This is a genomic window from Cupriavidus sp. (assembly GCF_057315035.1).
Genome location: NZ_DBHKYV010000023.1, coordinates 57,470 through 115,140, shown reverse-complemented (window position 1 = coordinate 115,140; position 57,671 = coordinate 57,470). Strand labels below are relative to the sequence as shown.

Here is a 57,671-nt window from a genome sequence, read left to right as displayed (position 1 = left end):
GTCGAGCTCGGCGGGTCCGGGCATGTGGTAATCCGTAATCACGACATCCGGGCGAACGATGTCGACCTGCTGCAGCAATTCGGTGGCACTGGCGACTTCTCCACAGACTTCCCAGCCGGTTTGCGTTTGCACCCTGGCCCGGATCGCCGCCGTAATGACGGGGTGGTCGTCGGCCAGCATAATCCTCATCGTCATCCATCGACTCCTGTCCCGTACACATGGCTCAAGTTCGGCTAGGCGCTGGCGGTAAAAAAGCGCCGCACGCTGGAAATGCGTGCGGCGCAAACGCGCAGCAACTGCGCGCATGCGATGCGCAGGATCAAACGGGAGACGATCCGGGCGTACCACGATGCCCGGCGAGATTAATGCGCGACGCCGAGAAATGGAGTAAGAGGATTCGCAAAATGCGGGAAGAACGCATGCGTTTGCGCACTCAAATGCAAGACGGCCCCGCGATGTCGCCATCGCGGGGCCGTCTTGCCGGCGCTACCGGAGCTTCGCTTTCAGGCTACGGCAAGCGGACGTACGGGTCGCTGCGCATGGCGCCGGCTGTCGATGGCCTTGAGCGGGTCGCGCAGTACGCCGGCGCCCACGTCCATGATGTCGCGCAGGGCCGCGCGGTCCGGTGCGTGCTGGGGAGTCCAGAAATGCAGCGCGGCCCAGGACGGAAAACTGGCCGGCGGCGCCAGTAGCCGCGTCTTGCGGTCGCGGGTGACCAGCGGCACGTTGAAGTCGAGCACGGGGCAGATGCCACCGGCCGCATGCAGCAGCGTGATCTGCGTGTGCCATGACGGCACCACGGTTTCACGATGACCCGGCGTACTGGCTTGCCGCGCCAGGAACGCATGCAGCGGGCTGCTGCTTTCGCAATCTTCCTGCAGCAGGATCCAGTCGCCTTCGGCCTCGTCGTTCGTGCCATTGCGGGTTGCGCTGACAAGGCGGCGCGGCGTGGCAAGAATGCTATGCGGGATCACGTTATCGGGCACGGTGGCGCCGTCGACCACAAACGCGCAATCGAGATCGCCGGTATCGAGGCTTTCACCTAGCGCTGCATCTGCAATGACGGGCCGTGTAATGAAACTGTCATGCGGAAAACGCTCGCAGAGCGTGGTCAGGATTTCCGTGATGACGGGATCGCCGATCGAGGACGAAAAGCCGATCGAGATGCGCCGGCCATTGCCAACCGCCTGGGTGTCGATATCCAGTGGTTGTACCAGTTGATTCCATTTGGCAAGGATCTGCCGCGCGGTATGTTCAAGCCGCAGTGCGTGCGGTGTTGGTTCCAGCGTGCCATTCCGCTTGACGAACAATGCGTCACCGGTGATTTCACGCAAACGGGCCAGACTGTAGGCCACCGTTGGAATGCGTCCCTGAGTGCAAGCCGCTACCGCGCTGAGATCGCGGTATTCCATGAGCAGGACGAACACATGCAATAGCTTGGTACTGACGTGCCGCATACTGACTTCTCCCGATTCGCGACTTCTGGTTCTTTTCTTGTTCTGGCGAAGCACGGCAACTTCCTGACTGCAAGCCTTACGCTGCAGATCGGAGATACCACGCAACGCATCGACGAAACATCACGAAACTGCAAAGGGGCGGGAACATCCTGTATATGCCCGGGCAATGGCACCCATCTCCTGCATGGGTTTGTCCACCTGGACCGCCGCGTCGGCAGCTGGTACCGAATGCTTGCGCGGTGGTGCGGCAGTCTCCTGCGGCAGCTCCTCTTCCTCAGGCCCGGACCCGGCAGCTTGCGACGTGACACCGTTGCTGGTGCGCGCTGCCGGACGCCTGTCTATAAGCGCCGGGAGGCGCGTCGTGCAGGCGTTTGAAATTTAGTTGTTGCGAGGAAATCTTAATACAACATTTTAAAAAGTACTAGAACTGCGTTCGATTCGATACATGTCATCTTCAAGTCAAGCCGTGTTGTTCATACAAGCGTACAAGGATGAAACCCATGTGGGACGGGCGATGCCGGTAGCAGGGCGCGCGGCGCAACACGCATTGGTGGCTGGTTGTGGTGCCCGAGTAAAGGTTTGAAGCGCGTGATCGATCCTCGATTCAGACTGATGCTTTTCCAATTTGGAATGACAAAATTTGATAAGGGCGACAATGCAAAGTCGCGCTGGATGGTGCGCGCCGGTTGCTGACCGTGCCGATGCGTTCATTCAATTTGCTTAACTCGCGTCGCGAAGACACTGAATTCCTTTTGCGCAGGCGGTGGGCTACCTTACGGGCAGGATCGGCAGGCCGTTGCGCCAGCCGCACGGAAGGCCGGCGAGCGGAGGCATTCGGTGAACAGACGTTATTCGGAGGAGCAGATCCGCATGTACCTGGCCGAGGCCGCGAAGGGCGTACCGGTAAAGGAGCTTTGCGCGCGCTACGGTTTTAGTGACGCGTCCTTCTATGGGTGGCGTGCGAAATATGGATACCGGGCGCAAAGGCCCGGCGGTGACGCGGCCGACGCAAGGCGCATGCGTCAGCTCGAGGAAGAGAACGTGCGTCTCAAGAGTATGCTTGCGGATGCGCTGCTGCAACTCGAGCTGCTGCGCAACCGTGCCGGCAGGCGTGGCAATGGCAAGGCGGACCATTGAGAAGCGCGCGGAGCGCGTCGCGTGACAGGCGGTGTCGCCGTGTGCCATGCATGCCGGAAGCTATTGCATGGCAATACGTGTGTTGCCACTGAATTCTGGAGTTTTCCTGGTGAAAAAGGTTATGGCTGCCGTCGTGGCAGCAGCATGTATCGGTCTTCCTTGTGCAAACGTTCATGCGGCACCGGCGACCGATCCGTCCACGCCGATGATCGCGCCACCGCCACCGCGCATGCTGGACCCCGCTACCTCAACGGTGGATGACCCCGACGCGACCAAGAACATGTCGCAGCGCGAGCATTGCCGTCAACTGCTGGACAAGATCAATGCGCTGCCTGCCGGGCCCCAATGGTCGCAAGGGCAATCGTCGGTGACTACCGCGGACGGGCGTACCTATTCCACACTCGAGCGGGCACCGGAACGCAAGCGACTGGAAGAAGCATTCCGCCAGGAGTGCGCGCAGGCCCGCAAGTAGTTTCCCGTGGTGGCAGCGGGTGGTCGCAGGCGGCCAGCGGCAGCATCGGTTTCATTCCGTCTTTTCTGACTGGGGGCAATCATGTTTCGCGTGCGACGATTCCTGGCCTGGCTGCTCGGGCTGACGCTGTTGGCCGGTGCTGGCAGCGTGCTGGCCCAGGCCAGGCTCGACAAGCCGCAGCTTGACCAGTTGCTGGCACCCGTGGCGCTATATCCCGATGCGCTGCTGTCACAGGTGCTGATGGCCTCCACCTATCCTGCCGACGTCGCTTCGGCCGCGCAGTGGTCCAAGTCGAATCCGAACCTGTCGGGCGATGCCGCGACCAAGGCGGTGGCCGGGCAGACCTGGGACCCCAGCGTGCAATCGCTCGTGGCGTTTCCGTCGGTGATGGACATGATGGGGCGTCAGCCACAGTGGGTGCAGTCAATCGGCGATGCATTCCTGGCCCAGCCCGACGATGTCATGGATTCGGTGCAGCGCTTGCGTGTACAGGCCCAGAAGGCCGGCACGCTGAAGACCACCGAGCAGCAGAAGGTGGTCACGCAGCAGAGCGGCGGGACCACGATCGTCCAGATCGAACCGGCCAACCCGCAGGTGGTCTACGTGCCGACATACAACCCGACCGTGGTGTACGGCGCGTGGCCGTATCCGGCCTATCCGCCAGCGTATTACCCGCCGCCACCGGGATCGGTGTTTGCCGGGGCCCTGGTGGCCGGCGTGGGCTTTGGCCTGGGCGTGGCAGCCGTGAATTCGCTCTGGGGCGGTTTCAACTGGGGCTCGCATGATGTGAACATCAACGTCAACCGCTACAACAACGTCAACGTCAACCAGCGGCTCGACGTGAACCGGTCCAACGTGAACTGGCAGCACAATCCCGCCAATCGCGGCAATGTTCCCTATAACAACCCGAACGTGGCAAATCGCTTCGACGCACAGCGCCAGCAGGGGCTGGCCAATCGTCCGCAGCCCGGGCAGGCAGGTGGCGGCCAGCGGCTGGGTCAGGGCGGTGGCGGTGTGCAGAACCAGCGTGATGCGGCACGCGACCGCGCGGCGCAATCGTTCCAGGGGCGCACCGGCCAGTCGATCCAGGGCCACGGTGGCGCGCCCGGCGTCAATCGCCAGGCCGGCGGGCAAAATCCTCGGCCGGCTGGTGCGAACCGCCAGCGCACCGATCAGGCCGAGGCGCGCAACCGCGCGCGCAACGGTAATCGCGACAACGCATTCCGCGATGCCGGCAACGGTGACCGCATGCGCCAGCAGGCAGACCGCGGCGGCAGCAGCTTGCAGCGTACCGCGGGGCAATCACGTCAGGGCGGCATGTCGCAACGGTCCGGCGGCGGATTCCAGGGTGGTGGCGGTGGTGGCGGTGGCTTCCATGGCGGCGGAGGTGGCGGTGGCGGATTCCACGGCGGCGGCGGAGGTGGCGGTCATCTTGGTCATGGTCGGAGATAACGATGATGCGTAACCAGAGATCTGGCGAGTCCGGGTTTGTATCGCGCTCACTGCGCATGCTGGCGATGGCCGCGATAGTCGCGCTGGTCGGCATATCGGCACCGGCGTTCTCCCAGCATATCTATCCGACGCCCGAGGCTGCGATGGATGCGCTTGGCGATGGCGTGGCACGTAGCGATACCGACACGCTCAAGCAGGTACTGGGCGCCCAGTACCGCAAGCTGCTGCCCACACAACTCGATCAGCAGGATATCTACGATTTCCTCGCGGCCTGGGCCAATCACCACGCCATCCGCAAGGAAGGCGACAACATGGCCAATGTTGAAGTGGGTAGTAGCGGGTGGACGTTTCCGGTGCCGATCGTGAAGCGCAAGGCGGGCTGGCAGTTCGATCTGCCGGCGGGTGAGCGCGAGGTTCACGTGCGCCGGGTTGGCCGCAATGAAATCGTGGCCATGGATACGTTGCTACAACTGGCCGATGCCCAGCAACGTTATGCGGATCAGGTTGGCAAGGGGCAGTTCGCGCGTCAGCTTGTCAGTACGCCGGGCAAGACCAATGGTCTGTACTGGCCATCCGCGTCTGCTGAAAACGATAGCCCGCTGGGGCCCGATGCGTTGGCAATGGGGCCCGAGACGCCGCCTGACGATGCATTCTATGGGTATCGCTATCGCGTGATTGCGCCGCCACCGGGCAGTGATGCGAAGTTTGCGTTTGTTGCATGGCCCGCGCGCTATGGCGAGACCGGTGTGCATTCGTTCATGCTGGACAGCGAACGGCGCTTCTATGAACGCGATCTGGGCAAGGGTACTGCCGCACGCGCCGGAGCCATTCGCACTTTTTCGCCAGAAGGCTGGGAGCGCGTGGCGGATCGCTAGCGTTACAGGCGCCGCTGGACGGTGGCGAGTCGTTGCGATTCGCTACGGCCCGCGCCACGCAGCGCAATCTGCTCCGGGTCGGCGCGCACGGCAGCCAGCCCGGCGCGGTCGACGATGCGCAACTGGCGATGCCTGACGTGGATCAGTCCGTTTGCGCCGAAGCGCGACAGCAGTCGCGATACGGTTTCCAGGGTCAGGCCCAGGTAGCTGGCGATATCGTTGCGCGTCATCGCCAGTGTGAGTGCGTCGTCGGTCATGCCGCGGCGTGCCTGTTCCGCCGCCAGGTCCAGCAGCAGCATGGCCAGCCGCTGCGCGGCTTTCATCGAACCGATCGCGACCAGCAATTCCGACTGGCGCTCGGCCTGCCGGCGCAGGATGGCCAGGATGGCTCCCCGGAAAGCGGGATCGGCCATCTGCGCGCGTAGCGCCTCAACTGGGATTGCGCAGCATTCGGTGTCCTGCAGTGCAATTGCACTGGCGCGGTACGTTGCAACGCCGGTCGCTGCGTCGGTTGCTGCTTCGCTCGATTCAAGTCCCGCAACATCGCCCGGCTGCAGGAATCCACTGACCTGGTGCCACCCGAGTTGCGATTCGTAGACCTGCTTGAGACCCCCCTCGTGTACCGGGTAGGCAGCCAGTGCCGGACGCCCCTGCGCATACAGCGTTTCTCCGGCCTGCAGATAACGCCGATCGGGCGTCAGCCATTGTTGCCGACCGCTTGTGGCACCGCCGCGAGCGTGGCGGCAGACGGGCTGGAACGGGCATAGCGTGCAGAATGAAGTGCTTTTGCAGGGGCGATCCTGGGACATTGCGACACGGCCCGAGCCATCAAGGTTTGGTGCAGCTGAGTATAAATGCTGGCAAACGTCGTTTATCTGCGACCGTTCTGCATTCTTTCGTCGCTTTGTCGTTAGTTTGTTCGACTGGTTTCCCCTCGTTCGGGTGAAGCTCGGGTGAGTGATGGGTGAGTGACGGGTGATTGTCGTCGACCGCGCAAAAGATTGTTTCCAAATTCATGTTGTGTCTTGCATACAATGCCGGCAATGCGTCACGTCGGGTGTGGTATGCTGCAACGCACAATACAGGGGGAGATCCGTTCTAAGACGAGCAGGAGTCTTCATATGGCCAAAAGCCTGTCTCCGGCCTGGGATGCGCAGTGGCGACAAATCGGTCGCTCGCAATACCGGGCCGCGAAGCAAATTCGTTCGTGGCTGGGGCGTCTCGATCTGACGCAACCAGCCGCCCGCCGGCTGCGGTATCCCGCGGCGGGCGAACCCGCACCCGCCGGCCTTCCCGGCACCTGGCAGTCCATGAAACTGGGGCTGGCCCCGCTGCCTGGCGAACTGGTGCCGCAGCTTTCCTATCGGCTCTACATTCCATCCGGCGCCAAGGGCGCCCTGCCGGTCGTGATCATGCTCCATGGCTGCCAGCAGACGCCCGAGGACCTGGCCGCCGGTACGCGCATGAATGCGCTGGCCGAGCGCGAGGGTTTTATCGTTGCGTATCCGCAGCAGCCGCTGCGCCGCTCGGTGCACCGCTGCTGGCAGTGGTTTGACCTGGGCGCCGGCGAGGGTGGCCGCGAGGCACAGGCCGTATCGATGCTGATCGACGAACTTGCCGCCCGGCCGGATGTGCGTACCGGGGAAATCTATCTTGCCGGCCTGTCGGCGGGCGCGGCGATGGCGGCGCTGGTGGCCTTGCGCTATCCCGAGAAGATTGCCGCGGTGGGCTTGCACTCGGGGGTGGTGATCGGCGCCGCGGACAATCCTGGGGCCGGGCTGAGGGCGATGCGCGATGGATCGCCGCTCGAGCCGGCACTGCTGCTTGACGCCGCCGGCGCATCCATTGGCGGCCCCGAGATGCCGGCGATTGTCGTGCATGGCATGGCGGACGATGCCGTGAGTCCGGTCAACGGTCGTTTGCTCGCACGCCAGTTCCTGGCCTACAACGGCCTCGATGACCGGCTCGGCCAGCGGCTCGAGTCGGCCAATGACGCACCACCGATAGCAGAGGGCGATTATCGCGAGGCAAGTTTCGGACGCTGGAGCCGTGACCTGGTGCGGGTGGTCGAAGTGGGCGGGCTCGGACACGCCTGGAGTGGTGGCGATGGCGCGGTCCAGTATCACAGCGATATCGGCCCGGATGCCAGCTGGATGATGTGGCAGTTCTTCCGCCAGCACCGCCGGACGGCGTGACACCTCGGTAGGCACCAAAAGAAAGGGGAAGGCTGATGGCCTTCCCCTTTTTTATCGCACGTGCCTGTGGTGGATCAGGTGAATCAGGCCTGGCGCTTGCGCACGAACAGCGCGGTGATGATGCCCATGATGCAGACGGCAACCACGTAATGGGCCGGGGCCAGCTTGTCGGTCTTGAGCATCAGCGAGACGATTACCGGTGTCAGGCCGCCAAAGATCGCGTACGAGACGTTGTACGAGAAGGACAGCCCCGAGAAGCGCACCTGTGCCGGGAACGCATGCACCAGCACGTAGGGCACGGCGCCGATCGTGCCGACGAAGAAACCGGCCAGCGCATACAGCGGCAGCAGCAGGTCGGGGCGGGTGCCGATGGAGGTGTACAGCAGATAGGCGGTTGCGGCCAGCAGGGCGCCACCGACCGACAGCGTCAGCCGCGCGCCGATGCGGTCGGCCAGTACACCGGCCACCACGCAGCCAATCGACAGGCACAGCGTGGCGGCGCTGTTGGCCACCAGTGCGGTGCGGGCATCGAAGCCGTACAGCGTCTGCAGGTACGTCGGGGTCAGCAGGATCACCACCACGATGCCGGCGGACAGCATCCAGGTCAGCAGCACGGACACCAGCACCGCGCCGCGATGGTCGCGCACCACGGTCTTGAGCGGCATTTCCGCGGCCAGGGCCTTGCGTTGCTGGAGCTCGGCAAACACCGGCGTTTCATGGAGCCAGCGGCGCAGGTACATCGAGCCAACGCCAAAGATGCCGCCCAGCACGAACGGCACGCGCCAGCCATGGTCAAGCAGCTCGGCGGGGTCGAAGATGGCGTTGATGCCGGTGGCGACCAGCGAGCCGAGCAGGATGCCGGCGGTCAGGCCGGCAGTCAGCGTACCGCAGGCATAGCCGATATGGCGCTTGGGCACATGTTCGGATACGAACACCCAGGCGCCAGGCACTTCGCCACCCACGGCGGCGCCTTGCAGGATGCGCAGCACCAGCAGCGCCATCGGGGCCAGCAGGCCAACCGTCGCATAGGTGGGCAGCAGGCCCATCAGCAGTGTCGGTACCGACATCAGCAGGATGGACAGCGTGAACATCTTCTTGCGGCCCAGCAGGTCACCGAAGTGGGCCATGATGATGCCGCCAAGCGGGCGCGCCAGGTAGCCGGCCGCGAAGATGCCGAAGGTCTGCAGCAGGCGCAGCCAGTCCGGCACCGAGGCCGGGAAGAACAGCTGGCCAATGACCTTGGCGAAGAAAACGAAAATGATGAAGTCGTAGAACTCAAGCGCGCCGCCCAGTGCTGCAAGGGCAAGCGTCTTGTAGTCCTGGCCGGTCAGCGGGCGTGCGGCATGGCCGCCTTGCTCGTCGATTGCCCCGGCAGTACTGCTGGAGGAGGACATGGAAAAACTCGCATGGATACATTCTTCACATGCGAAGCGCGCAACACGGGTGACGTGGAGGGAGACGGCCGAACGGATGACGACACGAACTTGGCGAACCGGGGCCGGCGGGTAAGCAGGCGGGCACGACGGGACGCTTCGCAAAGGCGTAAAGATACCAGAACGAACGAATGCAACTTCGATTTTGAGCAAATTGAATTCTAAATCGCCCTGTGCGCTGCCATAATCCGTCTCCATAATACAAAAACAAGTGAAATCCGGGGCACAAAGCGCCCGAATCCGGTCGGGTGTGGGGTCACAACTTCTGGGATGACATGGCTTTCAAGGATTCTATCCAGGCCGCGACAGGAGCGGCCATGGCCACGCCGCGCCGGCGCGTGGCAGTTCGCGTCGCGGGTGGCGTGGTGGCGGCACTGGCGGTTTTCGGGCTGGCTGGCTATTTTGGCGGGCCGCCGCTGATCAAATACCTGGTCGAGAAAAATGCCACCGAGGCGCTGGGCCGCAAGGTTACGCTTGGTGGCGCGCACGTCCGGCCATTCGAACTGGCCGCGACGCTGAACGACCTGACCATTTTCGAGCCGGACGGCAAGACGCCGATGCTGACCCTGGGGCAGGTCGAGGCCAATACCTCGGCCGCGTCGGTCTGGCATCTGGCGCCGGTGGTCGATTTTCTCCATGTGGATCGCCTGAAAGTGCACGTGGTGCGCAATGCCGACGGCCGCATGAGCTTTGCCGATATCCAGGAGCGCTTTGCCGCACAACCGCCCAAACCGGCGGACAGCAAGCCCGCGCGGTTCTCGATCAGCAATATCGCGGTGACCGACAGCAGCTTCGTCTATGAAGACAAGCCGCTCGATACCGTGCAGCGCGTGGAGAACTTCACGCTGACGCTGCCGTTCCTGTCGAACCTGCCGCACGATGTCGAGGTCAATACCCGCCCGACGCTGTTTGCGAAGATCAATGGCTCGCCGCTGGCACTGGCCGGTACGTCGCAGCCGTTTGCCGATACCCGCGTCACCAACCTGAACGTCAATCTTGACGGCCTCGAAGTGGCGAAGTACATGGCGTTCGCGCCAAGGCTCAAGGATGCGCAGGTCAAGGGCGGGCTCGTCGATACACGCCTTAACGTGGGCTTCCGCCAGGAAAAGGACAAGCAGGACCTGTTTGTCTCCGGCACGATAGCGTTGCGCGACGCCGAGGTGCAGACCCATGCGGGGGCGCCGCTGGTCAAGGCGGGCAAGCTGTTGGTGGACCTCGATCGGGTAGAGCCGCTGGCGCACCGCGCGCACGTGAAGAGCATCGACCTCGAAGGTTTTGGCCTGCAGGCGCTGCGGCGTGCCGACGGCACCCTGAACCTGGCGACGGCATTCCTGCCCGAGGCTGCCAGGACGAGCGCCGCCGCCACACCGGCCAAGGCCGCGACGCCGGCATCGGCGCCCGTGGCGGCAGCTCCGGCATCCGCCGCCTCCGCCGCCTCGGCACCGGCCGCCGCCGGCGTACAGGCGCCGCCCAAGCCCGAGGAAGTGCCCTGGTCCTATGCCGTGGATCGCATCTCGGTCAAGGAGGCCCAACTCGGCTTTGTCGACGAACTGGCGCCTTCGGGCCCCGGCAAGCTCGATATCGGACCGGTCAACGTGGAGATCGCCAGCCTGGCCAGCACTGGTGACAAGCCGGCGAAGCTCGACGCCAATATCACCATTGCCAACGGCCAGACCATCAAGCACACCGGCGAACTCGGACTGAAGCAAGGCACGCTGAACGGCACGCTGGAAACGGCCGGACTGCGTCCGCAGGGTTTCTCGGCGTGGTGGCCGCGCGCATTGCGCAGCCAGTTTGGCGAGACCGGCATCAATGCCGAGTTGCATTACAAGATGGCATGGACGCAGCCGGTATTCCAGTTCACGCTGGAAAAGTCGCGCGTCGAACTGTCGCCGGTCTATGTGGCAACACGTGACCCGATTGCCCTGCCCGCCACGCCAGCAGCAACGAGCAACGACGATAGCAATGCCAAGGCGCCCGCGGCCAGCAACGGAGCGCGCGCCACACGCTCCGGCCGTAACCGCGTTGCGCGTGCGGCAGACACGGAAGGTGCCAACCTGCCGCTGGTCAAGGCCGACAAACTCGTGCTGGACGATATCGCGCTGGACCTGGCCAAGCAGACCTTCGAGGCGGGACAGGTGGCATTGGTGAAGCCGCAGATCTCCGCCACGCGCGATCATAGTGGTCAGTTGCTGGAATCGGCGCAGCTGTGGGCGACGCAGTCCGCCGCGCAGAAGGCGGCCGACCCTGCCGCGAAGCCCGCCGCACCGGCAGCCAACGGCAAGGCGGCTGCGCCGGGCTGGAAAGTGCGCATCGGCAAGGTCGCGGTGGACGATGGTGCCGCGCGCCTGGCCGACTATGAACCCGCCGAGGCCAACCGAGGCCGGCCGGTGATTCACCAGTTCCGCAATATCGGCCTGAACACGGGCACCATCACGTGGCCGCTTTCGGCGGCCCCGCTGCCCGTGAAGCTCCATGCGGAAAGTGGCCGCAAGGGCGTGATGAATCTCGACGGCCAGGTCATGCCGACGGTGCCCGGTGCGCAACTGCAGCTCGATTTGCGCGATCTCGACATGGCACCGTTCCAGCCGTATCTTGCGGATCGCTTCAATGCGGCGCTACGCAGTGGCACCATGACGCTGAAGGGCAAGCTCGGCTACCTCGCGCCGGCAGGCAAGCCGATGGCGGTGCAGTTCAGCGGCAATGCGTCTGCCGGCAACGTGCGGACCGTGGACCGGATCTCGGGTGAAGACTTCCTGCGCTGGCGCGCGCTGTCGGTCACGGGCATCGACTTCAACATGGACGATGCCAAGGGACCAATGAAGGTTGGCGTCAACAACGTCGGGCTGTCGGATTTCTATGCGCGCGTGATCCTGAATGCCAATGGCCGGCTGAACCTGCAGGATGTGATGGCCGGTGGCGCCGCCAAAGGCGAGGCGGCACCTTCGATGAGCCTGACGCAAGCGAGTCCGGCGTCGGCGCCAGCGGCCAAGCCGGCCGCTCCGCCAGCGCAGGCGAAGGAAGCAGCGGGCCCGCGTCCGCAGATCCGTCTGGGCGGCGTATCGATCAACAAGGGCAACATCAACTTCTCGGACTTCTTCGTCAAGCCCAACTATTCGGCCAACCTGACCGACATGAAGGGTTCGGTGTCGAAGGTTTCGACCGGTGATCCCACGCCGGCCGACCTGGTCCTCGACGGGCGGCTCGACGATGATGCCCCGGTCAATATCAGCGGCAAGCTGAATCCGCTGGGCGAGCAGCTGTATCTCGATATTGCCGCCAAGGCGGCCGGCGTGGAGCTCACACGGCTGACGCCGTATGCGGCCAAGTATGCCGGCTACCCGATCACCAAGGGCAAGCTCACGGTGGATGTGGCGTACAAGATCGAGAACGGCAAGCTCGATGCGAAGAACCATCTCTACCTGGACCAGCTCACGTTCGGTGAGAAGACCGACAGCCCGGACGCGGTCAAGCTGCCGGTGCTGCTGGCGGTGTCGCTGCTCAAGGATCGCAATGGTGTCATCGACATCAACCTCCCGGTGTCGGGCTCGCTGTCCGATCCGGAGTTCAGCGTCGGGGGCGTGATACTGCGCGTGATCGTGAATTTGCTGACCAAGGCGATCACGTCGCCGTTCTCGCTGATCGCATCGGCGTTTGGTGGTGGCGGCGAAGAGTTGGGCTATATCGAGTTTGCGCCAGGCTCGTCGACGCTAACCGACGAGGGGCGCAAGAAGATCGAGACGATAGGCAAGGCACTGAATGATCGTCCGTCGCTGCGGCTGGAGATCAGCGGCCGTATCGACCCGGCCACCGACGCCGATGGTGCGCGCCGTGTGTGGCTGAATCAGCGCGTGGCCGAAGCCAAGCAGCGCGACCTGCGCCGCTCGGCCCAGGCCGGCGACCAGGCCGAGGAAGGCGAGGGCGGCGAGCAGGGGGCGCGCGTCACGGTGTCGAAGCAGGAGTATCCAAAGTACCTGGAGGCGGTGTACAAGCGCGAGTCGTTCAAGAAGCCGACAAATTTCATCGGCCTCAACAAGTCGCTACCGCCTGCGGAAATGGAAAAGCTGTTGCTTGAACACGCACCGGTGACCGATACCGAATTGCGCGCGCTGGCGGAGCAACGCGCACTGGCGGTCAAGCAGTCGCTGGAACGCGATGGCAAGGTGCCCGACTCAAAACTGTTCCTGACTGCATCCAAGCTCACCGCGGAAGGCATCAAGGACAAGGGCGCGCCGAACCGCGTGGACTTCTCGATCCGGCAGTAGTCAATCGCGGGCGCAAATCCGGCGGCGTTTGAACGATGGGCTCGAACGCCGCCGCCGGGAAGGCCGCCATGAAAAAACCGCGTATGATTCGCCCCGAAACGATTTATCGAATTCTTTGACTATTCCTTGGGAGTGCGTGTTGGAGCAGGAAGCAATTGCCTATAAGACCTGGGTCTGCCTGATTTGTGGCTGGGTGTATGACGAGGAACAAGGCTGGCCCGATGACGGCATTGCCCCCGGCACGCGTTGGGAAGAGATTCCGGAAGACTGGCGCTGCCCCGAGTGCGACGTCAGCAAGGGCGATTTCTCGATGATCGAGTTCTGAGAACCGACAACCGGGAACCGGGACCCTGTCAGGAGTGCCTGTGCGGCAACTCCCTGCAGATGCCGGCGCGTGCGCGTCGGCGCGCGCAGCGCGTATAGCGCATGCGGTACGGATGGTTGCAGCGCCATAGCGCGGCGGCAACCGTCAGCAACAGCAGCACCGCCATGACGGCGGCCAGCGCGGTCAGGGACATGGGCGCCTCCTTCTCCAGGCGCGTTGCACATACCGCTTTCCAGCCGCTATATCAGCAGTGGTAGCGCTTCCAGCACCAGCACCCCAAGCAACACCCCGATGATTGCGCCTGCACAACGGCAACTGATGCGCAGTGCCTTGGCAGCTACCGGGATCGCACCCATCGCCAGCAGCCCGACGAGTGCCATGGGGATCAGAAATACAAGATCGTGCGCCTGTAGGTGCAGCATGGCGGTCTCCTGTCTTGTTTCTTTGTGCTTCCAGTATAGGCAGTGTGTGGCGAATACAAGGCCGGAACGCTTAGGGTTGTCCCGCAACGTTTGAAACGCACGCAGGGTTTGACACCCTGCATGGGCCACCCCATGTACCGGGTAAGTGTCACCGACCATGCCGTTCGTGCCGCATGCGGCGCATGTCGTTGCGGTGGTCCAACGCTGACCCAACAGGTGTCCTATGCTGGACGCAGGATGGCCACCGCCGGCCATCGAGTAGCGTGGAGGAAGCCATGGAACTTCATATGCATTCGCACCATTACGTGCGCCGCCTGCCCGACTGGTCTGCCGCCGCGGTATCGGGCCTGGCCGCGGGCGCGTTGCTGATCGTCGTGGAAATGTTCTGGTCGAGCATGGTCGCCGGGGTGCATCCCTGGGGCACCACGCGCATGATCGCTGCCATCGTCATGGGCCGAGAGGTCTTGCAGACTTCGCTGTTCAGTGTTGGCACCGTGGCCATGGCCTTGATCATCCACTTCGTGCTGGGCGCGATACTTGGCTGCGTGCTGTGCGCCATCATTGCACCGTTCCAGCTCGACTCCAGTATCGGCATGTCGATGCTCGTGGGGGCCGCGTTCGGGCTGGTGGTCTATCTGTTCAACTTCTATGTGATGACCGCGGCGTTCCCGTGGTTTGTCGATGCACGTGGCTGGCATACGCTGGTGGGCCATATGATCTTCGGCATGGCCATCGCGCTGTGCTACTGGAAGCTGGAATCGCGCGATGTCATGCACTAGATACATCAAGCGATAAAGTAACCATGACGTAACTGGTTGCGTCGCGCGGCTTGCCTCTGCACGGGGCCTGCGCGCGGCATGGATGGCGGTTGGGAAATGCTGTTTCCCTCCGCCATTTTTTGTTGCGGCGCACGCGAGACATTTGCGCGCGAAGTCGTACATGCCGGCACTTATGTCGCCTTGCAGTGACCTGAGCCGATGCACTAGTCTTATTCCACGTGCGTGAATGGGCTCACCCGCAGGCCCGTTCCCTTGCGCGCGCGAGGAGGGGGACATGGCGATCGCGATCGTGCTCGTCATCATGGTTGCCGCTTCGGTGCTCTTTCATTTCCTGAGCCCCTGGTGGGCAACACCGCTGGCATCCAACTGGAAGCAGATGGATGACACGCTCACCATTACCCTGGTCATTACCGGTCTCTTCTTCGTTGTCATCAACCTGCTGGTTGGCTATATCGTCTGGCGCTTCCGTCATCGGGAAGGGCATCGCGCGGCCTATGAACCTGAAAATCCCCGTCTTGAACGCTGGCTGATCGGACTCAGTGCCGTTGGCATCATGGCGCTGCTGGCGCCGGGGCTGATCGTATATGCCGACTATGTCCGGCCACCGCGCGAGGCCATGGAGCTGGAGGTGGTCGGCCAGCAATGGCAATGGGCATTCCGCTTTGCCGGAAGCGCCGGCCAGCTCGGTACCTCCGATCCACGCTTCGTGAGCGGCGCCAATCCGCTGGGCGTGAACCCCGATGACCCGAACGGGCAGGACGATGTAATCGTGGTGGGGCCCGAAGTACACCTGCCGCTCAACCGGCCTGTCAAGGTGCTGCTGCGCTCGAAAGATGTGCTGCACGACTTCTATGTGCCGCCGTTTCGTGCACGCATGAACATGGTGCCGGGCATGGTGACATCGTTCTGGTTCACGCCTACAAAGGTGGGGCGGTTCGATATCCTGTGCGCGCAGCTCTGCGGCGTGGGGCACTACAACATGCGTGGCATCGTGGTGGTCGAGGAACCTGCCGCTTTCAACGCCTGGCTGGCAAAGCAGCAGACCTTTGCCATGGCCATGGCAAAGGCCGCGCTGCCTGCTACCGCGGCGACCCCAGGCAGTGGGAACCTGGCGGAGCAGGGGCGTGCGCTGGCGCAAAGCAAGGGCTGTATTGCGTGCCATAGCGTTGACGGCAGTCCTGGCGTGGGTCCATCGTGGAAAGGTCTCTTCGGCAGCACGCAGACGTTTGCCGATGGCAGCAGCGCAAAGGTCGACGATGCGTTCCTGAGAAAGGAGATCGAAGACCCGCAGGCCCGTGTCGTGAAGGGTTTCGGTCCGGTGATGCCAAAGCTGCCGGTGACCGAGGCCGAGGTGGCGGCAATGTCCGCCTATATCCATTCGCTGGGTACCGCCGCGGCACCCCAGGCAGGGAAATAGGCAAGGAGGAAACGATGGCCTATGCCGACGATGCAGCCCATCACGGTCCGCAAAGTTTCTGGACCCGTTATGTCTGGAGCCAGGACCACAAGGTGATAGCGGTGCAATACACGCTGGTTGCCATCGTGGTGGGGCTGGTGGGCGTGGCACTGTCCAACCTGATGCGCATGCAACTGGGTTTTCCCGGCAAGTTCGATTTCATCGACGCCAACCGCTACTACCAGTTCGTGACGATGCACGGGATGATCATGGTGATCTACCTGCTGACGGCGCTGTTCCTCGGCGGCTTTGGCAACTATCTGATCCCGCTGATGGTCGGCGCGCGCGACATGGTGTTCCCGTTCCTGAACATGCTCAGCTTCTGGGTCTACTTTGTCTCGGTGCTGGTGCTGCTGGCCAGCTTCTTCGTGCCTGGCGGGCCCACGGGCGCGGGCTGGACGCTCTATCCGCCGCAGGCGATCCTGCCGGGTACGCCCGGCCATGACTGGGGCATCATCCTGATGCTGGTGTCATTGGTGATCTTCATCGTCGCGGCCACGATGGGGGGGCTGAACTATGTGACCACGGTGCTGCAGGCGCGCACCGAAGGCATGACGATGTTGCGCATGCCGCTGGCGGTGTGGGGCATCTTCATGGCCACGATACTGGCGCTGCTGGCATTCCCGGCGCTGTTCGTCTCGGGCGTGATGATGCTGCTCGACAAGACACTGGGCACCAGCTTCTTCATGCCGGCGATGGTGTCGATGGGGCAGCAACTCAACTACAAGGGGGGCAGCCCGCTGTTGTTCCAGCACCTGTTCTGGTTCTTCGGGCATCCCGAGGTCTATATCGTGGCGCTGCCGGCTTTCGGCATCGTGTCCGACCTGATCAGCGTGCACTCACGCAAGAGCATCTTCGGCTATCGCACCATGGTGTGGGCCATCCTGGCCATCGGGCTGCTGTCCGTGGTGGTGTGGGCGCACCATATGTTCGTAAGCGGCATGAATCCGTACTTCGGGTTCTTCTTCGCCACGACCACGCTGATCATTGCCGTGCCTACGGCCATCAAGGTCTACAACTGGGTGATCACGCTCTGGCGTGGCGACATCCATTTTTCCGTGCCGATGCTGTTCGCGATCGCGTTCATCAGCACTTTCGTGATCGGCGGCCTGACCGGGTTGTTCCTTGGCAACGTCAGTGTCGACATCCCTCTGTCCAACACGTACTTCGTAGTGGCGCACTTCCACATGGTGATGGGCGTGTCGCCGATCCTGGTGGTGTTTGGCGGACTCTACCACTGGTATCCGAAGGTCACCGGACGGATGCTTGACGACACGCTTGGCCGAATCCACTTCTGGGTCACGTTCGTCGGCACGTACGCAATCTTCTTTCCAATGCACTACCTGGGCATCCTGGGCATGCCGCGTCGCTACTACGCGTGGGACAACTACAGCTTCATTCCCGAGTCCGCGCACACGATGAACATGTATATCTCGATTGCCGCCTTCATCGTAGCCACGGCGCAGTTGCTGTTTGTCTTCAACCTGTTCTGGAGCCTGCGGCGCGGCCGGCCGGCCGGCGCCAATCCGTGGCGTGCGGCATCGCTGGAATGGCAGACGCCGCAGACACCGCCCGTCCATGGCAACTGGGGGCCACACCTGCCCGTGGTGTACCGCTGGGCCTACGCGTACAGCGTGCCCGGCGCACCGGAGGATTTCATCGCGCAGAACGCGCCGCCCGAAGCCGGTGGTGCGGAACCCGAACCGCATGCCAGCCGGGGAGCCGTCGCATGAACACCGATACCATCGTTGCCGACGCAGGCCCGGGTGTGTTCCGGGTCTCGCGGGAATCGCCCGGCGGAGGAAGCGGTGGCGATGCCACGCACGGACACGGGCAACGTGCACCGGGCAGCATCGGGCTCTGGGTATTCATGGGCGTCGTGACGGCGCTGTTCACGCTATTCCTGGCGGCCTACGTGATGCGCATGGACAGTCCCGACTGGCAGCATATTGCGCTGCCCTGGCAGGTCTGGCTGTCCACGGTGCTGCTGGCATTGGCCAGCGTGGCCATGGCAGTGGCGTCGCGTGCGGCGCTGGCGGGCCGCATGGCGCGGGCGCGCCTGGCGTTGCGCCTCGGCGGCCTCGGTGCCGTGGCCTTCGTCGGTTCACAGTTCTGGGCCTGGACGGCGCTATATGCCATGCACGTGGTGCCGGCAAACAACCCCGCAGGCAGCTTCTTCTATCTGCTGACGGCAATGCACGGCCTCCACATGATTGGTGGCCTGGTGGGCTTTGCATTCGTTGCGCTCGATCGCGGCAGCGGTACGCGCACGCAGGTCCGTATCGGGTTGTGCGCGCGGTACTGGCATTTCCTGCTGGCGGTGTGGATCGTGCTGCTGGGCGCGCTGGGCTGGCTGACGCCCGAGATCGTCAACTACATCTGCGGCAGAGGCTGAGTGAGGTGCTCCCGATGAACTCGCAAGTTTCCTCCTCCGTCACGGCCCACGATCATCTGCCGGGCGGCGTGCGCGGCCTGGTCGCCGACTGGTCTTCGGACCAGCGTGCGTTCAAGGTGTCGTGGGGCAAGGCGATGATGTGGATCTTCCTGCTGTCCGACACCTTTGTCTTCAGTTGCTTCCTGACCGGCTACATGACCGTTCGCATGGCCAATACGGTGCCGTGGCCGAATGCCAGCGAGGTGTTCGCGATCGACATCGGCGGCCATCCGGTACCGCTGCTGCTGATTGCCATCATGACCTTCACGCTGATTACCAGCAGCGGGACCATGGCGATGGCAGTCAACTGCGCATACCGGCGCGACCGCATGGCGTGCGCCAAGCTGATGTTCGTTACCGCCTGGTTTGGCGAGGTGTTCGTCTGCATGCAGGCCTTCGAATGGACCAAGCTGATTGTCGTCGAAGGCATTCGGCCGTGGGGCAATCCGCTTGGGGCCGCGCAGTTCGGCTCCACATTCTTCATGATTACGGGCTTTCACGGCTTTCACGTGACCTGCGGCGTGATCTACCTGCTGTTCATCGCCAGCAAGGTGCTGCGTGGCCACTATGAGGTCAGCGGCAACTACCAGGCCGTGGAGATTGCCGGGCTTTACTGGCACTTCGTGGACCTGGTGTGGGTCTTCATCTTCGCACTGTTCTATCTCTGGTGAGGCCGACCATGGCATCGACTCCCACTCCCGCGGCACCGCACACTGAACCGGCCAGCGAACACGGCGGCCAGTCGCATCCGATCGGGCTCTACCTGAAGGTCTGGCTGCTGCTGTTCGTGTTGTCCACGCTGTCATACATGGTGGACTACTTTCACCTGTCCGGTTACCTGCGCTGGTTCCTGATCCTGCTGTTCATGGCGCTGAAGGCGGGCCTGATCATCGCGATTTTCATGCACATGGCGTGGGAGCGCATGGCATTGATCTGCGCAATCCTGCTACCGCCGCTATGTTTGCTGGTATTGGTGTGGCTCATGGCGGCGGAAGCGGATTACACTTTCCTGACGCGCGGCGTGTTCTTCCGCTAGCATCCCCTGCCGATGCCGGCGGCGCCGCGATGTTCATGGAAGGACTTCGCTCATGCACGCCGCCACCGAAAGCATCCTGCTATACAACCACGGCCGCGACCCGGAACGGCTGACGATGAAACTCGCCGCTATCGCGGCCGAGCCGTTTGCGTTCTTTCGCGGTACCAACCACCTCTATGCTGCCTCGCTGGAAGACGAGATTGGTCTCGATGCGCCGTTGACCTACGTCTGTGGCGATCTTCACGTCGAGAACTTCGGCTCGTTCAAGGGCGACAACGGACTGGTCTATTTCGACCTGAACGACTTTGACGACGCGCTGGTGGCGCCATTTACGGTGGACACCGTGCGCATGTTGTCGAGCGTTCTGGTTGCCAGCCATCAATTTGGCCTCTCCGATTCCGATGCACGCGTGGCCTGCGACCACATGCTTGCCGAGTACACACGTACGTTGCGCACTGGCAAACCGCGCTGGATCGAACGTGCCACGGCCACCGGGCTGGTGGCCACGTTGCTGCGGCAGGTAAAGCGCCGCAGACGCGGTGCGTTGCTGGCAACACGCACGGCACTACGCAATGGCCAGCGACGCCTGAGTTTCGATCGCCACGCAATGCGCGCGGACCGGACGCAGCGCGAGCATGCCGCGCATATCCTGTCGATCTACTCGAAGCAGGAGCACCACGGTCACCGCTTCGTGGCCGACGATGCGGCGCGTCGCATTGCAGGCGTGGGCAGTCTCGGGCTGGAACGGTATGTGGTGCTGGCGCATGAGACCGAAGTGCCGACTTCCCGGCGGCTGATCGATATCAAGCGTGCCGCACCCAGTGCGTGGGCAGCCATGCAGCGCCGCAGCCAGCCACGCTGGGGCAGCGACGCGCAGCGGGTGGCTACAGTGCAGCAGATCATGCAGGCCGCTTCGCCGGCGCTGCTGTCGTTTGTGACACTGGACCGTCAGACCTCGTATCTGGTCAAGAGTCTCCAGCCCACCACCGATCGCGTGGACCTGGCGCATTGCCGCAATCGGCCGGCCCTGATCGAAGTACTGACGACCATGGCGCGCGCGGCGGCGTGGGCGCACCTGCGCGGCTGCGGCCATCAGGCGGCGGACCGGATCGAGAAACTGCAGGATTATGCGTCGGGTGGACGCTGGCAATCGAAGGTGCTGCGGCTGGCACGCCACGGACGCGATGTATCGCTGGCGCAGTGGCGGGAGTATGTGGAGGATTATCGGAAGGCGAAGGGGAAATGAACAGTTGAACCGCTTGCCCTCTCCCCCGGCCCCTCTCCCGCGCGCGGGAGAGGGGAGACCACAATCGCTTATACCTTTAGACCTGGGTGATGAACTTGGTCACCAGGTAGCCATCGAACGTTTCCTGGCCGCCTTCGCTGCCGATGCCGGAGTCCTTGATGCCGCCGAACGGTGTCTCGGACAGCGCCATGCCGAAATGGTTGATATTGACCATGCCGGCTTCAAGACCGTTCGATACCTGATGCGCGGTCTTCAGCGAGTTCGTGAACACGTACGAGGCCAGGCCGAATGGCAGGCTGTTGGCGCGGCGCAGGACTTCTTCCGTATCCTTGAAGCGGGTGACCGGTGCCACCGGACCGAACGGCTCATCGACCATCAGCTTGGCGTCGTCGGGCAGGTCCGTTACCACGGTCGGGGCAAAGAAGAAGCCCTTGTCGCCAATACGCGAACCGCCGGCCACGATCTTGCCGCCACGGTGGTTGGCGTCATCGAGGAACTGTTCCATCGAGGCGATGCGGCGCTCATGGGCCAGTGGGCCCATCTGCGTGCCGTCGTCAAGGCCGTTGCCAACCTTGATCGAGCCGATTACCTCGGTGAAGCGGGCCAGGAACCTGTCGTAGGCCTTCTCCTGGACGTAGAAGCGCGTCGGCGATACGCAGACCTGGCCGGCATTGCGCAGCTTGAAGCGCGCCAGCATTTCGGCGGCCGGCTCGATATCGGCATCGTCGAAGACCAGCACCGGCGAATGGCCGCCCAGTTCCATCGTCACACGCTTCATGTGGGCACCGGCCAGCGCTGCCAGTTGCTTGCCCACCGGCACCGAGCCCGTGAACGAGATCTTGCGCACGATCGGCGATTCGATCAGGTAGGTCGAGATTTCACCGGGCACGCCCCAGACAATGTTCAGCACGCCCGGGGGCAGGCCTGCATCGTGGAACAGGCGCGCCAGCGCCACCACGGCGCTGGGCGAATCCTCGGGTCCTTTCAGGATCAGCGTGCAGCCGGCGCCGATGGCGGCAACGATCTTGCGGATGGCCTGGTTGAACGGGAAATTCCAGGGGGTGAAGGCCGCGCAGACCCCGATTGGCTCGCGCACCACGATCTGGCGCACCGCCGGGTTGCGCGGGGGAATCACGCGGCCATAGATGCGGCGGCATTCCTCGGCGTGCCACTCGGCATGTTCGGCGCAGATCGTGACCTCGGCCACGGCTTCGGCCAGCGGCTTGCCCTGGTCAAGCGTGATATCGCGGCCGATCTCCTTGGCACGCGTGCGCGTCAGTTCCGCGACGCGGCGCAGAATGGCCGAACGCTCCAGCGGTGAGGTCTTCTTCCACGTTTCGAACGCGCGTTGCGCGGCGGCCAGCGCGCGGTCCAGGTCTGCCTTCGAGGCATGGGGCAGCTTGCCAAGCAGTTCCTGGGTGGCCGGATTGATGACATCCTGCTCGCGCCGGTCGCCTCCCTTGACGAATTCTCCATCGATATAGAGGGCGAGATCCTGGTACGCCATGTTTGGCTCCTGTGCGGGTTGGACGGTGCGCCGAAGCCGGCGAACCGCGGACGGTCGATCGGAAAACCGCAAGCTTACCGCTTCACCACCGAATGCGCACAGAGATCAGTTGCGGCCGATAATCGGTCGAGCCGGCGCTGGCACGGCCCGCGGTGGCGGACTAGACTGACGGGTCCGCAACCTTCGCGTTGCCTGAGGCATTGCTGCAGCGCGGAAAATTCCCTCCCGAATGAAGCCTGACGCCAGACTGACCACCGGCCCGATCGGCCGTACGCTGTTGATGTTCTCGTTGCCAGTGCTTGGCAGCAACATCCTCCAGTCGCTCAATGCCTCGATCAACTCGGTCTGGGTCGGGCGCTACCTCGGCGAGGCCGCGCTGACCGCGACGTCCAATGCCAACATCATCCTGTTCTTCATGCTCGGCGTGGTCTTCGGCATCAGCATGGCCAATACGATCATGATCGGCCAGGCCATTGGCGGACGCGATATCGACGAGGCGCGTCGCGTGGTGGGCACCAGCACCACGTTCTTTGTCGGCCTATCGGTGTTGGCGGCAGTGTTTGGCTTTGCATTCACGCCCCACATCCTGGCGGCCATGCATACCCCGGAAGACGCCACGCCGCTGGCCATCATTTACCTGCGCATCATCTTCGTCGCGCTGCCGTTCATGTACTTCTACAACTTCGTGATGATGACGCTGCGTGGTGCCGGAGATTCGCGCACGCCGTTCTACTTCATGTTGTTGTCGGCGGTGCTCGATGTGGTGCTCAATCCGGTGCTGATCTTCGGCGTAGGGCCGCTGCCGGCGCTGGGCATCGCGGGTTCGGCACTGGCCACGCTGATCGCGCAGTTGACCAGCCTCGCGGCGATGATCGGTCTGCTCTACCGGCGCAAGCACTTCCTGCTGCTGCATCGTTCGCAACTGGCATTGCTCAGGCCAGACATGTCGATCCTGCGTGCATTGGTGGCCAAGGGGTTGCCGATGGGTTTGCAGATGGTGGTGATCTCGTCTTCGGCCATCGTCATGATGTCCCTGGTCAATACCTATGGTTCGCAGACCACGGCTGCCTATGGCGTGGCGTCGCAACTGTGGACGTACGTACAAATGCCCGCGCTGGCAGTGGGCGCCAGCGTATCGTCGATGGTTGCGCAGAACGTGGGAGCCGGTTTGTGGGCGCGCGTATCGCGCATTACGCAGCTTGGCTTGCTGTTCAACGTGCTGATGACCGGCGCGCTGGTGGCGTTGATCTATCTGTTCAACCGCCATTCGCTCGGTATCTTCCTTGGCGACGATGGCGTGGCGATCGAGATCGCGCAGCATATCAACCGCGTGGTGCTGTGGTCGTTCATCCTGTTCGGCTTCACGATCGTTGTCTTCGGTACGGTACGCGCCACTGGCGCGGTGATGGCGCCGCTGGTGATCCTGTTCGTATCGATGTGGCTGATCCGCTTGCCGTTTGCGTGGTTGCTGGAACCGCATATCGGCGCCGAATCGATCTGGTGGAGTTTCCCGCTGGGTTCGGTGGTATCGGTGCTGATGGCTTTTGCGTACTACCGTTTCGGCAACTGGAAACGCAGCCATATCCTGCCAACCACGCCCCATGCCGAAGCTGTAGGGCAGGCACCGGACACGAGCATGGGCACACCCTGCGAGGATGCCGATGCAGGCGTGGAGGCGGTTCGCTAAGAACCCCCTATGGTTTTCTCCCCTCTCCCACTGCGTGGGCGAGGGGATCCAACAGCCGAGCATGCGTAGCGCCTCGCATACACACATGTATCTGCTTTTCACATGAGCAGACATATGACCTCCGCGAGGCTGTCTGTGTCGTCGCTGTAAGCCAGTCGAAAGCTGATAGGGCCGTTAAAGCTCTCGTTCCGCTTCATTGCTCGCCTTTACCTTTCGATCTCCTTTCCATGCAGGCTTTCAGTTTGCTTGCACTCACAGCGCAATCGCAAATTAAATACATCACAACATGATGTAACGATGAATGTGCGATACGTATGAGTGATCGGGAAATACCCTAAACCCCAGACAAATGAAAGGCGGCTGAAAGTTGCCGTTCTTATCGTTCGCACCATCGCATCGGACGTGTGTACGAATTTACGCGTTCGCAGTGTGGGCGTCTGAGCCGGCGTCACGCGGTACCGCTTTCACTACTTTGAGGAGATCGTTTTGCGCATACGCAGCCAAAAGGACTTTGCCTCCGGCCTGATGTTCATCCTGGTCGGTCTTGGCTTTTCCTTCGTCGCACGCGGCTATTCCATGGGAACAGCCGCCAAGATGGGACCGGGATACTTCCCGTTCCTGCTCGGTCTGGTGCTTGCACTGCTGGGCTCGTTCGTAACCATCGGCTCCCTGTCGTCCAAGGGCGAACAAGATCAGCTGGCCCGCTGGGACCTGAAGATCCTGTTGTGGATTCTCGGTTCCGTGGTGCTGTTCGGCCTGTTGCTCAAGCCACTGGGCATGGTCCTGTCGGTGTTCGTGCTGGTGCTGGTGTCGTCGATGGCAAGCCATGAATTCAGCTGGAAGGGCGCGCTGCTGAACGGTGTCGTGCTGGTGCTGATCAGCATGGGTGCATTCGTGTACGGCATCAACCTGCAGATGCCGGTATGGCCGGCCTTTATCACCGGCTAAGGAGTCACACGATATGGAATTGATTGATCACCTTGCCCTGGGCTTTTCCACGGCATTGTCCCTGCAGAACCTGGCGTATGCATTCCTGGGTTGTGTACTTGGTACGCTGATCGGCGTGCTGCCGGGCCTGGGCCCGCTGGCCACCATCGCCATGCTGTTGCCGGTGACGTACTCGCTGCCGCCGGTGGCCGCGCTGATCATGCTGGCCGGTATCTACTACGGTGCACAGTACGGTGGTTCCACCACCGCCATCCTGGTGAACCTGCCTGGCGAATCGTCATCGGTGGTGACCACCATCGACGGCTACCAGATGGCACGACGTGGCCGCGCCGGTGTGGCACTGGCCACGGCTGGCCTGGGCTCGTTCTTCGCCGGCTGCGTGGCCACGCTGATCCTGGCCGCATTCGCCACGCCGCTGTCGGAACTGGCGTTCAAGTTCGGTCCCGCCGAATACTTCTCGCTGATGATCCTGGGCCTGATCGGTGCCGTGGTGCTGGCATCGGGTTCGCTGCCCAAGGCCGTGGCGATGATCGTGCTGGGTCTGCTGATGGGCCTGATCGGTACCGACGTGAACTCGGGCGCGGCGCGCTTCTCGTTCGACGTTCCGGAACTGACCGACGGTATCGACTTCGTGGCACTGGCCATGGGTATGTTCGGCTTCGCGGAAATCATTGCGAACCTGGAACAGAAGGAAGCCCGCGAGACCTTCACCAACAAGGTGACCAACCTGTTCCCGACGCGCGAGGACTTCCGCCGCATGATCCCTGCCGTGCTGCGTGGCACGGTGCTGGGTTCGGCGCTGGGTATCCTGCCGGGCGGTGGTGCGGCACTGGCTTCGTTCGCTGCGTACTCGCTGGAAAAGAAGACGTCGAAGTATGCGCATGAGTTCGGCAAAGGCGCGATCGAAGGCGTGGCAGGTCCGGAATCGGCCAACAATGCCGCAGCCCAGACCTCGTTCATCCCGCTGCTGACGCTCGGTATTCCGCCCAACGCCGTGATGGCGCTGATGGTGGGCGCAATGACGATCCACAACATCCAGCCGGGTCCGCAGGTGATGACCAGCAACCCGTCGCTGTTCTGGGGCCTGATCGCTTCGATGTGGATCGGCAACCTGATGCTGATCATCCTGAACCTGCCGATGATCGGTATCTGGGTGAAGCTGCTGACCGTGCCGTATCGCTTCCTGTATCCGGCGATTCTCACGTTCTGCTGCATCGGCGTGTACTCGGTCAACAACCAGACCTTCGATGTGTTCATGGCTGCAGCGTTTGGCGTGATCGGCTATCTGTTCCTGAAGCTCAAGTGCGAACCGGCGCCGCTGCTGCTCGGTTTCGTGCTGGGACCGATGATGGAAGAGAATTTCCGCCGTACCCTGCTGCTGTCGCGTGGCGAGTTCACGGTGTTCTTCACCCGTCCGCTGTCGCTGGGCCTGCTCATCGCAGCCGCTGCGCTGGTGGCCGTGGTGGCGCTGCCGTCGATCAAGGCCAAGCGCGAAGAAGCGTTCCAGGAAGAATAACGCTCCGTGGCGTTCCTGAACTATCGCGCCGCCGTGGCGGCGCGAACCTAGCAAGCATTCGGGGTGCCATTTGTGCACCCCGTTTTTTCTGAAACAGAACGAAAGGGGCCCGGCTGCCTTTGCAGTCATGGGCTGCGCATGATGATCCGAATTCCCGCACCTTTGGCTGCGTCGCCTGCGCCCATGAAACCGCCTTCGATCGACCGGATCGTATCCCGGCTTTATATCCTCAAGCTCGTCCAGGCCAGCCCTACGACGGTCTTCAACCTGATGGAGCGGCTGCGCGACCGCGGCATCGACAAGAATATCCGCGCCTTGCGCCCGATCCTGCGTAGCCTGATGATGGCGCGCGCGATCACGGCGGAACTGGTCGAAGGCAACGGACGCGTCTACTCGATCACCGATGAGGGACGCGCAGAACTCGATGCCTACCTTGCGCATCTGGACGTACTCAAGACCGACGTGGTGGAAGAGGGCGCGGACAGCTAAACTGCGCGCCGCACCATCAAGAACAAAACGCCGCCTGAAAGGCGGCGTTTTGCATGATTGCAACCACGGGCCTGGTTACTGGCTCACGAGTTCCTGTGCCGTGGCATTGCTGGTATTGCTCTGCGCCACCAGTACCTTGATCTTGTTGGGTACCACTGCGCCAAAGCCGTCGGCCGGAATGGTCGTAATCAGCCAGTCGGCGTTCTTGCTGATCGACAGCGAACCCGAGTCGAAGATCACCGTCTTGGTACCTGCCGTGGTGATGCGCAGGCGGTAGGTGCCACCATCCACATACTGCGAATCCTGGCCCGATGCTGGCACCGCGCTCTTGTACTTCACCGCAGCCATGTTCGGCGATACGCTGTTCAGGTCCACTGCCGGCGTGGTCAGGTAGACGTCGACATTCTGCGCGTTGATCGACGCGTTCAGCGTACGGACACGCGCCGAGGTGTCGAGCAGGCCCTTGCCGTACGGGTCGTCGATCTGCACGACGTCGGCCGACGTGGTGCCGGGCAGCGCAACCACGGTGTACTTGTGGCCGGTATGTGCGTCGACGGTGGTCGAGCCGATCTGCGTCGAGGTACCCGCCAGGTTGAACGCGAACAGGTTGTTGCCGGTCGACACGTCGAAGTAGCCAGATACGGTCTTGTACGGGATGTTCTGCAGCGAGGTCAGCGCGCCGTTTTGCAGTACGTCGACATTGGGGCCGGCCGTGACAGCATGGATCACGCGCACCGACGGCTTGCTTACGCCGATGCGGTCATCGATGCCGTCGTCGCCGCCGCCGCATGCTGTCAGTACCGCGGTGGTTGCCAGCGCGAGACCCAGAATGATTCTGCGTTTGAATTGCGTCATGTGTGTTCACCTCTTGTCGTAGGAATCGGAACGTCCGCGCGATAGCGATGCGTACCGCGCGCGGCAATCGTGCTACTGCGGGTTGCTGCTGGCAGCCGTATGAAATTGCGCTTGCCTGATGTAACGATAGGCATCGGCAGATGGCCGAGACAGACGCGGGCTTCCGAATTCCCTGTCGGAGAAGTCCGACAATTTGGTTGCAAGGCTGACACACGTTCGTACGAGGGTGTAAGTTCGTACGGCGTTGAAAAAACGACGTTATTAATCCGGCGATCGCTTGCCGGTGTCGTGCGTGCACGCATGCCGGCTTGTTACCTGCGGATGCGTGCTCCACGCAATGTGTGGATCGATGGCTTTACCTTGCGCGCATGGCGCGCAGCGGTAATAACTACACCATGACTACCTGGTTGCGGCCGTTGCGCTTGGCCTGGTAAAGACCGGTATCCGCCGCTTCAACCAGCCGGCTGAAGTTGGCATCGCCGTCCGGAACGATGACCGCGCCGCCGATACTGACCGTGACAAATCCGCTGGTCGACGATCCGGCATGCGCAATCTGCAGCAATTCGATCGAGCGCCTGACTTTCTCGGCCAGCAGCCGTGCCCCGCCCGGTGAGGTGGCCGGCAGGATCATCGAGAATTCCTCGCCGCCGAAGCGTGCCGGAAGATCGGCGGGACGCGCGCAGTTGTCGCGGATCACGCTCGCCACTCGGCGCAACACTTCATCGCCGGCAACGTGCCCGTAGGTGTCGTTGTATGCCTTGAATGAATCGACATCGATCATCAGCAACGCCAGTTGCGTCTGCTCGCGCTGCGCGCGCTTCCATTCCGCGCCAAGGTACTCATCGAAATAGCGCCGGTTGGACAAGCCGGTCAGCCCATCGGAATTGGTCAGGCGCTGCAGTTCGAGGTTGGTTTCCAGCAGTTGCTGCTGGCTCTGGCGCAAGGCGCGATAGGCTTCGTCGCGTTGCAGCAGGTTCAGGTACGAGCGCGAGTGATAGCGGATACGCGCCACCAGTTCGATGGTGTCCGGCAGCTTGACCAGGTAGTCATTGGCGCCTGCCGCAAACGCGGCGCTTTTCATCGTGGGTTCTTCCTTGGTGGAAAGCACGATGATCGGGATATCGCGCGTGCCGGGATTTTCCCGGTAGCGGCGCACCAGCGTCAGCCCGTCGGTGCCGGGCATCACCAGGTCCTGCAGGATCACGGTCGGCTGCGTACGCTCCGCCACGGCCACTGCTTCTTCGGGTTGGGCGCAGTAGTGGAAATCGATATCGGCCTCGTTCGCCAGTGCGCGCCGGATGGCCTCGCCGATGATGGCCTGGTCGTCAACCAGCAGCACCATGGCCAGGTATTCGTTGTTGGCCGCCGCATCGGCCGAGTTCAGATGTCTGGGCATTATTTGCATTCCTTGTTCTTGTTGGCCTCGCCACCGCAGGCCAGCACCACGCGTGGCGCGATGCGCGGGAGCGGCAGGATCTCGCAGGCCGCTCCCAGTGTTGCCGCGGCCTTTGGCATGCCGTACACCGCGCTGGTGGCCTGGTCCTGCGCGATGGTCAGGAAGCCGCGCTCGCGCATCGCTTTCAGCCCCTGCGCGCCATCGCGCCCCATGCCGGTCAACAGCACGCCAACGGCCTCGCCGCGCCAGTGTTCGACCACGCTCTCGAAAAACACGTCGATGGACGGGCGATACAGGTAGTCGCCCGGTTCCGGCGTATAGGCCATGCGCGCGCCGGCCACCAGTCGCAGATGGTCATTGGTGCCGGCCAGCAGTACCGTGCCTGCCTGCGGCGTCTCCCCGGCGCGCGCGATGCGCACCGGCAGCTGGCATTGCGCATCGAGCCATTCGGCCATGCCCTGCGCGAACGCTTCGTCCACATGCTGCACGGCCACCACGGCGGCACTGAAGCCGGCCGGCAGCGCGCCCAGCAACGTGGCCAGCGCGGCGGGGCCGCCGGCCGATGCGCCAAGTGCCACCAGGCGCGGCGCCGCAGGTGCCGAGGATGCCGCCGCAAGCGTGTGGGGCGCGTGCGCGCGGCCGCCCAGCAGGCGCCCGATATTGCGGATCTTGCGCAATAGCGGGCCGGCCGCGAGCTTGGGCTCGGATTCGGTCAGCGTGGGCGTGTCGACGGCATCGATCGCGCCATGTCCCATCGCATCGAACACCTGGTTCGCATTGCGGCCGAGGTCCATCGTGACCACTACGATGGCGCACGGCGTAGCCGCCATGATCCGGCGCGTGGCTTCGACACCGTCCATGACCGGCATCAGCAGGTCCATCAGGATCAGGTCGGGGGTCTGCGCGGCGGCCATCTGCACCCCCTGTTCGCCATCGGCGGCGACCCAGATCACGTCGAGTGCGGCATCAAGTGCAATCGCGCGCCGTAGTGCTGCCACGGCGAGGTTCGAGTCGTTGACGATACCGATTTTCATGTGCGTGCCTCGCCTATCAGGTCGTGGACCGCGTCAAGCAATGCGGTGTCGTGGAAACTGCCTTTGGCCAGATAATAGTCCGCACCGGCCTGCAAGCCGCGTTCGCGGTCCTGTTCGCGGTCCTTGTACGAAACGATCATCACCGGCAGGGCGGCGAGCCGCGTGTCGCTGCGGATCCGGGTTACGAGCTCGATGCCATCCATGCGCGGCATGTCGACATCGGTGATCACGAGGTCGAACGACTCGGCGCGCAGCACATTCCAGCCGTCCATGCCGTCGACCGCCACCGCGACGTCATAGCCGCGGGTTGCCAGCAGCTTGCGCTCCAGTTCGCGCACGGTCAGGGAGTCGTCGACCACCAGCACGCGCTTGCGGCGCACGCTGGCCGTGTCGGCGGTACCCTGGCGCACGCGCTCGATGCGGCCGTCCGAAACGAGCTTCTCTACCGAACGCAGCATGTCCTCGACGTCGAATATCAGTACCGGCGTGCCATCGTCGGTCAGGCTGCCGGCGGCGATATCCTTGATCTTGCCCAGCGCCTGCGCCAGCGGCTGGACCACCAGCAGGCGCTCGCCGATCAAACGGTCCACCGCCACGCCATAGACGCGTTCCTGTTCGCCGATCACCACCACCGGTACCGCGTGGCCTTCATGCTGCCGTTCCGGGCGCTGCAGGATCTGCGCGGCGCTGACCAGCCCCACGGGGCGTCCGTCGTGCATGAAGTGCTGGTGCTGCTCGGTCTGTTCGATGGCATCGCGTTGCACGGCCACGGCGCGCTGCACCAGGCCAAGCGGAAACGCGTAGGCCTCGCCCGAGACTTCCACGAGCAGCGCGCGTACGACTGACAGCGTCAGCGGCAATTCCAGATGGAAGTGCAGACCGTTGCCTGGTTGCTGCGACAGCTTCAGGCTGCCGCGTACGGCACGGACCATGTCCTGAACGGCGTCCAGCCCCACGCCGCGGCCCGATACTTCGGAGACGGTCTCGCGCAGGCTGAAGCCCGGCAACAGCAGGAATTCGAGCAGTTCCGCTTGCGACATGCGCGCCGTGGTCTCGGCCTGGGCCAGACCTCGCCGCACGATCGCCGAGCGCAGCGCGTCGAGGTCGACGCCCGCGCCATCGTCGAATATCTCGATGACAAGGCGGCCGGCGTTATGGCGAGCCTGAAGCGTGATGCATCCTTCTTCGGGCTTGCCGGCTGCGCTTCGAACGGCAGGCAACTCAATGCCATGATCGACGGCATTGCGCAGCAGATGCGCCAGCGGCGCATCGAGTTGTTCGAGAATGTCGCGGTCGACCTGAGTATGCTCGCCGGACAACGTCAGGTGGACGTTCTTGCCAAGCGCGCGCCCAAGATCGCGCACCATGCGCACATAGCCGGTAATGCCATCGGATAGCGGCCGCATGCGGCACGATAGCGCGGTGTCGTAGAGCTGGCGCGAGAGCCGGCTGGCGCGGTGATCGTACTGGTCGAACTCATCCACGCGTTGCGACAGCTGGCCGTGGCTGTCTTCCAGGATCTGGCGCACCGCCGCCAGCGCTGCCTGCATGCGCGGGACCGAGCCGTCCGCGGAGTCGAGCAGCGCCTGGGCGCCGTCCAGTGCCTGCATTGCGCGCATCTGCACGCGTCGCGCCTGTTGCATCGCGCCGCCGAACGGACGTAGCCAGTGAGACTCGACCAGAGCCTCGCCGGCCATCGCCAGCAGGCGGTCAAGCCGGTCGGCGTTGACGCGCAGCATGCGTTCCTGGGTGTCGAACGATGGTTCCGATACCGGGGATGAAGTGGGCGTAGAAGCGGGTGCAGAAGCGGGCGTAGAAGCCGGCGCAGGCCCGGTTTCAGCGGGCTTCGCGGATACGGGCTTCGGCGCGGGCGGCGCCGGTACGGCACCGTCGCCATCGATCAGATGACCCATATGGGCAATCCACGCATCGATTGCGGCCTTGCCGTCGAGTTCCGGCCAGTTGAGGTTGCCGTCGGGTGGATGGCCAACGCGCTGGAGCAGGTCGGTACCCTGCAGCAGGGCATCGATATGCGCGGGCGTCAGCACGATGCCGCCACGCTGTGCGGCGACCAGGCAGTCCTCCATTACGTGGGCCACCCGCACGCCGCCTTCGAGCCCGACGATACGCGCGGCGCCCTTCAGCGAGTGCGCGGCGCGCATGCATGCCTCAAGCTGTGCCGTGGCCGTGGGGTCGCGCTCCAGTGCCAGCAGGCCAGCGTTCAACACCTCGGCTTGCGCGTCGGCTTCGAGCGCGAACAGGTCGAGCATCGACGCATCACGCAACTGTTCGGGATTCATGACAGGCTCCGCGACAGTGCCTGGCGTAGCAGGTCGGCGTCGAGCAACCCGACGCTGCGCTGCTCATGCTCGAACAACGCCTGTGTATAGCGTGCCGACGCGCGCGCCAGTGTGGCGGGCAGTGGCAGCAGTGCGCGGCGTGGGATGTGCTCGACGCCGGCTACCTCGGCGACTGGCAGTGCAATCGCATTGCGGCCTTGTCCCAGAATCAGGAAGCGCGCGGCTTGGGCATTGTCGAGTTCCGCGCTGGTGCCGCCGAACAACAACGCCAGCGAGACGCAGGTGAGCAGCGTACCGCGCACCGCGGCAACCCCGACCAGCGCCGCGTGACGACGGTGTGGCAAGGAGTGGACCGTGGCCGGGGCGGTGACTTCGCCCAGTACAGCGGTTGGCAATGCCAGCCATTCATCCCCGACGCGAAAGATCAGGAGCGACTGTCCGGTGCGGCGATCGGCTTCCAGTGTGTCGTCGTCATTGCCTGCATAGGCCGATACGTCCGGCACGCTGTTCAGGGCCAGCGAGTCGAGTACGGTGACGGCCGCCTGTGTGTAGACCGGGCAGTTGCGGCAACGCAGGTACGTGGCCAGTTGCGGGCAGGAGCGGTCGCCACCGGTGCCGATGCGGCGCCAGCAGTCGTCAACCGTGCCGGCCGCCAGGCCTGGCAGCGTGGCAGTAGAGGATTGGAGTATGGAATCAGCCATGGCTCAGTCGGGCATGACGTTGGGCGCGCTCGCGCAGGCGCCGTGCACCGGCGGCGTCGCCCGTGCTGTCGATCAACGCGGCCAGATGGTAGAGCGCTTCTTCGTGGCCGGGGTCCAGGTAGACCGCCTTGCGATAGGCGGCATGGGCGTCGGTGGTCCGGCCGGCGGCATCGTGCAGCACACCAAGCAGGCACCAGCCGTCGGCCGACGCGCCGTGAGCGTCCAGATACTGCTGGCATGCGGCCATGGCGGCATCGAGGTCGCCGCGGTCGGCCAGCGCGGAGATCGATGCCAGCGCGGTGTTGTTGCTGTCGTTGCGGTTGCCGTCGTTGCCGGTGCCGGGTCCAGCTAGTGGGCCCGCCAGGCGTGGCGCGCGCATTCTGTCGAGGTGCTGGAAGCCTTCCCGGCGTCTTTCCTGGCGCCCTTCGTGACTCCGTAGTGCCGCTGGTTCTGGCGATCGAACCGGCATTTTCGAGGGTATGGGCACAACCTGGGGTTGTACGCGCACCGGTTGGGGAAGAAACGCAAAGGCCAATGGAATTCCGGCGCTGGCCAGGCCCTCGCGCGTCAACAGGCTGGCCTCGGCGGGGCCGACGAAGATCATGCCGTCTGGCGCGGCAAGTCGGCGCAGCGTCTGTACGGCATGCTGCTGCGTGGCCGGATCGAAATAGATCAACAGGTTGCGGCAGAACACGAAGTCATAGGGCGGCTCACCCGCCAGCAGGTCGGGCGCGACCAGATTGCCTGGCAGCAACCGCACCTGCGCGCGCACCTTGTCCGAAAGCTGGTAGCCGGCAGCCACATGGGTGAAATGGCGCTCGCGGAAATCAAGCGGGAAACCCCGGAACGCATTGCCGCCATAGAGGCCGGCGCGGGCACGTTCCAGCGCCCGGGCGCTGACATCGACGGCATCCACCCGGAAGCGCCCGGCCGGGATGCCGGCGTCGAGTAGGGCCATCGCAATCGAATACGGTTCCTCGCCGGTGGAGCAGGGCACGCTGAGCACCCGCAGCAGGCGCTCGCCGGCGCCAAATATGCGCTGCGCGGCAAAGCGGCCAAGTGCCAGCAAGGCTTCGCGATGACGGAAGAACCAGGTTTCCGGTACCACCACCGCCTCGATCAGCGCCTGCAATTCGTCTGGTGTCGCGTGCAGGACGTTCCAGTAGGCATCAGGATTGCTCGCCCCGACCGCCAGGCGGCGTTCCTCGACCGCGCGGGCAATCGTGGCGGGGCCGATCGACGCCGCGTCCAGGCCGATGCGTTCCTTGAGCAACGCTTCGATCGGTGTGGAGGGGTGGGGCAGGTCCGTCATGCCGGGCTTGGCTCCGGAAACAGCAGCGTGTGCACGGCGTCGGGCAGCAGGTCGCTTACTTTCACCCATTGCACGAGGCCCCGCGCATCGTGGCGCACAGGACCCAGATAGCGCGCCTGGCCGGGCGCAATGCCCCCTTCGACAAACGACGCGGCATCGCACCGCAAGGTGTCGGTGGCGTATTCAAGCCGCAGTCCCAGCAGGCGCGTAACGCCTGGCTCGGGGTTGCCCGGTCGCCGGTAGTACACGAGGACGGTTCGCGTGCTGGTCCGTGCCGCGGCCGGCTGACCCGTGGCCAATGCGCTCATGTCGATGACCGGGACCGGTTCTCCGCGGCGGACCATCAGTCCGCTGACCCATGCCGGCGCGCCGGGGATCTGCTTGGTGGCGGTCAGCGGAAGGACTTCGGCCACCTCGGCACTATCGATGGCGTAGTAGTCGGAGCCGATACGGAACAACAGGAAGAGCGCCATGGCGGGGAGCGACCGGGTTGGCTCAGACCTTGAAGCGCGAGACGCCGCTACGCAGTTCGTTGGAAACCAGCGTCAGCTCGTCGATGGCCTGGCTCGACTGGCGCAGAGATTCCACCGTCTGCTGGGCGGCCTCGGACAGTTGCATCAGCGCCTGGTTGATCTGCTCGGCACCGCCGGCCTGGGCCTGCATGCCTTCATTGACCATCTGCACGCGCGGCGCCAGCGATTGCACCTGGCCAATGATCTGCGAAAGCTGGTCGCCCACCTGCGTGACCTCGGACATGCCGCGCCGCACTTCCTCCGAGAACTTGTCCATGCCCATTACGCCGGCCGAGACCGCTGACTGGATCTCGCGCACGATCTGCTCGATATCGTAGGTGGCCACGGCGGTCTGGTCCGCCAGGCGGCGAATCTCGGTGGCTACCACGGAGAAGCCACGGCCGTACTCGCCGGCCTTTTCGGCTTCGATTGCCGCGTTGAGCGACAGCAGGTTGGTCTGGTCCGCCACGCGGGCAATGGTGGTGACCACCTGGTTGATGTTGCCGGCCTTCTCGTTGAGCGTGGCCAGCCGCGCGTTGACCGATCCGGCGGCCTCCATCACATGGTGCATGGTGCCTTCCATGCGCGACAGTCCGACCTGCCCGGTGCCAGCCAGGCCGGCGGTCTGCTCGGCGGCGTGCGAAACCTCGCTCATGGTACGAACCAGGTCGCGCGCGGTGGCCGAGATCTCGCGCGACGTGGCGCCGATCTGCGTGGTCGTGGCGGCGGTTTCGGTTGCGGTGGCCTGCTGCTGGCGGGCGGTCGCGGCAATCTCGTTGACCGAGGTGGTGACCTGGATCGCCGACCGCTGGGCCTGGCCCACCAGCGAGGTCAGTTCACCGGCCATCTGGTTGAAGCCTTCCTCGACCGCCTGGAATTCGTCGCGGCGGTTCAGCGCCATGCGCTGGCGCAGATCGCCGCCGCGCATGGTGGTCAGCAGCGATACGATGGAGCGCATCGGCACGTTGATGGCGCGCAACAACAGGTAGCCACAGCCAAGGGCCGCCAGCACGGCGATGGCCAGGGCCACCTCGATGCCGATCTTGGCGGCGTTGACCGCATGGACAATGCCGCCCACGGCACGCTCGTTCACAGCGTTGTTGTCGTCAACCAGTTCCTGGAGTTGCTTGCGTCCGTCGATCCAGATGCCATGGACACTGCCGCGCAGCGCCGCTTCGGCAGTGGCGGTGTCCTTCCAGCGCGTGGGGTCGATATAAGCCTGTGCGGCTTGCTCGTATCTGGTACGAAGTGCCTTGAACGCATTGAAACGCACGCGATCCTCTTCCCTGGCGATCGATTCTTCGTAGCGTTTTTGCAGCTCGTCGAGCCTGTGCGTCGCGTCCTGGACCTGGTTCAACACCGCCGTGCGGCGGACATTGTCGTTCTCGGTCACCACCTGCCAGGCCAGCACATAGAACTCGCCCCAGACACCACGCATGCCGGTGCTGTAGTTCAGGCCCGGCAGGGCGTCGGTCCGCATGACGTCGGTCTCATGCTCGATGGCGGACAGGCGGTTATAGGCGACTACGCCCATCAGCGCCATGACCAGCAGGATGAAGGTAAAGCTTGCCAGGATGCGCGTGCGGAGGGTCCAGTGGTTCACGGTAGACGATATCTTTCGTTGGGTGGCCGGTCGCCTCCGCTGGTCTGGCGCGGCCGGGCACGGGACGCCATCATTCCGGTCAAGGGATATACCTCGTTCGGGTGGTGGGCGTTTGCGGCGTAGGGTACTGTAACGTCCGGGGCATTTCAACGGCGGCCGGGTGCGCCCCATCCCGCGCCGTTGCGCGGTTACGGCGGCGATTTGAAGCGCTTGCTTTTTTCAGGGTTTTCGTCACACTTGCCAAATAGCTTGAGCGGGAAACATGTTCATCACAACTGATAGGGCAGGGATGGTGGCCAAGTCGGAGGCGCAGGCGACTGGCGCGTTGCCGCCGGCGGATATGGATCCGCTGACCGGCGTGGTCGCCCGCCAGGCATTCTTGAAGCGGGTAGAAACTCGTCTGCAAAGCGAGACGACGCCCCGTTTCGCCCTCTTGCTGGTGGGCATCGACGATTTCCGCGCGTTCAACGACATGCATGGCCACCCGGAAGGGGACGCCATTCTGGTGCAGGTGGCGCGCCGCCTGCGCGATGCATCGCCGCGCGATGCCGTGGTCGGCCGCGTGGGTGGCGACGAGTTCGGCGTGCTGCTGACCTCGATTTCCGATCCTACGCTGGTGCGCCATGTCAGTGCGGCCATCCTGTCGATGCTGTCGGCCCCTTACGAACTGGATGGCAATCGCCATCATGTGCTGGCCAGCGTAGGGGCGTGCGTGATGCCCGCGGGCGGTGATACCACATCGGACGTGTTGGCCGCGGCCAGCCTCGCCCTGGCCCGCGCCAAGCATGACGGCGGCCGGACCATCCGTTTCTTCAAGCCCCAGATGCGCACCGACGTGACGACACGCCTGTCGCTCGTTCAGGCCTTGCGCGAAGCTTACGCCCAACGGCAGTTTGAATTGTTGTACCAGCCGCAGGTGGACCTGCGCGACGGTCGCGTGGTCGGGGCCGAGGCATTGATGCGGTGGCGGCATCCCACCTTGGGCCTGCTGACGCCGGCCGCGTTCATCGATGCACTGGCCGCCAGCAGCGTGGCTGCCGATGTCGGCATGTGGCTGCTGCACACGGCTTGCGCACAGGCCCGTGCCTGGTCGCTGACCTTTCCCGAGGCGCCGCGCGTGGCCATCAACCTGTTCGCCGCGCAGCTCTCGGAGAGCCGTCTGCTTACCGAGGTGCGGCACGTACTGCGCGCACTGGAACTGCCGCCGGACCGGCTCGAAATCGAAATCACCGAAACCATCGCCCTGCAACAGGGCGATGAAGTGTCAGACCAGCTCCAGGCCTTGCGTCGTGACGGGGTAACGCTGACCTGCGACGACTTTGGCACCGGCTACGCGTCGTTGAGCTTCCTGAAGTCGTTTCCGGTGGATCGGCTCAAGATCGACCAGTCCTTTATCCGTAATGTCACTCAGGACAGTGTCGACGCCGCCATTGTGCGGTCGGTGATCAACGTCGGGCAGAGTCTCAAGATTGGTGTGGTGGCCGAAGGGGTGGAAACCGCTGAGCAGCGGGATTTCCTGTTGGCCAACGGCTGCATCGAGGCGCAAGGCTACCTGTATGGACGGCCGATGCCGGCCGACCGGCTGACCGACTTCCTGCGCAACCAGCCGGCCTGACGCCGGGCTGCCCAGCCCGGGGCCGCTGCGATCTTGTTGCGGCGGTGCAGCATCGCCGCGGCCGTTTCCGGTCAATCCCGGCCAATCCCGGCTATCCGGCGCAGGTAACTGCAAGACTTGTATCCACCTTTATCCCGCAAGCCCGGCCAGCCGGGGCGGGAAATATGTGCTTACAAAGTCCGGTGCACTGGCGAGTCGCCGCGCCGTTATCCGATATACGGTGGCAACAGGAGCGTGCCGCCGTGCGATGGTCGCCCGTGCGCCCCGCCGGATTCAGGTAACCCGTCATGTCATCCCGTCAACGTTTCGTGCTCGCGCCCGTGGCCCTTGGCCTGGCAGTATTGCTGGCCTCTGGTGCCGTGCGGTCCCAGGACTACAACCCGTCGGTGCCGCCCGGCTATGGCCAGCCGGGCTATCCGCAGCAGGACCCTGCAGACGCCAATGTGCTCGGTAATCCCGATGCGATGGTGGCCGATCCGTCATCGCGTATCGCCACGGTCACCGACATGGCGGGCGGTCTCAGCTTTGCACCGGCCGGGTCCGACGAATGGGCGTCGGTTGGCCCCAACCGGCCGATCACCACCGGCGACCGGCTCTGGGTGGCCCCGGGAGGCCGCGCCGAGCTGCATGCCGGTACCACGGCGGTACGGCTCGGCGGCGCCACCGCTGCCACCATCCTGAATCTCGATGACCGCTCAACCCAGGTCAAGCTGACCCAGGGCACGCTGCAACTGCGCGTACGCGCGTTGCCACCCGACCAGCAGGTGGAGGTGGATACCCCCAACCTGGCGTTCGTGCCGCGCGAGCCTGGCGACTATCGGCTCGATGTTTCGCCGGACGGTACCACCACGCTGGTGACGATGCGACACGGCAGCGCGGTGCTTTACGGCGACTCACGCTCGATCGAACTGAGTCGCGGCCAGCGCATGCGCTTTGCCGGTTCGGACCTCGCCGATGCCGGTCAGGGTAGCTATCCGCCCCCGGACGGTTTCGATCAGTGGATTGCCGCGCGCGATGCGCGGGAGGATGCCTCGGTCTCGGCGCGCTATGTGCCGCCCGATATGACCGGCTATACCGCGCTGGACGACTACGGTGACTGGCAGCAGGACCCCGGCTATGGCGCGGTGTGGTTCCCGCGTGCGATGCCTTCGGGCTGGGCGCCTTACAGCGCCGGGCACTGGGCCTGGGTGGCGCCGTGGGGGTGGACATGGATCGACGATGCGCCGTGGGGTTTTGCGCCATCGCACTATGGCCGCTGGGCATACTTCGGCAGCCGTTGGGGCTGGGTGCCAGGGCCGGTCGCGGTGCGGCCGTGCTATGCGCCGGCCGTAGTTGGATTCATTGGCGGCGCCGCGGCTACCATCCGCATCGGTGGCGGACCCGGCGTGGCGTGGTATCCGCTGGGGCCGCGCGACACGTACCGGCCGATCTATCGCGCCAGCCCGCGCTACGTCACGCGCATTAACAACTTCCCGGTCAACAACACGTGGACCCATGGCGGAGATCGCGACCGCTGGGTCAACCGCAATGTTCCCGGTGCGATCTCGGGCATGCCATCGCGCAGTTTTGTCGAGGGCCGCGCGGTGCCGCGTGACAGCCATCGCGATGAATGGCGCCACCTGCCGGTTGGCGAAGGCCGTGGCGGGCCGCCCATGGCCCCGGTCAAGAACAGCCTGATCGGTGGCGCCCGGCCGCAAGGCTTGCCGCCGACCGCGCGACAGGGGTTTGATCGCCAGGTCATTGCCGCGCATCCGCCGGGGCGCGTGGGGCCCGATGAACTGGCGCGCCGCTTCGCGCGTGAAGGCGGCACGGCCGGGGCCGGACCAGCATGGCGCGGGCCGACGCCCGGCGCCGATGGTCGAGACAGAGGCCAGCAAGCCAGGCAGGATGGACGACGCGGGCCGCAGCCAGTGCAGGCCATGCAGTCGTGGCAGCCTGACGTTCGGATGAGCCAGGCCGCGCAGAATGGACGCGGCCAGGGTCAGCGTCCCGAGCAGATGCGTGGCCTGCCGCCCGAGGCGGAGCGGCAGCAACAGTCGCAGCAACGCCAGCAGTTCGAACAGCAACGGCAATTGCAGGACCAGCAACGCCAGTCGGCGGATTTCCAGCAGCGCCAGCAACAGGCATTGCAGCGGCAGCGCGACGACCAGCAGCGGCAGTTCCAGGAGCAGCAACGGCAATCGCAAGGGCAGTCGCAAGACATGCAGCGCCGCCAGCAGTCTGAGCAACAGCGCATGCTCCAGGAGCAGCGGCAGCAGCAGTTTGACCAGCAGCGCCAGGCGCAGGAGCGCCAGCAGATGGATGTGCAACGCCAGGCGCAACAGCGGCAGCAGCAGTTTGACCAGCAGCGTCAGGCACAGGAACGCCAGCAGATGGACGTGCAACGCCAGGCGCAGCAGCGGCAACAGCAGTTTGACCAGCAACGCCAGGCACAGGAACGCCAGCAGATGGACGTGCAACGCCAGGCGCAGCAACGGCAGCAACAGTTTGACCAGCAGCGGCAGGCGCAGGACCAGCAACGCCAGCAGATGGAGCAGCAGCGTCAGCAGGCGGCGCAGCGCCAGCAACTCGAACAGGCGCGGCAATTCCAGGACCAGCAACGCCAGCAGTTCGAGCAGCAGCGCCAGCAGGCCGTGCAGCGCCAGCAGATGGAGCAGCAACGCCAGGCGCAGGAGCAGCAACGCCATTTCCAGGAACAGCAGCAGCAACAGCAGCAACGGCAGGCCCAGGAACAGCAGCGGCAGATGCAGCAACAACAGCAACAGCAGCAGGAGCGGCAGCGTCAATACCAGCAGCAACAACAACAGCAGCAGCAACAACAGCAACAACGCGCGCAGCAGGAGCAACGCCACGGGCAGCAGGCGCGCAACGATGATCGGCGCTAGCCTTTGACGATCCCTTGACGATCGCCTGAAAGACAAAGGGCGTCCGTTTTTGGCGGACGCCCTTTTTCTCTCCACTTACGATTTTCCGATTGCTTTCAATCGTTTATATCGCTGGCCAGCCCGCCAGCAGGGTACTTCCCCCTTCACCTCTCTCTCACTCTCTCGCTGCCTGGTTGCCGGTTACTTGCCCAGTTCGGACAAGCGCACCGGTTCGATCTTGCCCTTCTGCACCCAGCCCACCACGGTATCGGCCACCGAGCCGCCCTTGGCGTCGATGCCATCCACCTCGTTCGGGTTCACGTCCTTGGGCAGCGCCTTGACTGCATCGGGCATCTTGGCGCGAATCGCCGCCGCATCGGTGGTGGTGCCGGCCAGCTTCATCGCATTGGCCAGTGCCCAGGTCATGGTGTAGTTCAGTGACATCTCCGTCGTGGCGTCACGGCCATCGTGCAGCTTCTTGTAGCGTGCGTTGTAGGCCTGCGCGGCCGGGCGGCCATCGTTGACCAGCGGCATCACGCCGATCGAGCCTTCCAGCATGGCGAGTCCGTTGGTCACCTTGGACATTTCATCCATCTTGGCCTGGTCCATGATGATGAAGCCACCCTTGAATCCAAGTTCACGCGCCTGCTTGACGACCAGTGCGGTCGGCTCGGACGGGCCACCCACGAACATCACGTCGGGTTTGTCGGCAATGGCGCGCGACACGCCTGTGTAGAAGTCCGTGGCCTTGGTGTAGGACATCGGATTGTTGCCCACCACCTTGCCACCGGCGCCTTCCCAGGCCGGTACGAATGCCTGCACCCATGCCTTGGCATAGTCGTGGTCGGCCGGCACCAGCGCCACGTTCTTGCCGTAGCGCTTCATCTGCGCCTTGACGAACGGCTCGATATAGCCCGTGTACGCCGGCGGGATGCGAATCGTCAGCTTGTTGCCGGCATCGGTAATGCGCGGCACGCTCGAGTAGGCCATGACCAGGAATTTCTCCTGCTCGTTGAAGGCCTGCAAAGCAAAGATGCCGCCCGAATGCGGTACGAACACAGCCGGTGTCTTGTACTGCTGGACCAGACGGCGTGCATTGATGGCGGCCTCGGCCGGCGCGTACTTGTCGTCAAGCGAGACGACCTCGAGCTTCACCTTCTTGCCGTTGACCTGCAGGCCGGCGGCATTGATCTCGTCCACGGCCATCTGGATGCCCGACAGCACGTTCTTGCCATACAGCGCGGCGCCGCCCGACAGCGGCCCGGTATAACCGATCTTGACGACTTCCTGCGCCATGGCCGGCGCCGATGCGATGACGGCTGCCGCGGCGCACGCGGCCAGCGCGAAGAAACGACCCAATGTCTTGTGGTGCATGTGCTGTCTCCTTGTTTATGTCACTGCGCTTGTATTTGCTCCCCTCTCCCGCGCGCGGGAGAGGGGTTGGTGGAGAGGGCCGGCCGTTGCATTGCGGACGCGCTTCCTGATGCGATGCGCTTGCCCTCTCCCCCGGCCCCTCTCCCGCATGGCGGGAGAGGGGAGAAAACACTACGAAGAAAAGGCGATTAGCCCCCGATATAAGCCTTGCGAATCCCTTCGTCCTTCAGCAGCGTGTCGCGGTCGCCTTCCATCACGATGCGTCCGCCCTCGATGACATAGGCGCGATGGGCGATGCCCAATGCCGCGTAGGCGTTCTGTTCCGCCAGCAATACCGTGGTACCGGCACGGTTGATGCGCTGGATCACTTCGAACATCTGCTTGACCACCAGCGGGGCCAGGCCCAGCGACGGTTCATCGAGCAGCAGGGCGCGCGGACGTCCCATCAGCGCGCGGCCCAGCGCCACCATCTGCTGCTGACCGCCAGACAGTGAACCCGCGGGATCGTCCTTCTTCTGCCGCAGGATCGGGAACATCTCGTAGACCTCGTCGAGCGTGGTACGGATGCCGGCCCGGTCGCCGCGATGCACATACGCGCCGAGCGTCAGGTTCTTCTCGACGCTCATTGCCGGAAACAGCTTGCGGCCCTCGGGGCAATGCACGAGTCCCGCCTGCACGATCTGCGACGGCTTCATGCCGCCCAGTTCGCGCCCGTCAAAGCGCATGCTGCCGTCGCTCGTGCGGTGGATGCCGCTCATGGCCAGGAAGATTGAGCTCTTGCCAGCGCCGTTGGCACCGAGCAGCACCACGAGCTCGCCCGCTTTCGCGTGGAGCGTGATGTTGTCGAGTGCGCGGAAGCTGCCGTACGACAGCGAAACACGTTCAAGCTGCAACATGGTCGGCTCCCAGGTAGGCCTCGATCACACGCGGGTCCTGCTGGATCTGCGCGGGCGTGCCCTCGGCGATCTTCTCGCCATAGTTGAGCACCATGATCTTGTCGGCCAGCCGCATGATCATGTCCATCTTGTGTTCGATCAGGCAGACGGTCTTGCCATGGCGCACCATCTTGCGGATCAGTTCGGCCAGTCCCACGGTTTCCTCCGGATTTACCCCGCCGGCCGGTTCGTCGAGCAGCAACAGTTCGGGGTCGGTGGTCAGCGCCAGCGCGAAGGCCACGCGCTTGCGCGCTTCCTGCGTGATATCGGCGGCCACTTCATGCGCCAGGTGCGACAGGCCGACGAAGTCGAGCGCGGCCTCGGCTTTCTCGCGGCACAGCTTTTCTTCCTCGCGTAGCCGCCGCGTGTTGAACAGCACGTCGGCAAGGCCCGATTTCGTACGCAGGCGGTGGCCGACGATCAGGTTGTCGAGCACCGTGGCGCGATCGAACAGCGAGGTGGCCTGGAACGTGCGGGCCACACCCAGCCGCGCGATCTGGTCGGCGCGCAGTCCGGCCACGTCCTGGCCCTTGAACAGGATCTGGCCCGAAGTGGGCGCGTGCGTGCCGGCAACCAGGTTGAAGAACGTGGTCTTGCCGGCGCCGTTGGGGCCGATGATCGCATTGATATGGCCGGTCTCGAACGTTACCGAGACGTCGTGGACCGCGGTCAGGCCGCCGAACTTCTTTGTCAGGTTGCGGATCTCAAGCATTCTCGGCTCCGGGACGGGTCGTCGGGACTGGCGTCGGCTGCGCCATGCGCGCTGCCGCCAGCTCACCACGGCGTTGCGCGGCGGCACGGCGTGCCTGGCGCTTCAGGTATGAGCCCACGATGCCATCGGGTACGAAGATGATCAGCAGGATCAGCACCGGGCCGAATACCAGCATCCGGTAGTCCTGCAGGAACTGCAGCGTCTGCGTGACCCACGGCACCAGCACCGCACCCAGCAGCGGTCCGAGCAGCGTGCCGGTGCCGCCTACGAGCATCGACATCACCATGTCGAACGTGAGATCGGTGCGGGCGATATCGGGGCCCAGGAAGCGGACCTGTCCCGCGTACAGCGCACCGGCGATGCCTGCGTAGCCCACCGACAGCACGAACGACAGTACCTTGGTGCGCATCAGGTTGATGCCGAGCGCCTCGGCCAGTGCATCGCTGTTGCGTACGGCCATGAAGCTGCGCCCAAGCAGCGAGCTGACGATGCGGTGCATGACAAAGGTGCCGACGGCCAGGAAGAACAGCACGAGGTAGTACTGCGCCTGCACGTTGTCGAACACAAGCGGGCCGATCGAGGCAGGTACCGGGATGCCGATCAGGCCGACCGCGCCATGCGTCAGGCTTTCCCATTTTTCGATCAGCAGATAGATGATGTAGCCCACGCACATCGTGAAGATCGAGAAGTAGTGTCCCTTCAGTCGCAACGACACCACGCCCACCACTACGCCCAGGGCCATGCAGACCACGCCGGACAACGCAAAGGCGAGCCAGAATGGCAACTGGTGGTCGACGGTCAGGATGCCGAGCGTATAGGCGCCGATGGCCATGAAACTGCCGTGCGCCAGATTGAGCTGTCCCGTGTAGCCGGTCAGCAGGTTCAGGCCGAGCGTGGCAATGGCGGTGATGAACGCGAGCGTCATCACCGACAGGAAGTAGCTGTTGGGTACCAGCAGCGGGAACGCGATGGCCGCGGCCAGCAACAGTGTCCAGCCGGTTTTGCCGTGCAATGCTTTCATGTTGTTGTCCTCCTCAGGCAGCCTTGCCGGCGAACAGGCCCTGCGGCCGCACGGACAGGATGATCACGAGCAGCAGGAAGGCGATGATGTCCTTGTAGTCGGTGGAGATGTAGAACCCGCCGAAGCTCTCGGCCATGCCGATGATCAGTCCGCCGACGATGGCGCCGGGAATGCTGCCCATGCCGCCCAGGATGATGATCACGAATGCCTTGGTGATGACCAGGTTGCCCATGCTTGGGTAGACCAGGTTGATCGGCGCATAGAGCGTGGCGGCGATGGCGGCCAGCGCGCCCGAGATCGCGAACACCAGCAGCGTGACACGCGTGGCATCGATGCCGACCAGCGCGGCACCTTCACGGTTCTGTGCCATGGCCACGATGGTGGAACCCATCACCGTGCGCGTCAGGAACAGATGTAGCAGGACCATCAGTCCGAACGCGGCGGCAATGATCAGCAGCCGTTGCATCGGTGCGGTCAGGCCGAAGAACTCGACCATCTGGCCGTAAGGCGTGGGCATGCGATGAAAGTCAGCACCCCACAGTGCCTGCGCGCCGGCTTCGAGAAACAGCAGGATGCCGATGGCGGCAATCATGTCGTGGATCTCCGGTGCATTGCGTAGCGGGTGGAAGACCAGACGGTCGGCGAGCATCGACAGCATCGCCACCACGACGGCGGCACCAAGCATGGCCAGCCAGTAGTTCAGGCCGAGCGTGGTCATTGCGAAGTACGACACGTAGGCGCCGGCCATGTAAAAGGCACCGTGCGCGAAGTTCGGCACGTGCAGGATGCCGTAGACAAGGGTCAACCCCAATGCCACCAGGCTATAGACGCCACCCAGCGTGAGGCCATTCAGGAACTGCTGAAAAAACAATGCCATGCGTTGTCTCCTTGCGTTGGTGTGCCGTGCCGGCACCCGCGCGGTAAATGACGCCGTGTCGGTGTTCTCGCACGGTCGTTCTTTTTCGGCGACTTTGCATAGCGTTTCAGCATGCGTCAAGCGATCGGACGTAGTATTCCGTTCTGCGAAATAGCGCGGCCGCAAAGGGCCGTAGATCGTCGGTGTATTCCCTGATTTCAGCGTGCAAGTGGCACGTATCCGGTGACAGCAGCCACATTTATAGCGTCTATGGCCGCTATTCTTTCGCTACATGGACGCGGGGCGGAATGGAGAGTGGGTGCCGCGGCAGGGCGATTGACGACGCGATCGCCTGCTATGAAATCACACGACTTTCCGGCCATCTAAGCGAATTCGGCGTGCTGTGGCAACTGGTCGGTTATGGAGTGCCACGGAGCCTTTGATCCCACAAAAATATGAGCACTGGGACGAATGGCAGGCGTGTCGGCGAGCGTCCCCAAGGTGACGTGAACGTATTCGCCATCACGAACCACGGAGAACATGAGGCTTCCGCATATTCTGCAGTGCACGTCGTGCGGCGCATGTTCGTCGCCGAAGATCGATACGTTATCTTCGCCGTGAGTTATGCACAGTTTTCCGCGTTCAATCCCCGCAAAGGGCTTGAACGCGGAGCCTGTCGAGCGGCGACACTTTGAACAGTGACAGTTCAACGCATAGACGAATTCGTCTTTGACAGAGTAACGGACAGCACCGCAAAGGCATCCGCCGTCGAGCAATGGTTTCATGGCTGCTTCCTGAACTGAAGGCGCATTCGGTTTGGCAACGGTAGAGCAAAGGAACCCGCATTGAGCAAAGCGGACGTGGTCTTACGGTGCCGGCGGCGGAGAGTAGGGCTTGTAGCTGGCAGGTGGTGTCGCGGGCGGCGCCGCAAGCATCTGGTTGTAGACTGGGGCACGGTGTCCGCTAGCGTACATGCAGAATGTACGCCGCGTCGTATTGCTGCTGCGCATCGTCGCCGGAGTAGCTTGAGCTGCTTGTACCGGCGGCCGAACTGCTCGTCGCCCCCGTGGTGGCGGCTTGATGCGAACTCGCGCCGCCGAGTTGGCCCAGCGCGAACTGACGGCAGTTGTGGTCATCGCTGGAAAACTGGTCGAGCGACTTGTTAGTGCCAGGGAGCACCATCACGCTAGGGCCTGACGGCATTGCGGTACAGGCACTCAAAACGAGCGCGGCGGCGACCGGCAGGGGAAAAGGACGCGGCTTCATCAGTACCTTGGCATCAGGACGACGGTTGGGCCGGCTCAATTTGCCAGCCGCCCGGGCAATCCTTGACGTACGGGTAATAGCCACTGGGTTGGTCACAGCGGTACCACCAGGCATTCGCCGACGCGCCATCCGATCCATCGCCCTTTTCGATGTATTGAACCGGCCCCGCATAGTTGCCGGGGTAGGCAACGGGATACGGCCAGCTGTCGTATGGGTATCCCCACCACCAGCCCGGCCAACCGCCGCCCACCACGAAGAAGGTCGCGTGTCCGTGCCCATGGTGGAAGCCATCGTGACCGTGAAAGCCGCCGCCTTGCATGCTTCCGCCTTGCATGCCACCGCCGCGCATGCCACCGCCCCCACCACGACCGCCGGCCAGCGTCGGACCGCCGGCGGCCATCGCTGCCCCTGCCACTAAGGCCAGTGCGATCTTGCAAACTTTGCGCAGGTTCATGATGTGTCTCCTGCCTGCTGCCTGACGCCTGGGTGACTCCGGACCCGTGCCTGGCCATATCCCTGTTTCGTCTAATTTGCCTAAAATGCCGCCGTGCACACATTTCCGCTTGTATCGGCAGGTTGAGGCATCGGGCGCTGGCCATGGAAGGCGCAACTCCGTCATCTGGTAAACCGCTGATGAGCCGGATTTATTCCATCGACCAGTCCAAAATATGCCAACGGATAACGAAGTGTCTCGAACGATCCTTCCAGGACGCTTGGGGCTGGCAGCCTGGTCGACACAGCAGTTGCCCATCCGCGGAAGCACCTGTCGGTCGAATTCCTCACGGTTGGCAATACCGATGAACACAACCGTCGGCAACGAGACTGAGGCCCGGTTCCGATCTGAAATCATGGCAAGCATCCTGCGCGCTTGATAGCAGTGTCGCGCTCGTGGTGGCAGGTAATGCCGGCGACACCATCGCGAGCATTCGTTTCGCCTCAGTCGAACTTCTGGTCCGTGGTCATCAGGTTCAGCGCGTTCTGAATGATCTGATGCGCGTTCTGGAGCTCTTGCAGCAGCTCTGCACTGCAATTGGCGGCAGTCGCCTGACGGCGGGCAGCTTGGTCGGGCGTCATGCTGCCGCCTCGCCGATCTTGGTTGCGGATGCCGGGACTGCCGTCGCCAGCGTCCAGACCATGACTTCGACAGCGTGAAGCTCCATCCTTCCATCCCGTGTGCGATGTTGCTGCGCCAGTCGTTCGAGAATTGCGAGGTCGCCCAGGTGGCCTACTCTCGCCATGCGGAGAATGGTGATGACTGCAGTCCGTTGCTGGCCCGCTTCGCTGGCGACCGAGTGGGACCTGTCGTGTCGCCAAAGACAGCTATTGTTTCAGACTCAGTTCGAGGCCACCTTGGCAATCGACGAGTGCCAGCCACTCGATGCCGTCCTTACGAAACGCAATACTGGAGAGCTCGGCGTCGTACGTCGAGCCGGGAATAAACACGATGCCGTCGGCCTTCTTGCCATTCAGGATGAAGTGCTCTCGAACCGCGTTCTCAAAGAACTGCGGCGTGGCATTCGGGCAAGTGCCAGTGTCGCCGTAGTAGTGCCGGAATCCGATGACCCACGGAATGGTGACCACTAGAAATGCAAGCGCGGCGAGTACGATGAGGGAGTACTTCAACAGCTTTGATTTGTTCAGGGTTAATGGCATAGCGATAGAACATGAAATTGACAACACAAGCGGTGCAACTCTATGGTCCCGAAAGCAGAAGCATGCATGGACATCATTCCTGATGGCTTTCACTGTTTCTTCGCCCAACGGAACCCTGTTGAGGTTGCATTACGGCAGAATTAATACACCGTTCGCATCCAGTTGGCCACGCCAGATGAGTTGCCGTACGCCCGTGAACGTAATGGTGAAGTCGGTGTGCCCGAACGTCTCACCAATCCAGCGAAGAAAATCTGTCAGGGCCTCCTCGTACCAGCGCCGATGGCTTTTGTCAGCGTCGTATCGATCGGGATTCAGTGCGTAGTTGACGTCAATGATGTAGGTGCCATCAGCCTGCGTCACAATGATGCCACTCATTGTCCCGCTAACCCGGCCGACTGTGCCTGCCGCCCAGCCATTCTCCAAGATTGGCGTCCAGGTGTTATGCGAGAACGGGATACTGACTTGCTCGGTGCCGACTGGTCGTGGCTTCTTAAGGAATGCCCTGGCCTCGGCATTCAGCCTGCTCGGGACGATGGTCAAGTTGAGCCCTTGCACAGGCATCGAGATCTCCTGCCCGCCGCCGACGATCCAATGCGCAATCGCGCCGAGAGGAAGTAGTGGCGTTCCGTACCAGGCGTTGGGAAACGTGCCGATAGGGGCAGTGCTTTGTTGCCAGAGGAAGAGGCCAGCCATCTGCGCCAGAAAATCCGGTGTCTGGGCTTGCGGCGTGTTGAGACCTGCTTGCGAAGCCCCCACGACTGACTGCCAATTGGTAGCATAGTACTTGCTGAATTCTCCCCATGCGCGGAGCTGCCCGAACGCCTGCGCGCTGGGTCTGCCGCTGATGCCTTTGCAGAATTCTTCGAGCGCCAATTGGGGGTTTGGAAGCTCGCACGCTTGAAAGACCTTTTGTCCATTGAGCATGCCGTGACGCGCCGTCTCAACAATGTTCATCGGTGGGGAGCCGGGCGGTGGCATGACCGGAGCGGTACCCGGGCCGCCAGTTCCCCAGAATGGATCAGCATTCGGAGGGTTTGCGTACACGGTAACCGTCGGTAACGTAAATTCAGGCACGTCGATTCCTTTTTTGTGCGTCACGACTAGGACGTAGTCACTCGATCCCAAGGTGTGTGCGAAATGGGGGAGGTGGACGCAGGAATGGTGAATCTTGGTTGCGGCCCGAGCAACCTGTTGTGGCGTTGTGTAGCGTAGGGACGAAGAAAATTTTGCCTGAAGAGTTGTCGCGATTGGTTTCGATCAAACCTGGAAGCCAGGAGACATCGAAAAGGATCAAGTAGAAAAGGCGCGAATCTGCGGCCTCCTTGTAGTCGCGCAACGCGGCACCCGCGGAGTATCTCCGCCGGCATCGCTTCACTATGTTGCCTTGTCTCAGTCACGATCGCAGTCGGACGGGAAGTGACTGTCATCGGTCCTTCGGATCTGCCTGGCATCTGTCCGGGATGGGTCCGACAAGCGCCACTCGGTAGCGCAAAGCCGTCTGGTAACTTCCACCCCAGGAGTATCGATTGGCCGCTGGTTGATGCGGTTGACCACGGGGCGCAACAGCGTGTTCGCGGCTAGCACAAAGAGACAACCGAGCGCCGCTTCGAGGATCAGATCCGCGCCGGCGCTGGCACCTACCGCTGCCGAACCCCACAGCGTGGCAGCGGTATTGAGCCCTCGGACATTCCCCTCCTCCCGCATGATGACGCCGGCACCGAGAAAGCCGACACCCGACACCACATAAGCTACCACTCGCACCGCGCCGTCATGCCATGCTAGTCGGTTGGCCATATCCACGAAGATCGCGGCACCAACTGCCACCAGAACGTTGGTCCGCAGCCCAGCGGTCCGCTGCCGGTATTGGCGCTCATAGCCGATCACCGCGCCGAGCACGAACGCCGCAATTAGGCTCACGCCAGTGTCGAGCAGCGAATCCAGGTGGATGATTTGGATGGCTTCAATGGACATGTTCGAAAGTCGTCTGGATCGAGGTCATACCGCTTATCTAGCTTCTCAGAGCGTTATCTTCCTGTCTTTGTGCGGCATGCCGCGAACCGCTTCTTCGGTAATGACGAATTCGGTCGCAGTTGCTACTGCCATCCGAATCGGCGAATGTAAAAGCGTTTCATTACAGTCGTCAGAAGCGCGTAGCCAAGCACGATGCAGAGCATCCATGGGAAGTAGTTCGGCGGCAGCGCTTGCAGCTTGAAGTATTCCGCGAGCCGTCCCATCGGTAGATAGACGCCGAGGGCCATGATCAGGGCGGTCATCGCAATCAGCGGCCACGCCGCCCAGCTTTCGACGAAGGGCAGCTTGGGCGTGCGGATCATATGCACGATCAGGGTCTGCGTCAGCAGTCCCACGACAAACCAGCCAGATTGGAACAGTGACTGCCGGTCTGCCGTGTTGGCATCAAAGACTAACCACATAACCAGGTAAGTGATGATGTCAAAGATCGAGCTGATCGGGCCGAAGAACACCATGAAGCGGCCGATATCGCCGGGATTCCATTGCAATGGCCCGGCCACCAGTTCGTCGTCTACCTTGTCAAACGGGATAGCAATCTGCGAGATGTCGTAGAGCAGGTTCTGCACCAGCAGTTGCAGGGGAAGCATTGGCAGAAACGGCAGAAAGGCGCTCGCTACCAGCACGGAGAAGACATTGCCGAAGTTGGAGCTGGCCGTCATGCGGATGTACTTGAGCATGTTACAGAAGGTGCGCCGGCCCTCTATCACGCCTTCTTCCAGCACCATGAGGCTTTTCTCCAGCAAGATGATGTCGGCAGCCTCCTTGGCGATGTCGACCGCGCTGTCGACGGAGATACCGATGTCGGCGGCGCGCAAGGCGGGCGCATCATTGATGCCATCGCCAATGAAGCCGACGACGTGACCATTGGCACGCAGAGCGCGCACTAGCCGCTCCTTGTGTAGCGGCGACAGGCGAGCGAACACGTTGTGGTCCTCCACCGCTCGCGCAAGCACGGCGCCGTCCATCTTCTCGATGTCGGCACCCAGCAATGTGCCTTCGATCGCCAGACCGACCTCCTTGCAGATCTTGGCGGTCACCAGCTCGTTGTCACCGGTCAGAACTTTCACCGTGACGCCATGCGCGGCAAGCGCCCGCAAAGCGGGGGCGGTGGACTCCTTAGGCGGATCGAGAAAGGCGATGTAGCCCACCAAGGTCAGATCGCATTCGTCGGTCACGCTATACGCGGTCAGCCCCGTCGGCGTTTCCTTCATGGCGACGGCCACGACACGCAGACCCTCCTCGTTAAGCTCATGTGTGACCTTGCGTACCTGTGACAGCAGCGCTTGGTCGAGCGGCAGCACGGACCCGTTAAGCTGCACGCCGGTGCACGCGCTCAGGATCTCCTCGACTGCGCCCTTGCAGATCAGCTCATTGTGGTCACCTTGCTCGGATACGACCACCGACATGCGGCGTCGTTGAAAATCAAACGGTATCTCATCGACCTTCCGATAGTCCCGTACCGGCCTCAGTTCATGCTGCAGTTCGACGTGTTCAAGCACGGCACGGTCAAGCAGGTTCTTGAGGCCTGTCTGAAAATAGCTGTTTAGGTAGGCGTGCTTGAGCACATCCTCGGAAACATGCCCAAGGACGTCGGTATGGCGCTCCAACATGACTTTGTCCTGCGTCAGCGTTCCCGTCTTGTCGGTGCACAGCACGTTCATCGCACCGAAGTTCTGGATCGCATCGAGGCGCTTGACGATGACCTTGCGCCGGGACAGCAGCACAGCGCCCTTGGCCAGTGTCGAGGTCACAATCATCGGCAGCATTTCCGGCGTCAACCCGACGGCCACCGACAAGGCGAAGAGGAAAGCCTCCATCCAGTCGCCCTTGGTAAAGCCGTTGACGAGCAGCACGATGGGGACCATCACCAGGGCAAAGCGAATGAGTAGCCAACTCACTTGGTTCACACCCGCCTGGAAGGCCGTCACCGTGCGGTCGGTGGCCGTAACACGTGCGGCCAGCATACCGAAATAGGTGCGATCTCCGGTGTTTAGCACCACGGCGGTAGCGGCGCCGGAGACCACGTTGGTGCCCATGAAGGCGATATTGCTCAGCTCCAATGGGCTGTCTGCATGACCGCGCCGCTCTGCGAATTTCTCGACTGGCAACGATTCGCCGGTCATGGCCGCCTGGCTGACGAACAGGTCCTTGGCGATGAGGATGCGGCAGTCGGCGGGAATCATGTCGCCGGCCGACAGGGCGACGATCTCGCCGGGCACCAGTTCGCGCAGCGGCACCTCTACCTTGGCGGGCGGTTTTGAATGGAGTTGCACATTGAAGAATTGCGCACTGGTGGCAGCAATCTGGGCAGCTAGGTCTCGCCTTATTGCAGTGGCAGTGGTGCTGACCATGTTCTTCAAGGCGTTGGCGGCCTGATTCGAGCGGCGCTCCTGCATGAAACGGATCAGCGTGGACAAGAGCACCATCGTGCCGATCACGATGGCGGCCTTGATGTCTTCGGTCACGTAGGAGATCGCGGCCAGTACCGTCAGCAGCAGATTAAACGGGTTCCGGTACGAGTGCCACAAATGCAGCCAGGCCGGCAGCGGCTTTTCGTGCTCGACTTCGTTGGGGCCGAAGCGCTTGAGGCGCTCTTCAACCTCGATACTGGTCAAGCCGTCTTCATGGGATCGCAGGTGGACCAGCACGGCGGGGATATCATCTCTGGCCGCACGCTGCAGTTCGCGCGCCAGGCGCTCTGGCATGGCCCGCGACGGTCCCGGCTCGCCCAGCGACTCGAACATGGCCAGTCGGCGGAAGTGGTGCGTGACCCGGCGCGTGCGAAGGAACGCACCGTAGAGTGTCTTCAGGAAAGAAAAGTTCATGATCGAACTCCCTGATATGGCCGGCCACTGCCCACGGGCAAGTACTGACCGGCGATGAATGGGTGGTGATTTGTCAGAGCCCGGGCGGCACGCGAGTGCCTCCCAAACGTTGAAAGCTGGGCAACGCGCCCGGCGAACGCGCTAATCGGCCCAACGTGGCTAGTTCAACGCGACACGCAAGCCAATAGTCGTACGCAGCGCCGAGAGCGTTGCGGTGATTTAGGGTCGGGATCCATGGCGCCTCCTGAGCAAGGGTTAGGGCAACGGGGGCTGCTCAAAACTCAGCATGGAAGCGCACGCCAAAGAATTTCGCGGGGCCGCGGTCCCGGTTGTAGCCGGGGTTTCGGATGTACTGGAAGTCAGGGCTGACGCTGAAGGACTTCAGCAACTGCACGCTGTAGTAGATCTCCAGCACCTGCTCAGGCCCATAGCGCAAGGCACCGTCCCCAAGGAAAGCGCCTAGACCTCCGGCGGCCAAATAGTCCCGATGCGGGGAGCGCAACATGTTCACCGCCATGGCCACCCCGAGCTCGTCATTGGGGCGTCCCCATGCCTTGCCCTTTAGCGTGCCGCCGCCGGCTACCTGCTTGCCAATCTCGGTAAAGGCATAGGTCTCGGTCCGGTCATCTGACATGTTCGCGCGGAAGAACACGCCTAGCGCATCGTTGACATCCTGCAGCAGCGTGACGCCTATGCCCATCTTGGTATGCTCGGCCCGCACGTCCGCCACATCTGGCGTCACGCCGTTGGCGCGCCCGAATGCCAGCGCGTCGCTGAACTTACCCATCTTGGCCTTGTTGCGCCAAAGCAGTAGTCGCGCCTGCCCGGGGCGGCCAGCCAGGCTGTACCGTTTCGCCAGTTCGAGCATGTCCCCGTAGTGTTCGAACATCCGGGTATCGAGCTCAAGGCCGTTGGATTCCAGCGGTTGCAGAAAGCGGCCGATCCGCGCCGACCAGCCATCGCCGATGTACTCCAGCGATACGCCCCAGTCGTAACCGCGTGCATCGGCTGGGTAGTCGAACGAGCCATGCGTCATCGATGACCAGTTCATGAACTGGGTGCGAGGGTCGGACCCGTAGGGATTCACATCGAAGACATCGAGCACGCCAAAGTTGCCGGCGGTCAGCACGATGCGCTGCTTAGCGACAGTCCGTGCGAACTGGTTGAAGCCGGGATCGAGCTTCTCCGTCCCGCCACCGAGGTCCCACGTCTGGCGCACGAATGCGCGGGCGCGATAGAAGGTGGGATTCGTACCCGACGACTTGGCCAGCTCGCCGTTGCTCAGGCCCCCCAGGCCATGAAGGTCGGAAAATGGCATGCCCTGGGAGACTTCAGGATTGAAGTGGAATTCTGCACCTTGCCAAAGACGCAGCCCAAGGTCGAGCGTGCTGGTGAAGGAATAGCTCTTGGAGCGCTCGGTGCCGAGACTGTGTTCTCCTGAGTAAGCTGCACCCAAGGACGGCTTGCGCTGCCAGATGTACGTGGCTTGCCCGTGAAACGCGAACACGTCTTCTACCGGGTTGGAGGCTTGAGTCATACCAGCCGTTTCGCTGGCATTCTGGGCATGCACCGGCGTCAGTCCGAGGACAAGAAACGGCGAGTGAATCAACACGCGCAGACGACGTGGCCAATCAGTACCCTTCAGAAAGATCAGGGCAATCAAAGCAAGCTGGAGACAGGAAACAAACGACATAGGAACTCCCCCGCGCGCTTCTACAGGCGCGCGTAGGCACGGCGTGACGGCACCCAAGAACCAACGCGCAGGCGGATTCCGCCCGGCACTGCTGATTCAAGTGCAGGTCACAAACATGAAACCGGGAGTTGGCCGCGCGGAGAGCCCGCGCAGATGCCACTACCCGCCGTTATCGGCTAGGCAGTGGCGAGATGTCGCCTTGACTGACTAGCCGCTCAGAGTTCGGCTTTGGGCCGACTAGAACAACTGTCCATGGGAAAATCCCTGTGGTGAAGACCGGGCGAAGGATAACAATGGGTGCGTTGTCGTGCAATCGGTTTTTCGTGAGTGGCGGGTTGTCGTGAGGTGCCAGCGCCGGCCCATAGGCCTGCCCCGCACCGCCCAGGCGATCGATGCCTTCTCACTCGATGTAGCGCAAGTGCACTGCGATCGCCCGGGCCTCGGCCGGTCTTTTCCAATGACCTTGCCAAGCCTGCCGACAGCCTTTTCCGGTGTGGCGCAACACCTTGGTGAAGAGTCTGTCGCCTTGCTGCTTTGGTGAGCCTGGCCGGATGCGAAACCGTTCATCCTGCTCCGGAACGTTACGGTGCTTCATGAGTAGACACCAACATAGTCCGGCGCACCCAGGCGCTTGCAACACGCGGCTTCATGGCGACCGACGGGGCATTGCACCGATTCGCTGCACCCCGCCGCTGCCAGGGCCGTGCCGCGCCCGTCCCCCCCGTGCAGACTGGCATGCTGCCTCCCCAGCGTGCCGCAACCATTAATCTTGCCCTTCCGTCTTTACCCTGCACAGAGACCAGACAAAGACAGAATGGCGGAGCCGTGCCGCGCCCCATCGCCCCGCCTCGGAGAACGTCCACCTGAAGCTACAGCGTGGCCAGAACGATGTGTTCGGCATCCAGGTACGACTGACAAGTCGTTTTGGCAAGAGCTTCATCATTGGGCAGACCGAGTATCGAAGCCATCAAGGCGCTCGACGGCAGGTTTTTTCACGATGCTATCCGCCGATGAGCACCAGGTAGTTGACTTCTATCGGGGTCGGGGGCGGAAGTATGGCGTCACCCTAAAGAACTCATTGCACTGACTCGCGAGCAGGCGGACCAATTCTTCCAGCGGACTAACTGTCGTGTGCGGGTTGTCGTCTCTTGCATCTGCGACGTTGGGGCAGCTAACACCGGCTTCCCCAAGAAGAGCGAAGCCGGTGCAGTGGCCGGCAATTTTTGTGCGCAACGCCCGGGAAGTGCATCGACTCGCGTTGGCTGACGGCATCCACACGGCCACCTTCTCGGCGAGTCGCCGCTCAATGCGACCCCGTTCTGCGAAGCCAATGGATTGCCTGTCTTGTGGTGCGCCTCATCCATGGTGCAGTCAAACCGCGGAAGCGTGCTCCGCTAGTCGGACCTCGAATCGATCGAGCAGGGCCTGGACGAGACCCGAGGCAAAGCGCTGCTTAGCCACAAAATCATCCTCGTCATCGCCGTTGACAACGTGGAATTTGGTGTAGGCTACAGATCCAGCCTTTTCGTATCCCTCGCCGTCCTCATCATCACAGAACCGGCTGCGCAGCGCCGCGAGTCCTGCGTTGATGGCGCCAGGGTGAGCGTTGGTCAACTGCCGTTGAACGAAGAGTTCTGCGACCGCGTCAATTGTTCCAGCGTAATGAAGCACGTGAATGAGGTCTCCGGCGTCCTTGTTCTCCATGCGATCAGCGAGTGCCAATGCCTTCAGGATAACGAAAGCAGGCACGTCTGCGAATCGAACCACTTCGGTAGAAATGCCGCCGCCGTCGAGCAGTTGCCCGGTGACCTTCCGCTCCCCATACCAGTCGTGCACCACTCCTCCAAGCCGCACGGCCAGGGCCGAGACACGCTCACCATCGACTGTGACCAACTTGCCTGGCCGGTCGGTACCCGCGTCGCGAAGGAATTCGACAAGCACGTGCGTATGCTCGTCAACCTTGCGCTTCCATTGCCACGACG

General features: G+C 63.1%; 49 protein-coding genes and 2 pseudogenes (2 of these 51 running past the window's edge). 20 read left to right on the top strand and 31 right to left on the bottom strand.

All coding sequences use genetic code 11. The features are described from left to right. Together ACO550_RS24505 and ACO550_RS24500 are read right to left on the bottom strand one after the other, a co-directional pair. Nucleotides 1-195 carry the start of a response regulator gene (locus tag ACO550_RS24505; protein ID WP_315594583.1) on the bottom strand. Its footprint begins 468 nt before the window's first position, so 195 of the gene's 663 nt are visible here — the first part of the coding sequence; its start codon is at nucleotides 193-195; its stop codon lies off the left edge, out of view. Between the two features lie 308 nt (nucleotides 196-503). Beyond that, entirely contained in the window at nucleotides 504-1,457 is a 954-nt protein-coding gene (locus ACO550_RS24500) for a LysR substrate-binding domain-containing protein (protein WP_315594584.1), read from the bottom strand. 837 nt (nucleotides 1,458-2,294) lie between these two features. On the opposite strand from ACO550_RS24500, the gene ACO550_RS24495 reads away from it, so the two are divergent. From ACO550_RS24495 to ACO550_RS24480, 4 genes are all read left to right on the top strand, one after another. Further along, entirely contained in the window at nucleotides 2,295-2,594 is a 300-nt protein-coding gene (locus ACO550_RS24495) for a transposase (RefSeq protein ID WP_315594585.1), read from the top strand. Between the two features lie 109 nt (nucleotides 2,595-2,703). Continuing rightward, on the top strand, nucleotides 2,704-3,066 hold the full coding sequence (locus ACO550_RS24490) for a hypothetical protein (RefSeq protein ID WP_315594586.1): 363 nt from the start codon (nucleotides 2,704-2,706) through the stop codon (nucleotides 3,064-3,066). Between the two features lie 81 nt (nucleotides 3,067-3,147). Then, entirely contained in the window at nucleotides 3,148-4,518 is a 1,371-nt protein-coding gene (locus ACO550_RS24485) for a DUF3300 domain-containing protein (RefSeq protein WP_315594587.1), read from the top strand. Nucleotides 4,519-4,520: 2 nt separating this feature from the next. Beyond that, the gene (locus ACO550_RS24480; RefSeq protein ID WP_485994985.1) at nucleotides 4,521-5,393 is read left to right on the top strand and encodes a DUF2950 family protein; all 873 of its coding nucleotides are present in this window, start codon (nucleotides 4,521-4,523) and stop codon (nucleotides 5,391-5,393) included. Nucleotides 5,394-5,395: 2 nt separating this feature from the next. Here the strand turns inward: ACO550_RS24480 and ACO550_RS24475 are convergent, their stop codons facing one another. Then, the gene (locus tag ACO550_RS24475) at nucleotides 5,396-6,202 is read right to left on the bottom strand and encodes a helix-turn-helix domain-containing protein (RefSeq protein WP_315594588.1); all 807 of its coding nucleotides are present in this window, start codon (nucleotides 6,200-6,202) and stop codon (nucleotides 5,396-5,398) included. A 312-nt stretch (nucleotides 6,203-6,514) separates the two neighbouring features. On the opposite strand from ACO550_RS24475, the gene ACO550_RS24470 reads away from it, so the two are divergent. Continuing rightward, entirely contained in the window at nucleotides 6,515-7,588 is a 1,074-nt protein-coding gene (locus ACO550_RS24470; RefSeq protein ID WP_315594589.1) for an extracellular catalytic domain type 1 short-chain-length polyhydroxyalkanoate depolymerase, read from the top strand. An 83-nt stretch (nucleotides 7,589-7,671) separates the two neighbouring features. Here ACO550_RS24470 and ACO550_RS24465 read toward each other — a convergent pair whose 3' ends face one another. Beyond that, complete coding sequence (locus tag ACO550_RS24465; RefSeq protein WP_315594590.1) at nucleotides 7,672-8,982, bottom strand: MFS transporter; 1,311 nt, start codon at nucleotides 8,980-8,982, stop codon at nucleotides 7,672-7,674. A gap of 314 nt (nucleotides 8,983-9,296) precedes the next feature. Between ACO550_RS24465 and ACO550_RS24460 the strand changes: the two genes are divergently transcribed. Further along, nucleotides 9,297-13,286, top strand: a complete 3,990-nt coding sequence (locus ACO550_RS24460) for a DUF748 domain-containing protein (RefSeq protein WP_315594591.1) — start codon at nucleotides 9,297-9,299, stop codon at nucleotides 13,284-13,286. Nucleotides 13,287-13,425: 139 nt separating this feature from the next. Beyond that, entirely contained in the window at nucleotides 13,426-13,611 is a 186-nt protein-coding gene (locus ACO550_RS24455; RefSeq protein WP_315594592.1) for a rubredoxin, read from the top strand. Nucleotides 13,612-13,639: 28 nt separating this feature from the next. On the opposite strand, the gene ACO550_RS24450 is transcribed toward ACO550_RS24455, so the two are convergent. Further along, a complete protein-coding gene (locus tag ACO550_RS24450) occupies nucleotides 13,640-13,804 on the bottom strand; it encodes a hypothetical protein (protein WP_315594593.1) in 165 nt (54 codons plus the stop codon). Nucleotides 13,805-13,850: 46 nt separating this feature from the next. After that, the gene (locus ACO550_RS24445) at nucleotides 13,851-14,033 is read right to left on the bottom strand and encodes a hypothetical protein (protein WP_092137367.1); all 183 of its coding nucleotides are present in this window, start codon (nucleotides 14,031-14,033) and stop codon (nucleotides 13,851-13,853) included. Between the two features lie 275 nt (nucleotides 14,034-14,308). Here ACO550_RS24445 and ACO550_RS24440 point away from each other — a divergent pair, with 275 nt between their 5' ends. From ACO550_RS24440 to ACO550_RS24410, 7 genes are all read left to right on the top strand, one after another. Beyond that, nucleotides 14,309-14,812 (top strand): hypothetical protein, encoded by a 504-nt coding sequence (locus ACO550_RS24440; RefSeq protein ID WP_315594594.1) that lies wholly within the window; start codon nucleotides 14,309-14,311, stop codon nucleotides 14,810-14,812. Nucleotides 14,813-15,086: 274 nt separating this feature from the next. Next, nucleotides 15,087-16,229, top strand: a complete 1,143-nt coding sequence (locus ACO550_RS24435; RefSeq protein WP_315594595.1) for a c-type cytochrome — start codon at nucleotides 15,087-15,089, stop codon at nucleotides 16,227-16,229. Between the two features lie 14 nt (nucleotides 16,230-16,243). Beyond that, the gene (gene ctaD / locus ACO550_RS24430; RefSeq protein WP_315594596.1) at nucleotides 16,244-18,001 is read left to right on the top strand and encodes a cytochrome c oxidase subunit I; all 1,758 of its coding nucleotides are present in this window, start codon (nucleotides 16,244-16,246) and stop codon (nucleotides 17,999-18,001) included. Then, on the top strand, nucleotides 17,998-18,663 hold the full coding sequence (locus ACO550_RS24425) for a cytochrome c oxidase subunit 3 (protein WP_315594597.1): 666 nt from the start codon (nucleotides 17,998-18,000) through the stop codon (nucleotides 18,661-18,663). The genes ctaD and ACO550_RS24425 overlap by 4 nt, the downstream gene beginning before the upstream one ends. Before the next feature lie 14 nt (nucleotides 18,664-18,677). After that, complete coding sequence (locus ACO550_RS24420; RefSeq protein WP_315594598.1) at nucleotides 18,678-19,373, top strand: cytochrome c oxidase subunit 3; 696 nt, start codon at nucleotides 18,678-18,680, stop codon at nucleotides 19,371-19,373. 8 nt (nucleotides 19,374-19,381) lie between these two features. Continuing rightward, complete coding sequence (locus ACO550_RS24415; RefSeq protein WP_315594599.1) at nucleotides 19,382-19,738, top strand: cytochrome C oxidase subunit IV family protein; 357 nt, start codon at nucleotides 19,382-19,384, stop codon at nucleotides 19,736-19,738. 52 nt (nucleotides 19,739-19,790) lie between these two features. Then, nucleotides 19,791-20,984 (top strand): DUF2252 domain-containing protein, encoded by a 1,194-nt coding sequence (locus ACO550_RS24410; RefSeq protein WP_315594600.1) that lies wholly within the window; start codon nucleotides 19,791-19,793, stop codon nucleotides 20,982-20,984. A 76-nt stretch (nucleotides 20,985-21,060) separates the two neighbouring features. On the opposite strand, the gene ACO550_RS24405 is transcribed toward ACO550_RS24410, so the two are convergent. Further along, nucleotides 21,061-22,491 carry an aldehyde dehydrogenase family protein gene (locus tag ACO550_RS24405; protein ID WP_315594601.1) on the bottom strand — a complete coding sequence of 477 codons (1,431 nt, stop codon included), beginning with the start codon at nucleotides 22,489-22,491 and terminating at the stop codon, nucleotides 21,061-21,063. Nucleotides 22,492-22,720: 229 nt separating this feature from the next. Here ACO550_RS24405 and ACO550_RS24400 point away from each other — a divergent pair, with 229 nt between their 5' ends. The 4 genes from ACO550_RS24400 to ACO550_RS24385 all read left to right on the top strand — a co-directional run bounded on the left by ACO550_RS24400 (nucleotide 22,721) and on the right by ACO550_RS24385 (nucleotide 27,131). Beyond that, the gene (locus ACO550_RS24400; protein ID WP_315594602.1) at nucleotides 22,721-24,178 is read left to right on the top strand and encodes an MATE family efflux transporter; all 1,458 of its coding nucleotides are present in this window, start codon (nucleotides 22,721-22,723) and stop codon (nucleotides 24,176-24,178) included. Between the two features lie 486 nt (nucleotides 24,179-24,664). Further along, nucleotides 24,665-25,126, top strand: coding sequence for a tripartite tricarboxylate transporter TctB family protein (locus ACO550_RS24395; protein WP_315594603.1), 462 nt, complete (start codon nucleotides 24,665-24,667; stop codon nucleotides 25,124-25,126). A gap of 13 nt (nucleotides 25,127-25,139) precedes the next feature. Further along, nucleotides 25,140-26,642, top strand: coding sequence for a tripartite tricarboxylate transporter permease (locus ACO550_RS24390; RefSeq protein ID WP_315594604.1), 1,503 nt, complete (start codon nucleotides 25,140-25,142; stop codon nucleotides 26,640-26,642). A gap of 183 nt (nucleotides 26,643-26,825) precedes the next feature. Next, nucleotides 26,826-27,131 carry a transcriptional regulator gene (locus tag ACO550_RS24385; RefSeq protein WP_315594605.1) on the top strand — a complete coding sequence of 102 codons (306 nt, stop codon included), beginning with the start codon at nucleotides 26,826-26,828 and terminating at the stop codon, nucleotides 27,129-27,131. A 75-nt stretch (nucleotides 27,132-27,206) separates the two neighbouring features. Here the strand turns inward: ACO550_RS24385 and ACO550_RS24380 are convergent, their stop codons facing one another. The 8 genes from ACO550_RS24380 to ACO550_RS24345 all read right to left on the bottom strand — a co-directional run bounded on the left by ACO550_RS24380 (nucleotide 27,207) and on the right by ACO550_RS24345 (nucleotide 36,844). Next, nucleotides 27,207-27,986: a DUF4397 domain-containing protein gene (locus ACO550_RS24380; RefSeq protein WP_315594606.1), complete on the bottom strand. Its 780-nt coding sequence runs from the start codon at nucleotides 27,984-27,986 to the stop codon at nucleotides 27,207-27,209. Between the two features lie 388 nt (nucleotides 27,987-28,374). Next, nucleotides 28,375-29,382 carry a diguanylate cyclase gene (locus ACO550_RS24375; RefSeq protein ID WP_315594607.1) on the bottom strand — a complete coding sequence of 336 codons (1,008 nt, stop codon included), beginning with the start codon at nucleotides 29,380-29,382 and terminating at the stop codon, nucleotides 28,375-28,377. Next, entirely contained in the window at nucleotides 29,382-30,416 is a 1,035-nt protein-coding gene (gene cheB / locus ACO550_RS24370) for a chemotaxis-specific protein-glutamate methyltransferase CheB (RefSeq protein ID WP_315594608.1), read from the bottom strand. The genes ACO550_RS24375 and cheB overlap by 1 nt, the downstream gene beginning before the upstream one ends. After that, the gene (locus ACO550_RS24365) at nucleotides 30,413-32,716 is read right to left on the bottom strand and encodes a response regulator (protein WP_315594609.1); all 2,304 of its coding nucleotides are present in this window, start codon (nucleotides 32,714-32,716) and stop codon (nucleotides 30,413-30,415) included. The genes cheB and ACO550_RS24365 overlap by 4 nt, the downstream gene beginning before the upstream one ends. Continuing rightward, entirely contained in the window at nucleotides 32,713-33,417 is a 705-nt protein-coding gene (locus ACO550_RS24360; protein ID WP_315594610.1) for a chemotaxis protein CheW, read from the bottom strand. Before ACO550_RS24360 ends, ACO550_RS24365 begins: the two co-directional genes overlap by 4 nt. Beyond that, on the bottom strand, nucleotides 33,410-34,729 hold the full coding sequence (locus ACO550_RS24355) for a CheR family methyltransferase (RefSeq protein ID WP_315594611.1): 1,320 nt from the start codon (nucleotides 34,727-34,729) through the stop codon (nucleotides 33,410-33,412). The genes ACO550_RS24360 and ACO550_RS24355 overlap by 8 nt, the downstream gene beginning before the upstream one ends. Continuing rightward, a complete protein-coding gene (locus ACO550_RS24350; RefSeq protein WP_315594612.1) occupies nucleotides 34,726-35,202 on the bottom strand; it encodes a chemotaxis protein CheW in 477 nt (158 codons plus the stop codon). Before ACO550_RS24350 ends, ACO550_RS24355 begins: the two co-directional genes overlap by 4 nt. Nucleotides 35,203-35,224: 22 nt before the next feature. Further along, nucleotides 35,225-36,844, bottom strand: a complete 1,620-nt coding sequence (locus ACO550_RS24345) for a methyl-accepting chemotaxis protein (protein ID WP_315594613.1) — start codon at nucleotides 36,842-36,844, stop codon at nucleotides 35,225-35,227. 289 nt (nucleotides 36,845-37,133) lie between these two features. On the opposite strand from ACO550_RS24345, the gene ACO550_RS24340 reads away from it, so the two are divergent. After that, nucleotides 37,134-38,459 carry an EAL domain-containing protein gene (locus ACO550_RS24340; protein WP_315594679.1) on the top strand — a complete coding sequence of 442 codons (1,326 nt, stop codon included), beginning with the start codon at nucleotides 37,134-37,136 and terminating at the stop codon, nucleotides 38,457-38,459. A gap of 287 nt (nucleotides 38,460-38,746) precedes the next feature. Beyond that, nucleotides 38,747-41,344, top strand: a complete 2,598-nt coding sequence (locus ACO550_RS24335; protein ID WP_315594614.1) for a DUF6600 domain-containing protein — start codon at nucleotides 38,747-38,749, stop codon at nucleotides 41,342-41,344. A gap of 180 nt (nucleotides 41,345-41,524) precedes the next feature. On the opposite strand, the gene ACO550_RS24330 is transcribed toward ACO550_RS24335, so the two are convergent. The 16 genes and pseudogenes from ACO550_RS24330 to ACO550_RS24255 all read right to left on the bottom strand — a co-directional run. After that, on the bottom strand, nucleotides 41,525-42,697 hold the full coding sequence (locus ACO550_RS24330; protein WP_315594615.1) for an ABC transporter substrate-binding protein: 1,173 nt from the start codon (nucleotides 42,695-42,697) through the stop codon (nucleotides 41,525-41,527). 188 nt (nucleotides 42,698-42,885) lie between these two features. Beyond that, on the bottom strand, nucleotides 42,886-43,593 hold the full coding sequence (locus ACO550_RS24325) for an ATP-binding cassette domain-containing protein (RefSeq protein WP_315594616.1): 708 nt from the start codon (nucleotides 43,591-43,593) through the stop codon (nucleotides 42,886-42,888). Beyond that, a complete protein-coding gene (locus ACO550_RS24320; RefSeq protein ID WP_315594617.1) occupies nucleotides 43,580-44,344 on the bottom strand; it encodes an ABC transporter ATP-binding protein in 765 nt (254 codons plus the stop codon). The genes ACO550_RS24325 and ACO550_RS24320 overlap by 14 nt, the downstream gene beginning before the upstream one ends. Next, complete coding sequence (locus tag ACO550_RS24315; protein WP_315594618.1) at nucleotides 44,337-45,365, bottom strand: ABC transporter permease subunit; 1,029 nt, start codon at nucleotides 45,363-45,365, stop codon at nucleotides 44,337-44,339. The genes ACO550_RS24320 and ACO550_RS24315 overlap by 8 nt, the downstream gene beginning before the upstream one ends. A gap of 13 nt (nucleotides 45,366-45,378) precedes the next feature. After that, complete coding sequence (locus tag ACO550_RS24310; RefSeq protein ID WP_315594619.1) at nucleotides 45,379-46,242, bottom strand: ABC transporter permease subunit; 864 nt, start codon at nucleotides 46,240-46,242, stop codon at nucleotides 45,379-45,381. 362 nt (nucleotides 46,243-46,604) lie between these two features. Then, nucleotides 46,605-47,006, bottom strand: a complete 402-nt coding sequence (locus ACO550_RS24305; protein ID WP_315594620.1) for a GFA family protein — start codon at nucleotides 47,004-47,006, stop codon at nucleotides 46,605-46,607. An 81-nt stretch (nucleotides 47,007-47,087) separates the two neighbouring features. After that, nucleotides 47,088-47,487 (bottom strand): annotated as a pseudogene (locus tag ACO550_RS24300) (glycine zipper family protein). A gap of 13 nt (nucleotides 47,488-47,500) precedes the next feature. Further along, nucleotides 47,501-47,941: a hypothetical protein gene (locus tag ACO550_RS24295; RefSeq protein WP_315594621.1), complete on the bottom strand. Its 441-nt coding sequence runs from the start codon at nucleotides 47,939-47,941 to the stop codon at nucleotides 47,501-47,503. 482 nt (nucleotides 47,942-48,423) lie between these two features. Further along, a complete protein-coding gene (locus ACO550_RS24290; protein ID WP_315594622.1) occupies nucleotides 48,424-48,561 on the bottom strand; it encodes a hypothetical protein in 138 nt (45 codons plus the stop codon). Further along, nucleotides 48,558-48,725, bottom strand: coding sequence for a hypothetical protein (locus tag ACO550_RS24285; RefSeq protein ID WP_315594623.1), 168 nt, complete (start codon nucleotides 48,723-48,725; stop codon nucleotides 48,558-48,560). Before ACO550_RS24285 ends, ACO550_RS24290 begins: the two co-directional genes overlap by 4 nt. 82 nt (nucleotides 48,726-48,807) lie before the next feature. Beyond that, nucleotides 48,808-49,110, bottom strand: coding sequence for a hypothetical protein (locus tag ACO550_RS24280; protein WP_315594624.1), 303 nt, complete (start codon nucleotides 49,108-49,110; stop codon nucleotides 48,808-48,810). Between the two features lie 159 nt (nucleotides 49,111-49,269). Further along, a complete protein-coding gene (locus tag ACO550_RS24275; protein WP_315594625.1) occupies nucleotides 49,270-50,094 on the bottom strand; it encodes a lipid II-degrading bacteriocin in 825 nt (274 codons plus the stop codon). 546 nt (nucleotides 50,095-50,640) lie between these two features. After that, nucleotides 50,641-51,111, bottom strand: a pseudogene (locus ACO550_RS24270) (MgtC/SapB family protein); the annotation flags it as partial. 122 nt (nucleotides 51,112-51,233) lie between these two features. Continuing rightward, entirely contained in the window at nucleotides 51,234-53,996 is a 2,763-nt protein-coding gene (mgtA, locus tag ACO550_RS24265) for a magnesium-translocating P-type ATPase (protein WP_315594626.1), read from the bottom strand. A 274-nt stretch (nucleotides 53,997-54,270) separates the two neighbouring features. Continuing rightward, nucleotides 54,271-55,689, bottom strand: a complete 1,419-nt coding sequence (locus ACO550_RS24260) for a carbohydrate porin (protein WP_485994989.1) — start codon at nucleotides 55,687-55,689, stop codon at nucleotides 54,271-54,273. Between the two features lie 1,371 nt (nucleotides 55,690-57,060). Further along, nucleotides 57,061-57,671, bottom strand: the 3' portion of a protein-coding gene (locus ACO550_RS24255; protein ID WP_315594627.1) for a hypothetical protein. Its footprint extends 64 nt past the window's final position; only the last 611 of its 675 coding nucleotides appear in the window; its start codon lies beyond the right edge, outside the window — the gene reads right to left on this strand; its stop codon occupies nucleotides 57,061-57,063.

Coding starts and splice junctions, on each gene's coding strand:
- ACO550_RS24500 (WP_315594584.1), bottom strand. CDS start 1,457: ATGCGGCACGTCAGTACCAAGCTATTGCATGTGTTCGTCCTGCTCATG.
- ACO550_RS24485 (WP_315594587.1), top strand. CDS start 3,148: ATGTTTCGCGTGCGACGATTCCTGGCCTGGCTGCTCGGGCTGACGCTG.
- ACO550_RS24480 (WP_485994985.1), top strand. CDS start 4,521: ATGATGCGTAACCAGAGATCTGGCGAGTCCGGGTTTGTATCGCGCTCA.
- ACO550_RS24475 (WP_315594588.1), bottom strand. CDS start 6,202: ATGTCCCAGGATCGCCCCTGCAAAAGCACTTCATTCTGCACGCTATGC.
- ACO550_RS24470 (WP_315594589.1), top strand. CDS start 6,515: ATGGCCAAAAGCCTGTCTCCGGCCTGGGATGCGCAGTGGCGACAAATC.
- ACO550_RS24465 (WP_315594590.1), bottom strand. CDS start 8,982: ATGTCCTCCTCCAGCAGTACTGCCGGGGCAATCGACGAGCAAGGCGGC.
- ACO550_RS24460 (WP_315594591.1), top strand. CDS start 9,297: ATGGCTTTCAAGGATTCTATCCAGGCCGCGACAGGAGCGGCCATGGCC.
- ACO550_RS24450 (WP_315594593.1), bottom strand. CDS start 13,804: ATGTCCCTGACCGCGCTGGCCGCCGTCATGGCGGTGCTGCTGTTGCTG.
- ACO550_RS24445 (WP_092137367.1), bottom strand. CDS start 14,033: ATGCTGCACCTACAGGCGCACGATCTTGTATTTCTGATCCCCATGGCA.
- ACO550_RS24440 (WP_315594594.1), top strand. CDS start 14,309: ATGGAACTTCATATGCATTCGCACCATTACGTGCGCCGCCTGCCCGAC.
- ACO550_RS24435 (WP_315594595.1), top strand. CDS start 15,087: ATGGCGATCGCGATCGTGCTCGTCATCATGGTTGCCGCTTCGGTGCTC.
- ctaD (WP_315594596.1), top strand. CDS start 16,244: ATGGCCTATGCCGACGATGCAGCCCATCACGGTCCGCAAAGTTTCTGG.
- ACO550_RS24425 (WP_315594597.1), top strand. CDS start 17,998: ATGAACACCGATACCATCGTTGCCGACGCAGGCCCGGGTGTGTTCCGG.
- ACO550_RS24420 (WP_315594598.1), top strand. CDS start 18,678: ATGAACTCGCAAGTTTCCTCCTCCGTCACGGCCCACGATCATCTGCCG.
- ACO550_RS24415 (WP_315594599.1), top strand. CDS start 19,382: ATGGCATCGACTCCCACTCCCGCGGCACCGCACACTGAACCGGCCAGC.
- ACO550_RS24410 (WP_315594600.1), top strand. CDS start 19,791: ATGCACGCCGCCACCGAAAGCATCCTGCTATACAACCACGGCCGCGAC.
- ACO550_RS24405 (WP_315594601.1), bottom strand. CDS start 22,491: ATGGCGTACCAGGATCTCGCCCTCTATATCGATGGAGAATTCGTCAAG.
- ACO550_RS24400 (WP_315594602.1), top strand. CDS start 22,721: ATGAAGCCTGACGCCAGACTGACCACCGGCCCGATCGGCCGTACGCTG.
- ACO550_RS24390 (WP_315594604.1), top strand. CDS start 25,140: ATGGAATTGATTGATCACCTTGCCCTGGGCTTTTCCACGGCATTGTCC.
- ACO550_RS24385 (WP_315594605.1), top strand. CDS start 26,826: ATGAAACCGCCTTCGATCGACCGGATCGTATCCCGGCTTTATATCCTC.
- ACO550_RS24380 (WP_315594606.1), bottom strand. CDS start 27,986: ATGACGCAATTCAAACGCAGAATCATTCTGGGTCTCGCGCTGGCAACC.
- ACO550_RS24375 (WP_315594607.1), bottom strand. CDS start 29,382: ATGCCCAGACATCTGAACTCGGCCGATGCGGCGGCCAACAACGAATAC.
- cheB (WP_315594608.1), bottom strand. CDS start 30,416: ATGAAAATCGGTATCGTCAACGACTCGAACCTCGCCGTGGCAGCACTA.
- ACO550_RS24365 (WP_315594609.1), bottom strand. CDS start 32,716: ATGAATCCCGAACAGTTGCGTGATGCGTCGATGCTCGACCTGTTCGCG.
- ACO550_RS24360 (WP_315594610.1), bottom strand. CDS start 33,417: ATGGCTGATTCCATACTCCAATCCTCTACTGCCACGCTGCCAGGCCTG.
- ACO550_RS24355 (WP_315594611.1), bottom strand. CDS start 34,729: ATGACGGACCTGCCCCACCCCTCCACACCGATCGAAGCGTTGCTCAAG.
- ACO550_RS24350 (WP_315594612.1), bottom strand. CDS start 35,202: ATGGCGCTCTTCCTGTTGTTCCGTATCGGCTCCGACTACTACGCCATC.
- ACO550_RS24340 (WP_315594679.1), top strand. CDS start 37,134: ATGGTGGCCAAGTCGGAGGCGCAGGCGACTGGCGCGTTGCCGCCGGCG.
- ACO550_RS24335 (WP_315594614.1), top strand. CDS start 38,747: ATGTCATCCCGTCAACGTTTCGTGCTCGCGCCCGTGGCCCTTGGCCTG.
- ACO550_RS24330 (WP_315594615.1), bottom strand. CDS start 42,697: ATGCACCACAAGACATTGGGTCGTTTCTTCGCGCTGGCCGCGTGCGCC.
- ACO550_RS24325 (WP_315594616.1), bottom strand. CDS start 43,593: ATGTTGCAGCTTGAACGTGTTTCGCTGTCGTACGGCAGCTTCCGCGCA.
- ACO550_RS24320 (WP_315594617.1), bottom strand. CDS start 44,344: ATGCTTGAGATCCGCAACCTGACAAAGAAGTTCGGCGGCCTGACCGCG.
- ACO550_RS24315 (WP_315594618.1), bottom strand. CDS start 45,365: ATGAAAGCATTGCACGGCAAAACCGGCTGGACACTGTTGCTGGCCGCG.
- ACO550_RS24310 (WP_315594619.1), bottom strand. CDS start 46,242: ATGGCATTGTTTTTTCAGCAGTTCCTGAATGGCCTCACGCTGGGTGGC.
- ACO550_RS24305 (WP_315594620.1), bottom strand. CDS start 47,006: ATGAAACCATTGCTCGACGGCGGATGCCTTTGCGGTGCTGTCCGTTAC.
- ACO550_RS24295 (WP_315594621.1), bottom strand. CDS start 47,941: ATGAACCTGCGCAAAGTTTGCAAGATCGCACTGGCCTTAGTGGCAGGG.
- ACO550_RS24290 (WP_315594622.1), bottom strand. CDS start 48,561: ATGACGCCCGACCAAGCTGCCCGCCGTCAGGCGACTGCCGCCAATTGC.
- ACO550_RS24285 (WP_315594623.1), bottom strand. CDS start 48,725: ATGGCGAGAGTAGGCCACCTGGGCGACCTCGCAATTCTCGAACGACTG.
- ACO550_RS24275 (WP_315594625.1), bottom strand. CDS start 50,094: ATGAACATTGTTGAGACGGCGCGTCACGGCATGCTCAATGGACAAAAG.
- mgtA (WP_315594626.1), bottom strand. CDS start 53,996: ATGAACTTTTCTTTCCTGAAGACACTCTACGGTGCGTTCCTTCGCACG.
- ACO550_RS24260 (WP_485994989.1), bottom strand. CDS start 55,689: ATGTCGTTTGTTTCCTGTCTCCAGCTTGCTTTGATTGCCCTGATCTTT.